Here is a 50,997-nt window from a genome sequence, read left to right as displayed (position 1 = left end):
ACGAGGGCTTCCGCCCGGCACGCCGAGAGCACGCACCATACGCCGCGGGGCCCGCCCTCCGGGCGGACGACGGGACTTTGCGGACACGACCTAGTACTGCGCCTGGAGGTGCTCCCAGAACCCGTCCCGCAGGGCCCGCCGCAGATCAGCCTGCCCGCGCAGTGAGTACTGGAGCAGCCCCTCCGCCTCCACCAGCAGATCCTGGTCGACCGACCCGGGCAGGTACGGGTGGCCGGGCAGCAGTTCGACGAGTGACTCACGCCCCCGGGCGGCGAGCCACTTCGCCGCGATCTGTGCGCCGACGAACCGCACGTCCTCGCGGGTCGGCCGGGCGCCCGCCGCCTCGTACGCGGCCGCGGTGCGCCGGGAGACGTACGGCTTGAAGAAGTCGAGGTCGAAGGTGCGCTGGCTGTCGACCTCCCAGAGCAGCGGTTCGGCCTGGTTGCGGCCCTCGGGCGCCTCGATGCCCCACAGGTGCACCCGCGCGCCGTACCCCTGCGCGGCCTCGACCGCCGACACCAGGTCCTCGTCCCCGCCGAGCAGGGCCGCGTCGCTGATGGCGCGGTGCCGGGCCAGTGACTCCAGGTCGGTCCTGATGAGCGAGTCGACGCCCTTCTGCTGGTTGTTGGCGTTGAGGTTGCCCAGCCTCACCTTCACGTCGGGAAGCTCGGCGATCGACTGCTGTTCCGCCGTGTGGATACGGCGGCGGGCGCCGTCGTACCAGTAGACCCGCAGCAGCCTGCTGTCCGCGAAGATCGTGCGCGCCTTGTCGATGAGCGCCTCGATCAGCCCTTCGGCGTCCAGATCGAAGGCCCGGCGGTCCTCCGTCCCGGCGACCAGCCGGCCGGCGGCGGCGTAGAGATAACCCGCGTCGACGAAGATCGCATGGGTGGAGGGCGTCTTCGCCACCTCGGCGAGCATGCGTTGCAGCAGCTCGTTGGTGCGGTCGATGCGGGCGCCGAGCGCCGCGAGGTCGTCGTTCATCGTCTCCATTGTCCCGGCGGTCACGCTGCGAACACAACCGGTCCCGGTCCGTCTCGTCCTATCCCTCGACGACCGCTTACCCGTCAGTAGTTAGTCGTTCGAAAAATTTCTTTAGCGTAGGGAATGTTTGTAACGCACGGCTGGTTGCATACATGTGTAACGCAGTAGTTCTCCTCAGGAGGATGACCGGACGAAGGGAGAAGCCATGCGCTTCGAGATCATGCGACTCGACGAGGTCGACGGCACGGCCGTGGACAGCACCGTCGTGGACGCCGCCTCCGTCAACCGGATCGTTCAGCAGGCCGCCGCGATCGGCCAGCGGCTCTGGATCCGCCCGACCGAACCCACGACTTCGTGATGTCGTAAGTCTTTTTCCTTGATGCTTCAGGGCCCCGTACGGCAGCGACGCCGTGCGGGGCCCTTGTGCGTGGGCGGCGCGATCACGGGCAAGGCAGCCCTCGGCCTCCGCCGTCACCCTCCCCTGATCACCTGGGTCACCCCGTTGATGATCTGCTGCACGGCGATCGCCGACAGCATCATGCCCGCGAGCCGCGTCACGAGGACCACGCCGCCGTCCTTGATGACCCGGATGATCAGCAGCGAGTACCGCATCACGAGCCACAGCACGACATGGATGGCGAGGATGGCCGACCACACCGACACCTGGGTGGCCGTGCTGTCGGCCTTCTGCACGGCGAGGATCACGGAGACGATCGCTCCCGGCCCGGCCAGCAGGGGCATGCCCAGGGGTACGAGGGCGACGTTGACGTCCTTGGTCTGCTTCGGCTCGTCCGTCTTGCCGGTGAGCAGGTCGAGCGCGATCAACAGGAGCAGCAGCCCACCCGCGATCATCAGCGCGGGAACGGACACGTGCAGGTAGTCGAGGATCTGGTGGCCGAGGAGCCCGAAGATCGCGATGACACCGCCGGCCACGCAGACGGCCTGGAAGGCCATCCGCCGCTGCACCTTGGCCGGGCGGCCCGCAGTGAGCGCGAGGAAGATCGGGGTGATCCCGGGCGGATCCATGATCACGAAGAGGGTCAGGAAGAGGGAGCCGAAGACGGCGAGGTCGAACATGGGTGATGGGCCTTGCGACGTGGGTGGTTCGCGCGGCGGGCAGGCAGGAGTGGTACCGCTGTGCCGCTACCGCTGTGGGCAGACGTTCCGCTGGGCCCCGAGCCCTCAGGGCAGGGGGGAAGGAACGGGCGGGCACGACCGACGGCGTCGGGTGCCTCTGAACGGACGGGAAGGCGACCTAGTCCCCGCCGGTCCCCGGCACGGGAAACGCGCCGGTCGCCCGCCGCGTGATCTCGCCGTACACCTCGGGATCCGTGGTGTACTCCCCGAGCGCGCACGTCTTGCGGCTGCCGTGGTAGTCGCTGGACCCGGTCGTCAGCAGCCCGAGCTCCTTGGCGAGCCCGCGCAGCCGCGCGCGCGTGTCGGGATCGTGGTCCATGTGATCGACCTCGATGCCGTCGAGCCCGGCCGCGGCCATCTCGGCGATCGCGGCCTCCGGAACCGTACGGCCCCGCTTGCTGGCGGCCGGGTGGGCGAAGACGGCGACACCGCCCGCGGCCTTGATCAGCCGGATCGCCTCGAACGGGTCGGTCTCGTGCTTCTCCACGAAGGCCCGGCCGCCGTCGGCCAGCCAGTCCTCGGTGAAGGCGTCGCCCACGGTCGGTACGACTCCGAGTTCGACGAGCGCGGAGGCGACGTGCGGCCGGCCGACCGAGCCGTCACCGGCGATCCGCAGCACCTGCTCCCAGGTGACAGGCACGCCCAGCGCGTTGAGCTTGGCGACCATGCCCTGGGCGCGGGGCACCCGGTCGTCGCGCACCAGCTCACGCTCGGCGAGCAGCGCGGGCTCCGCGGGATCGAAGAGGTAGGCCAGCATGTGCATGCTGATGCCGTCGACACGGCACGACAGCTCGGCGCCGGTGACGAGGGTGAGCCCCTCCGGCAGCGCGGCGATCGCCTCGGCGTGTCCGCGGGTGGTGTCGTGGTCGGTGAGCGCCACGACGTCCAGTCCGACCGCGGCGGCGCGCCGCACCAGCTCGGCCGGGGTGTCCGTGCCGTCGGAAGCGGTGGAGTGGGTGTGCAGGTCGATACGCACGCGAACTCCAGACGACGAAACGGAAGAGGCCGTTCAAGCGGAAGGGCCCGTTCGAACGGAGAGGGCCGCTCCAGGATAACCGGATTTTCAACGACCCCTGTCACACCCGCACGGCCGAGCACCCCTTACATCCAGGCGACCTACGGCTCCATCAGACGCGGCGACAACGCCCCGCACGGCACCAGGTCCAACTCGGGCCCCGCGTCCCGCAGATCGGTCAGCACCATCTCGTCGTACATCAGCAGCCCGGACTGCTCCGGCCACACGACCGCCCACAGCCACATCCCGAGCGCCTCCCCGGCGAAGACGGCACGGTCGCCGGGAGTGCCGGAGACATGCCACAGCGGGGTCGGACGGCCGGCGGCGAGGACCTTGGCCTGGGGCGGCTTCTCGACGTTCAGGTACGGCCCCGGATCCGGGCCGTCCATGCCCGCGTAGCGCGCGCCGAGACCGACACCGAGTTCCTCGGCGACCAGGATCAGTTCGCCCATACCGCCGAGCGGACCGGGTCCGGAGCAGGCGACAGCCGTCGCCCGGCCTCCACTGCGGTCGTCGCCGGCACTGGCGACCCCGGTGAACAGCCAGCCGATCGGCAGCGGCCACGGCATCCACACCGGCACCTGGGTGCGATGCACCACGACACCGAGGGCCTCGACGCTGGGCGGGATCACGGGCTGCACCGGGTGGACGGTGCCGTGCACGTCACACTGCCAGGCGTCGGCGAAAAGTCCGGGAGCCCTGACCCGGCCACCACACTTCGGGCAACTGGGTTCGCCCCTCATAGGGCCCCACGGTCCTACCCCTTCCGCGTCACGTCAAGGACGATCACCCGTCCGGGCGGAACCCTTCACGAACAAATTTAGATGTAAATTGCATTAATTAGCTTGGCTAACATATTATGTGCAACTGCCAACCAGAACCGTGGGAATTGGAGAACGGACATGGACCCCCTCGACGCGGGAGCGGGCGGAATCCTGCGGCAGCCGAAGGCCGTGTGGGCGACCGCCGGCGCGTCCGTCGTCGCCTTCATGGGCATCGGACTCGTCGACCCGACCCTGCCGTCCATCGCGAGCGGTCTGCACGCCACGGCCGGGCAGGTCTCCCTGCTCTTCACCTCGTACTTCCTCATCACCGCCGTGGCGATGCTGCTCACCGGCTTCGTCTCCAGCCGGATCGGGGGCCGCCGGACCCTGCTGCTCGGCCTCGCCCTCGTGGTCGTCTTCGCCGGACTCGCCGGCACCTCCGGATCGATCGGTGAGCTGGTCGGCTTCCGGGCGGGATGGGGACTGGGCAACGCCCTCTTCGTCTCCACGGCCCTCGCGGTCATCGTCGGCGCCGCGGCCGGCGGCAGCGCGGCGGCCACCGTGTTCGCCAACTGACGGTTTTCAGCCACCGGTTGGTGAGGTTGCTCACGCCAGCGGGACGGACGCGCGGGTGGGATCCCGCAGGTCCGTCCCGCTCGTCAGCCAGCGCTCCTGCAGCGCCTGGGCGCCGTGCACCCGCTTCCAGGCCGCCTCGTTCGGGGTCATGGGCAGCAGGGGCAGGAAGTGCACGGGGCCGGCGGGCCCGTCCAGCTCCAGGTCCTCGACGAGGCCGCCCGGCTCGGCCACCAGGACCGAGGTGAAGGGAGCTTCGGGCCACAGCGGCTCGCCTACGTCCAGGGAGGCGCCGGGGGTCACGATCACACCCTCCACCTGCGGGGACGCGGCGAGCACGGCGAGTGGGCGCAGCACCTTGTCGGTGTCGGCGATGCCGGAGCGCACCGAGAGGACCAGTTCGGCGCGGGGGCCCTTGACCGGGTCGGCGACCATCGCCGTGGGGTCGTTCATGGGCTGCGCGGACATGCCGAGCGTGGCGTAGCGGACGATGTCGCCCTGCTGGAAGCGGAGCACCTCGATGCGGTCCGTACCGAGGAAGGTGACCGCCGCGCGCGCGTCCGGTTCGCCCAGCGCGGTGCGCAACCGGGCCTCGACCAGAGGAAGAACATCAGCCATGCCGCGAGCATAGAACTCGTCAGCACCCGGCAAAGCAGCGCCTTGACACTTCAGTCGGCTGATACTCTTGCCCGGTGTTCGGGGCAGCACGCAGAAGCGTCGCGATCGAGTCCCGACGCCTGATTGCGACTCCCCAACGGGGAACCCTGAACAGGGTATGGAACGTCCCTTACGAGGGACCGGCCGGAGGAGGTGGGGCTGTCATGGATCGAAGTCGACCGTGCAGTACCACTCGCTCTTCCCGCCACTGATGTAGCTGATTCGGCTGTTCCGCTCCGGCTGACCGCCGCCCTTTCACGCTTGCGTCCTTCCACGGAAGAGCACTTCGTTTCGCTTTGCCTGATCGGTCTGATCTGAACCAGCAACGAAGCCACCACCGCGACGGTGCGGTGCTCCCCGCTTTGTGGACGTGCCAAACATCCTGAGGTCAGGACGTCCCCATTCCGGGCAGTTCCACCCGTGCCGCGGCCCTCCCCCGCTTCGTTGCCCGTTGCGAAGGAGCCTGCTCATGTCGATGATCCGCGACCTGCGTGCCGTGGTCCGCCCGTCCCGCGTCTCGCTGCGCAAGGACAACGGCGCGTACGACACCACCCGCGACCCCGCGACCCCCTCCGCCGTCGTCGACTGTGCCGTCTACCGGGACGGCCGCCGGCTGCAGACCGACAAGCCGCTGACCCCGCACGAGGCGATGCGCCTGGTGCGGCGGGACGGTGGCTTCGTGTGGATCGGGCTGCACGAGCCGACCGAGGCCGAGTTCTCCGGTATCGCGAGCGAGTTCGGGCTGCACCCGCTGGCCGTGGAGGACGCGGTGCAGGCCCACCAGCGCCCGAAGCTGGAGCGCTACGACGACTCCCTGTTCACCGTCTTCAAGACCATCCACTACGTCGAGCACGACGAACTCACCGCCACCAGCGAGGTCGTCGAGTCCGGCGAGGTCATGTGCTTCACCGGCCGGGACTTCTTCATCACCGTCCGGCACGGCGGGCAGGGCTCGCTGCGGGCCCTGCGGCACCGGCTTCAGGACGACCCGGAGCTGCTCGCCAAGGGTCCGTCGGCCGTGCTGCACGCGATCGCCGACCATGTCGTGGACGGGTACATCGCGGTGGCCGACGCCGTGCAGGACGACATCGACGAGGTGGAGACCGAGGTCTTCTCGCCGGGGCGGAAGGGCACGCCGCGCGGCACGGACGCCGGGCGGATCTACCAACTCAAGCGTGAGGTACTGGAGTTCAAGCGGGCGGTGTCGCCGCTGCTGCGTCCCATGCAGCTGCTGAGCGAGCGGCCGATGCGGCTGATCGACCCGGACATCCAGAAGTACTTCCGGGATGTCGCCGACCACGTCGCGCGGGTGCACGAGCAGGTCATCGGTTTCGACGAGCTCCTCAACTCGATCCTCCAGGCCAACCTCGCGCAGGCGTCCGTCGCGCAGAACGAGGACATGCGGAAGATCACCTCGTGGGCCGCGATCATCGCCGTACCGACGATGGTGTGCGGGGTGTACGGCATGAACTTCGACTACATGCCGGAGACGCACTGGAAGTACGGCTACCCGGTGATCATGAGCGTCACCGTCGCCATCTGTCTGGGCATCCACCGCACGCTGAAGCGGAACGGCTGGCTCTGAGCGGGCCGGACCCCGCTGGTTAGGCTTGGGGCCATGACAAGCGAGCTGCTCGACCAGGCCCTCGTCGAGGAGGCCACGAAGAAGTCCGGGCTGATCTGGGTCAAGGGACCCGGTGTCCCGGCACGGGCGCTGTGGCACGTGTGGCACGAGGGTGCCGCGTGTGTCGTGGGTGACGGCCCCGGTGAGCAGCCGCTTCCCGGGCTGGCCGACGGCGTCGAGGCCGCGGTGACGGTCCGCAGCAAGGACAAGGGCGGCCGGCTGGTGTCGTGGTCGGCGAAGGTCGTGGAGCTCACGGCGGGTTCCGAGCCGTGGGAGGCCGCCGTCGCCGAGCTCAAGGGCAAGCGCCTGAACGCGCCTGACGGTGAGGCGATGCCCCAGCGCTGGGCACGCGAATGCCGGGTGCTGCGGCTGGAGCCGACGGGTGCGCTGGCGCCGCTGCCGGAGGGGTCGCTGTCCGAGGCCCCGCTGCCCACACCGGCGACGACCCGGGAGCCCGTGCCGGCTGCGGTGCCGCGCCTGCTGCTGAAGCGGCGCAGGCGGAAGTAGACGGGCACGGGAGCCGGGCGGCAGGGCAGTCCGGCCCCCGCCCCCTACGACGTCGGCAGCTGTTTGCCGTAGTCGACGGTCTCGTCCTTGGCCGGCTTCTCCAACGGGAAGTCCTCGCCCCAGGCGGAGAAGGTCAGCGTGCCCGCACCGCCCGCCCGGGTCAGCCGGAGGGGGTACGGGGTGCCCTTCAGGGAGACGTCGAGGGTGCCGCCGGAGCCGGCGTCGCCCGTGACACGGATGATGCGGGTGCCCGCCCGGTCGTGGTACCCGTCCTTGGCCAGGGTGCCGTGCAGGGTCAACAGGCCGTCGAGGAGGACTCCCTTGTCCGTGAAGCCACTGAACTTCTTGTACGACGGATCGCCCTGCGGCACCTTCACGTACTTGCCGCCCAGCTTGTCCACGGCGGCCGCATCCGCCCTGCCGTCGTCGCCCGCGTCGCTCCAGAAGCCGTCGTCGGCCTTCAGATACAGCTGCTCACCGATTCTGAGCAGCTGGAACGTCGATCCCTGCGCGGTGACCGACCCCGTCGCGCCGCCGGACTTCAACCGCATGTCGAGTGTGTATGTGCGTCCGCTGGTGACCACGTTCCCGGAGAGCCGCACCGCCTCGGCGGAGTCGGCGGCCGTACGGGTCTTGCGCTGGATCTCGGCGGCCGACAGCTTGCCGACGCCGTTGGTGCCCTCGTCGGGGTCCTCGCTGCATCCCGTCAGTGCCGTTCCCGACACCACCAGAGCGCACACGGCGCTCACCAGCGCGGCCCGGCGGGCACGGCCCTGCGCAATCGCAGTCACAGGCGGGGCTGCCTTTCTGTCGAGTGACGGGAGCGGCGTACCGCAGCGTACCGGCCCCTCGGGCCCACGGCGGAGCCAGTCCGTCCGGACCGCTCACCAGGGCGTATCGGATCCGGACGGGCTAGCCTGAAGCCCACCTGAGCGGGCAATTCGGATAGGCGGCGCAGCCAGCGAACACCCAGAGAAACAACAAGAGAACAGCAACCGCCAACACGGCGCACCCGCACGAAAAGGAGCCGCAGCCATGGCAGCCGGCGCCCCCCGGATCTTCGTCTCGCACCTCGTCGGCGTCGCCGCGTTCGACCCGAACGGCGACCAGGTGGGCCGCGTGCGCGATCTGGTCGTCATGCTGCGCGTCGGACGACGTCCCCCGCGCCTGCTCGGCCTGGTCGTCGAACTCTCCACCCGACGCCGTATCTTCCTGCCCATGACCCGCGTGACCAGCATCGAGTCCGGCCAGGTCATCACCACCGGTGTGCTCAACGTCCGCCGCTTCGAGCAGCGCCCCACCGAGCGCCTCGTCTTCGGCGAGCTGCTGGACCGGCGCGTCACCCTCGTCGAGACCGGCGAGGAGGTCACCGTCCTCGACCTGTCCGTGGGACAGTTGCCGGCCCGGCGGGACTGGGAGATCGACAAGGTGTTCGTGCGCAAGGGCGGCAGGAGCGGCGCCTTCCGGCGTGCCAAGGGCGAGTCGCTGACCGTCGAGTGGTCCGCAGTCACCGGCTTCTCCGCGGAGGAGCAGGGGCAGGGCGCCGAGAACCTGCTCGCCACCTTCGAGCAGCTGCGCCCCGCCGACCTCGCCAACGTCCTGCACCACCTCTCCCCCAAGCGCCGCGCGGAGGTCGCCGCGGCCCTCGACGACGACCGGCTCGCCGATGTCCTCGAAGAGCTCCCTGAGGACGACCAGATCGAGATCCTCGGCAAGCTCAAGGAGGAGCGCGCCGCCGACGTCCTGGAGGCCATGGACCCGGACGACGCGGCCGACCTGCTCGGCGAGCTGCCCGTGGACGAGCAGGAGCGGCTGCTGAACCTGATGCAGCCCGCGGACGCGGCCGACATGCGCCGTCTGATGGCGTACGAGGAGCACACGGCCGGCGGTCTGATGACGACGGAGCCGATCATCCTGCGCCCCGACGCCACCGTCGCCGACGCCCTCGCCCGCATCCGCAACCCCGACCTGTCCCCCGCACTCGCCGCCCAGGTCTATGTCTGCCGCCCGCCCGACGAGACCCCGACCGGCAAGTACCTCGGCACCGTGCACTTCCAGCGCCTGCTGCGGGACCCGCCGTACACCCTGGTCAGCGCGCTCCTCGACGAGGCGCTCGAAGCCCTGGAGCCGGACGCCGCGCTGCCGGTCGTCGCCGGGTTCTTCGCGACGTACGACATGGTCGCGGCGCCCGTCGTCGACGACTCGGGGTCGCTGCTGGGCGCGGTGACCGTGGACGACGTACTGGACCACATGCTGCCCGACGACTGGCGGGAGACCGAGTTCCATCTGGACGAGGACACCGGCGGGGAGGTGACGGCCCATGGCTCCTGACCGTGACGGCACACGCGAGCGCACGGCGTCCGGTGCGACCGCGGCCGGCCGCAGTCCCCGCGCGCGCCTGGACCAGCCCCGCCCGCCGCGCCGCCGGATCCTGCCCGAATGGGACCCGGAGGCCTTCGGGCGGCTGTCGGAGCGGATCGCCCGCTTCATCGGCACCGGGCGGTTCCTCGTCTGGATGACGGTCGTGATCATCGTGTGGGTGCTGTGGAACATCACCGCGCCCGGCGACCTGCGGTTCGACGAGTACCCGTTCATCTTCCTGACCCTGGCGCTGTCCCTGCAGGCCTCGTACGCCGCCCCGCTGATCCTGCTCGCACAGAACCGGCAGGACGACCGCGACCGGGTCAACCTGGAGCAGGACCGCAAGCAGAACGAGCGCTCCATCGCCGACACCGAGTACCTGACCCGCGAGATCGCCGCGCTGCGCATCGGGCTGGGCGAGGTCGCCACCCGCGACTGGATCCGCTCGGAGCTCCAGGACCTGGTGAAGGAGCTGGAGGAGCGGCAGGACGGCCATCGCGGGAACGGTCACCGGGAGCACGGTGTATTCCCGGCGGAACGGTCACGCGGACGTGACGTAGACGACCGCTGACAGGCTTTCCGGGGCATGGCTACCGGGCCGTACCATCGTCCTTATGGCTACGGAAGACGCGGTGCGCGAGGCACTGGCGACGGTGAACGACCCCGAGATCAACCGCCCCATCACCGAGCTGGGGATGGTCAAGTCGGTTCAGATCGGTGCGGACGGTGCGGTCGCGGTCACCGTGTACCTGACCGTCTCCGGCTGCCCGATGCGCGAGACGATCACGCAGCGCGTGACGGACGCCGTCTCCCGCGTCGAGGGCGTCACCCGCGTCGACGTCACACTCGACGTGATGAGCGACGAGCAGCGCAAGGAGCTGGCGAACGCCCTGCGCGGCGGCCAGGCCGAGCGTGAGGTCCCCTTCGCCAAGCCGGGCAGCCTGACCCGGGTGTACGCGGTGGCCTCCGGCAAGGGCGGCGTCGGCAAGTCCTCCGTCACGGTCAACCTGGCGGCTGCGATGGCGGCCGACGGTCTGAAGGTGGGCGTCGTCGACGCCGACATCTACGGCCACAGCGTGCCGCGCATGCTGGGCGCCGACGGCCGTCCGACCCAGGTCGAGAACATGATCATGCCGCCGTCGGCGAACGGCGTGAAGGTCATCTCCATCGGCATGTTCACCCCGGGCAACGCCCCGGTCGTCTGGCGCGGCCCGATGCTCCACCGCGCGCTCCAGCAGTTCCTCGCGGACGTGTACTGGGGCGACCTGGACGTCCTGCTCCTCGACCTCCCGCCCGGCACCGGCGACATCGCCATCTCCGTGGCCCAGCTGGTCCCGAACGCCGAGATCCTGGTCGTCACGACCCCGCAGCAGGCGGCGGCCGAGGTCGCCGAGCGCGCCGGGTCCATCGCCGTCCAGACCCACCAGAAGATCGTCGGCGTGGTCGAGAACATGTCCGGCCTGCCCTGCCCGCACTGCGGCGAGATGGTCGACGTCTTCGGCACGGGCGGCGGCCAGATCGTCGCCGACGGCCTGACCCGCACGACCGGCACGAACGTCCCGGTCCTCGGCAGCATCCCCATCGACGTCCGCCTGCGCGAGGGCGGCGACGAGGGCAAGCCGGTGGTCCTGACCGACCCGGACTCCCCGGCGGGCTCGGCGCTGCGGGCGATCGCGGGCAAGCTGGGCGGCCGGCAGCGGGGCCTGTCCGGCATGTCGCTGGGCATCACTCCGCGCAACAAGTTCTGATTCCCGGACGAAGAGGGGCCCGTTCCGCCGAACGGGCCCCGTCCACGTGACCCCGCCTTCGCGCGGGGACGACAGACCCTAGGCGTACGCCGAGATGTCCTTGATCACGGCGAAGCCGAGCCCGTACGCGCTCATCCCCCTGCCGTACGCGCCCACGTGCACCCCCGCCTGCGTGGACCCGGCGAGCACCCACCCGAACTCGGACTCCCGGTAGTGGAAGGGCGTGGGCACGCCGTCCACCGGCAGGGACAGCGTCGACCAGTCCGGCCCGTCGAGGTCGTCGGCCAGGGCCCACGCCGTCTCCGTCTGCTGGTCCAGCCAGTCGTCCCGCAGCGAGTGGTCCATCTGGCCGGGCCAGGTGAAGGACAGCAGTCCGACTCCCGCCAGCCACGCCGCCGACGACACCGACGTCGCCTCCAGCAGCCCTGTACCGTCCGCGCTTCGCCGGGACGGATTCGCCGCGACGGTGACCACCACCGCGAACTTCTCCCGGTCCTCCGTCCCCTCGTTACGTACGGAGGGCTCGTCACCGTGCCCGATGGAACCGTGTTCCACGGCTCCGTCGGCCGCCATGCCGACCTGCATCAGCCAGCGCGGCCCCGTGAACGCCTCGTCGAGGCCGTACCACGGGAAAGGCGCCAGCAGGTAGCCGTCGACCGTGCGCCGGGCGGAGGGGACCTGCTGTCCGCTCTCCGTGGCCGGTGCCTGCGCGACTGACCGACTCGTCGTCTGACTCGTCGTCTCCATGTGCCCGGACGCCTCCTCGTTCTAGCCGGACCAGCCCGGCCCGCCCCCCTTCGGGCGGCGCTACCTGTTCAGGGACGGTCCGCACAACAACTTGGCAGCATAACCACACCGCTCGGAGCAGCAGGGAAAGCGCCCGGCGCGCGGGGCGCGCAGGGGGCGTGTTCAGGCCGTGTGCGACCCGGGCGGAGTATGAGAAGCGTCACGCAGGGGCGGTGGTTCCGCCCCCGGTTCCGTACCGCTCAGGTGGCGTCCGAGTCGAAGGGCGGGCGGTCGTCGCGCGGGCTCTCGGGCTTCTTCGTCATGTCGAGTCCGCCACCGGAGGCACCCGAGGAGGAGACCGGGGACGAGTCCGACTCACGACCGTGCACGGCGTCGGTGACCTCGGCCATCTCCTTCTTCAGGTCGAAGCCGTTGCGGATCTCCTTGAGCCCCAGTTCGTCGTTGTCCAGCTGCTTGCGGATGAACGTCTTGGGGTTGAGGTCCTCGAACTCGAAGTCCTTGAACTCCGGGCCCAGTTCCTGCCGGATGTCCTGCTTGGCGCTCTCCGAGAACTCGCGGATCTTGCGGATCGTGCGGGTGACGTCCTGGATGACCTTCGGGAGCTTGTCCGGACCGAAGACGAGCACGGCAAGGACGATGAGCGTCACCAGCTCGAGCGCACCTATGTCATTGAACACCTGAAGCTCCTTGCGATGTCCTCGGTCCTCGGCCCTCGGCGGTCCATTGCGGGTCTTCCGTGGTCCGGGCCGGATCCACGGTACCCGGCGATCCGCTACGACCGGTACTGTCCCGAGGCCTCCGAATGCGGGTATGCGTGCGCTTTTCCCGGTTGTTTGCCATGTCAGGGCCCGTACGGGTGTCCCGTGCGGAGTGCACTGTGATGTTCGTGTGCGTCTCGGCCACCGCTCGACTCAGCCCCCGCTCGATTCAGTCACCGCTCGACGAGCCCAGCGTGAGGGAGATCGTCCTCTCCTTGCCGCCCCGCTCCAGGGTCAGCTCCAGGCGGTCGCCGGGGCGGTGGGCGCGCGTCTTGACGATGAGTTCCTCGCCGGAATGGACACGCTGGCCGTCCACCTCGGTGATGACGTCGCCCGGCCTGATGCCGGCCTTGTCGCCGGGGCCGCCCTTCGTGACCGCGGGGCCGCCGTCACGGCCCTTGGTGCCGACGCGGGCGCCGTCGCCGGTGTAGTCCATGTCGAGGGTGACGCCGATGACCGGGTGGGTCGCCCTGCCGGTGTTGATCAGCTCTTCGGCGACACGTTTGGCCTGGTTGACCGGTATGGCGAAGCCGAGGCCGATGGAGCCGGACCGCGCACCGTCCAGGTCGGAGCCGCTGTCGGCGGACCGGATGGCGGAGTTGATGCCGATGACCCTGGCCCGGGCGTCCAGGAGCGGGCCGCCGGAGTTGCCGGGGTTGATGGGCGCGTCGGTCTGCAGTGCGTCCACGTACGACACGTCGCTGCCGTCCCCGCCCTCGCCGCCGGCCGTGATGGGCCGCTCCTTGGCGCTGATGATGCCGGAGGTGACGGTACCCGCCAGGTCGAACGGGGCGCCGATGGCGACGACCGGGTCGCCGACCTGGACGTTGTCGGAGTTGCCGAGGGGCAGCGGCTCCAGGCCGCTGACGCCGGTGACCTTGACGACGGCGAGGTCGTAGCCGCCGTCCCGTCCGACGACGGTGGCCTCGGCGGTGTCTCCGCCGTGGAAGGTCACCGTTATCTCACCGTCTTCCCCGGCGGGTTCGACGACGTGGTTGTTGGTGAGGATGTGGCCGCGGCCGTCGAGTACGAACCCGGTGCCGGTGCCCTGCTCCTCCCGTCCGCTGACATGCAGTGTCACGACGCTGGGCAGGGCCCGCGCGGCGATCCCGGCGACACTGTCCGGAGCCCGCCCGGCGGGCTCCGCGTCGGCCTGGGGCAGTTCCACGTCCCCCACACCGCCGTTGCGCTCCAGGTAGGCCCCCACGACACCGCCGACGCCCCCGGAGACGAGCGCGAGCAGCAACGCGCCGACGACCAGCACCCGCTTCGCCCGCCCGCGCCGCTGTCCCTGCGTGGCGACCGCGGCACCGGTCTGCTGGAGGGGGGCGGTGGGGTTGGCCGGGCCTGCCCAGGGGTCGTAGTTCTGCCAGGGGTTCGCGGGGGGCGGGGCGTCGGGAGCGGGGGTCGCGGGAGTGACCGGGGGTGTCGGCTGGGCCGACGGCTGGGCCGGGATCATGGGGGCGGGTGCCTGCGCGGCAGCGCTGGGCGCCGGGTGCGGGGTGGGCGCCGGAACGAGTACGCCGGCTGCCGGGGCCGGGGCCGTCGACGGCGCGGGCGTGCCGTGCGCGTCGTGGGTGGCGGGGGTGGCGGGGGGCGGGGTCGGGGCGGGCGTCGGCACGCTGCGGTTGAGCGCCGGTGGCTGCGGGACGGGCGCGGCCGTCCCGTGCGCGGGCGTCGTCGCCGGGTGCTGGACCGGCGGGGCGGGGGCCCAGGGGCCGGGCTCACCGTAGGGCGGGGTGCTGTACGGGTCGGGGTCGTGCAGCGGTTTGGGGCGCTCGGTGCCGGGGGCGGGAGGAGCGGGGGTGTCGGTGGGCTCGGCGGCAGCCGTGCCCGTGGCGGGGGCTGCCTCGGCCGTCGCACCGGGCCGTGCCAGCTCGAAGTCGCCTTCGGCGGACGTCGCCCCGCCACCGCTGCCGCCCGTCTGCGGTGGACGCGGCTCGGCGTCACCCGCGCCCGTGGCCGCATCACCGTCGCCGCTCCGCGCGGCGGGCCGGGCCAGCTCGAAGTCGCCCTCCCGCGAAGCCGTGTCGGCCGGCGAGCGCGTGGCGGGACGGGCCAGTTCGAAGTCACCGTCCGGGCCGGTGCCGGGGTTCCGCTCGTCGCGGCCCGAGGGCACCGTGTGTGCGTCGGCGTCCGGCGTCGGCGCCTCGCCCTCCGCCTCAGCCGAGGACCCCTGGGGCCGGGGCCGGTTCCACCACTTCGGCTTGGTGGGCTTCCCCTCGTTCATGTTCTGCTTCCTACTCGCTGCTGACCGTTGTTCGAGCAGGACGCTGCACTCGCCGCCGGGTCCGAACGGACACGGCCCGGAGTGCGGCGGGCAGCCGCGGCCGATCGGCCCTCGCTCCGCGGCGACGGCTCCGGTCTGCCGACTTCCCACCCTGGTTCCCCGGCAGGCCACCACCGGGAACACCCCGGCGCCCGAATGCCTACTCAACCCTGCGCTGTTGCCGCACGTTCCCTCAGGGAACCGGGCGACCTCGTGCTACCTCCCCCATCCGGCACGCGGCGTCGACGGCAGCCGCGTCTCCTCGACTCCGCGCCCGGTATCGATGCTGGCGCGGCCCACCCCGGATTCAATCAGGTTCGTGGGCCGCTGCGCAGAGGCTGGTCAGCGACCGGTCGCGGGGGAGGCGGAAGGGGATGACGTCGCTTCGGGGACGGAGGCGGCGAGCAGGTCGGGAGTCGCCGTGACCTCGCTCGCCGCCGACCATGCGGTCAGGGAGAGCGGCGGGTTGGCGCTGAGCGGACGTATCAACGGGGACATGGCGGCCGCGCCGGCCACCACGGGCGCGGTGAGCGCGTGCATCTCGTGGTCGGCCGACTGGGCCGGCATCCCGGGCAGCAGCGGAGCCGACACCTCGGTGGGTGTCCTCGGGGTGTCGAGCGTCCGCTCGCCCTGCCCCTGCGCGAGCAGCGGACCGGATCCGCGTCGGCGCTGGTTCTCGGGCGCCGGTGCCGCGCCGGTGCCCTGCGTCCGCGCCGGCGTCACCTTGCTGCCGCCCGAGCCGCCACGGGCCTCCGTGTCGGTCGGGACGCTCGTCGTGACGCCGCCCAGCGCGATCGCGGCCAGCGACACCGCGCCCGCGGCGACGAAGGCGAACCGCATCCGGGAGGAGGAACGATCGGCGTCGCGGCCCACGGGGTGGGTGCGAAAGCCACGGTCGGCGGCGGGAAGCACCGGGCCGTGCGGACGCGAAGGGACGTACCCGAACTCGAACCGGTCGCTGCGCTTCACTCCGAACGCCCCGGTCGAGCCGGACCGTCCGGACAGTCCGCCGAACCCTCCCCCGCCCAGCGGCGAGCCGCCGCCGTCCAGGTCACCTCCTGCGGGCAGGCCCTGAAGACGGGCCAGGAAACTCTCGGAGGGAGGCGGCGGGGCCGCCTCGGCGAAGACGTTCTTCAGTCGGCGCTGGGCGTCGACCTCGGCCTTGCATCTGGCGCAGGTCGCCAGGTGGGCCAGGACGCGCTCGCGCGACTCATGACCGAGCTCTCCGTCGACGAGGGCGGAGAGTCGGTCGCCGAGGTGCTGCTCGGCCAGGAGCCGTTCCGTGGGGGTGGGTCGGGAGTCGTTCACGCGGTCGCGCCCCCTCCCCCCAGCGCTGCCACCCGCGGCACGAACGAGCGGCGTTCGGCGCGCGCCTCCGGCGAGCGGTGGGCGAGGGCCTTGCGCAGCTGCGAGCGCCCGCGGTGGATGCGGGAGCGGACCGTGCCGAGCTTGACGCCGAGCGTCGCGGCGATCTCCTCGTAGGACAGGCCCTCGATGTCGCACAGGACGACCGCCGCGCGGAACTCGGGCGCGAGGGTGTCGAGGGCCTGCTGGACGTCCGCGTCGAAGTGCGCGTCGTTGAAGACCTGCTGGGGCGTGGGCTCCTTGCTGGGCAGCCGCTCGGCCGCGTCCTCGCCCAGCGCGTCGAACCGGATGCGCTGCTTGCGGCGGACCATGTCCAGGAAGAGGTTCGTGGTGATGCGGTGCAGCCAGCCCTCGAAGGTGCCCGGCGTGTACGTCGACAGGGAGCGGAAGACGCGGACGAAGACCTCCTGCGTCAGGTCCTCCGCGTCGTGCTGGTTGCCGGTGAGGCGGTACGCCAGTCGGTAGACCCGGCCGCTGTGCGTGCTGACGATCTCCTCCCAGGTGGGCGGAGTCCACGCCTGCCCGTCCGCGTCGGTGGAGAAGGTCGCGGTCTGGGCGTAGTCGCCGGCGTGGCTGTGGTCAGCAGTGTCGTTCACGGATTTCGGCCTGCCCGCCGATCCGAGAAAGCGCCGCAGCACTCCTCCCCGATCCACAGGCGCAGCCGCACCTCCCCTGTCGGCTCTGGTGGTGTCCAGTGGAGCCCCTACCATAGCCACCTCGCCCGTTAGCTCCGGATAAGCGGTTTTACGAGAATTTGATCTGGGCTGACACGGCTGGTGCGCCTGCGTCAGCACTTGCTCGCGGCCCGGCTCGTCATCGTGATCCAACTGTGTCCCCCCGCTCGTCTTCCCACCCCTCTAAACGCGCGGTCCCATCTGCGGGTTCCCGGCCGCAACGGATACAGTCACGCCCAGGCAACCACGGGGACAGGAGAGGGTCATTACCGGCAACCGGCAGACGGACTGGGCGTTCGCCGACGCCTACGTCGCCGAGGACGACGTCCTGCGCTGGGCCCGGGACCGGGCCCGTGAAGCGGGACTGCGCTCGGTGTCGCCCGGCACGGGCGCCGCGCTGCGTTTGCTGGCCGCCTCGGTGGACGCGAAGGCGGTGGCGGAGATCGGTACCGGCACCGGTGTCTCCGGCATCCACCTCCTGCACGGAATGCGTCCCGACGGCGTGCTGACCACGGTCGACCCCGAGCCCGAGCACCAGCAGTTCGCCCGTCAGGCCTTCCGCGCCTGCGGTTTCGCCAGCAACCGCTCCCGCTTCATCCCGGGCCGCGCCCTCGACGTGCTGCCCCGCCTCGCCGACGCCGGTTACGACCTCGTCTTCTGCGACGGTGACCGGCTGGAGTTCCTCGACTATCTCGCTGAATCGTTGCGCCTGCTGCGGCCGGGTGGACTCGTCGTCTTCGAAGGCGTCTTCGCCAACGGACGCACGGTCGACTCGGGCCCTCAGCCCACCGAGGTCATACGCATCCGCGAGCTGCTGCGGGCGGTGCGCGAGAGCCAGGAGCTGGTGCCGTCGCTGCTGCCGGTCGGGGACGGGCTGCTGTGCGCGGTCAAGCGGTGATCATACGGCGGACCGCGCGCCGGGGACGTACCGCGAAAGCAGCGACCCCGGCACCGTGAGCGGTGCCGGGGTCGCCGAAGAGGTAGGGTCGCTGCCGCGTCAGCCGACGACCTTCTTGAGGGCGTCGCCGAGCGCGTCGGCCTCGTCCGGGGTCAGCTCGACGACGAGCCGACCGCCGCCTTCGAGCGGAACGCGCATGACGATGCCCCGCCCCTCCTTGGTCACCTCGAGCGGGCCATCGCCCGTCCGCGGCTTCATGGCCGCCATGCTCGTTCCCCTTCCTGAAACCAGCTCATCGTCAAAGCCGACGGCCCCATGGAGGGCACGCGCGTCAGGCGTGAGACACGCGACACCGGCATCGAACACATTGCTTCCAAGCCATTATCCCGCATCTCAGGACCCGATGACCAACATCAGTAGGCATCGCTTGGGCAACGCACGCGAGCAAAACCACTCAATTCGGCGATGTGACTGCGATACTGCGCCACCCCGCACACTTCGGCCGAACGGAACCGGACATCGATTCTTTGACGCAGGTCACACCTCCGGTCCGGGCCGTCCTCCGTGATCTCCGCCATGCTGTCCTCAGACGAGCGCGTACCGACGAGTACGCCCGAGCCGCGACACCGGAGGGGATACGCCATGGCCGACACCGTGCTCTACGAGGTGAGCGACGGACTCGCGACGATCACGCTGAACCGCCCCGAGGCGATGAACGCGCTGAACATCGCGGCCAAGGTCGCCCTGCGTGACGCGGTCCGGGCCGCCGCGGGCGACGACGCCGTACGCGCCGTGCTGCTCACGGCCGCCGGAGAGCGGGCGTTCTGTGTGGGGCAGGACCTGAAGGAGCACATCGGGCTGCTGGCGGCGGACCGCGAGACCGGCTCGGGCCAGACCATGAGCACGGTGCGGGAGCACTACAACCCGATCGTGCGGGCGCTGGCCGGGATGCGGAAGCCCGTGGTGGCCGGGGTGAACGGGGTCGCGGCGGGGGCGGGCTTCGGGTTCGCGCTGGCGGCGGACTACCGGGTGGTGGCCGACACCGCCGCCTTCAACACCTCGTTCGCGGGGGTGGCGCTGACCGCCGACTCCGGTATCTCGTGGACGCTGCCGCGGGTCGTCGGCCCGGGCCGCGCCGCCGATCTGCTGCTCTTCCCGCGGAACCTCAAGGCGCAGGAGGCGTACGAGCTGGGGATCGCCAACCGGCTCGTGCCGGCCGCCGAGTTGCGGGCCGAGGCGGAGAAGGTGGCGCGGGCTCTCGCCGAGGGGCCGACGGTGGCGTACGGGGCGATCAAGGAGGCGGTGGCGTTCGGGCTGTCGCACTCGCTCGAGGAGACCCTGGAGAAGGAGGACGAGCTGCAGACACGGGCCGGGTCCTCGGAGGACCACGCGATCGCCGTACAGGCCTTCGTGAACAAGGAGAAGCCCAAGTACCTGGGCCGATGAGCCCGGGGCGGTAGCGCCGTCCGACGGCGCGGGTGATGCGTGGGGGCTGATCGCCCCCGGCGGCGGAGCCGCCCACCGACACGGACCCGCGCCCCTGGACGGTCAAGGAGTGAGTCGTCCCGCGGAGCCGGAAGCCCCGGGAAGAAGTCGGCACCCTGCATGTACGCCATCGCCCCGGCCCGGTTCGGGTCGCCCGGACGGCGTTCCATCTCCTGCGGGCTGACGTCCTCCACCCGCGTCTGGAGCCACCACGGATGGCCCGGCGGATCGCGTACCCGTCCGATCCGGTCGCCGTGGACGAGGTGGGGCACCTCGTTCACGGACGTACCGCCGACCGCGACGGCCCTGCGGTGCGCGGTGTCGGCGTCCTCGACGTAGAGGCGCAGGAAGGCGGGTGTCGGCGGCCGGTGGGGCGGCGCGTCGAACGGCATGAGGCGGCCCGAGGCAGGCCCGACCGGCGGGCCGGTCAGACAGAGGGCACGCTCGCCCGGAGGGCGCTCCTTGCCACGCATGTCTGCAGGTGGTCGTCGACCAAGCCGCATGCCTGCATCAGGGCGTACGCCGTCGTCGGGCCCACGAATCGCAGGCCCCGCTTCTTCAGGGCCTTGGACAGGGCCGTGGACTCCGGGGTGATCGCCGGGACGTCCGCCAGGGTCCTCGGTGCCGGTCGGGTGGCGGGGTCGGGGGCGTGGGACCAGATCAGTTCGTCCAGCTCGCCCGCCGCCCAGTCGGCCAGCGCCCGGGCGTTGGCGAGGGTCGCGTCGATCTTGGCCCGGTTGCGGATGATGCCCGCGTCGGCGAGGAGGCGGTCCCTGTCGATGTCCGTGAAGGCCGCCACCTTGGCGATCTCGAAGCCCGCGAAGGCCGCGCGGAAGCCCTCCCGGCGGCGCAGGATCGTGATCCAGGACAGGCCGGACTGGAAGGCCTCCAGGCTGAGCCGTTCGAAGAGGGCGTCGTCGCCGTGCACCGGGCGGCCCCACTCCTCGTCGTGATACGTCACGTAGTCCGGGGTGGACAGGGCCCACGGGCAGCGCAGGGCACCGTCCGGGCCGGCGAGAGCCGAGCCGTCGCTCACTGCTGGTCCTCCTGCGCGGGCTTCTCCATCGACACCCGACCGGTGGACGCCTGCACCCCCGCCAGTGCGGATTCCAGGTCGGCGATACGGGCGTCGCGCTCGGCGAGCTCGGCGCCGAGGCGGCTGAGGGCGTCGTCCACGTCGGCCATGCGGTAGCCGCGGGCGGCGAGCGGGAAGCGGAGGCTCTCGACGTCGGCACGGCCGACCGGGCGGTCCGGCGGCAGCAGGTCCTGCAGCCGCTCGGGCGGGGCCTCGGGCAGCGGGCCGTCGCCCTCGCCGCCGCCCACCACGGCGAGGGTCACCGCGGTGACCACGACGGCGAGCGCGACGACCAGGAACAAGAACATAACCATCGCTGTGGCCCCCACGGTCGGTGTATGCGAGCGGTCGAGTGTGTCAGTGTCCGATCGTGCCATGCGACTGCGACCGTTAGGGTCGCAGGCGGCTGAAAGGCCAGGACACCCATCGGACGGGCAGGGAGAGGTCACAGGGGATGCTCAGGCTGGGCAGGCGTGTGTTCGGCACGCACGAGCCGGTGATCATGGCGATCGTGAACCGGACCCCGGACTCCTTCTACGACCAGGGGGCGACGTTCCGCGACGAGCCGGCCCTCATGCGTGTGGAGCAGGCGGTCGCCGACGGCGCGGCCATCATCGACATCGGCGGGGTCAAGGCCGGGCCCGGGGAAGAGGTGACCGCCGAGGAGGAGGCACGGCGGACGGTCGGGTTCGTGGCCGAAGTACGGCGGCGTTTCCCGGACGTCGTGATCAGCGTGGACACCTGGCGGGCCGAGGTGGGCGCCGCGGTGTGCGAGGCGGGGGCGGACCTGCTGAACGACGCGTGGGGCGGAGTGGATCCGGGGCTGGCGGAGGTCGCCGCGCGGTACGGGGTGGGCCTGGTGTGCACGCACGCGGGGGGCGCGGAGCCCCGGACCCGGCCGCATCGGGTGACGTACGACGACGTCATGGCCGACATCCTGCGGGTGACGGTGGGACTGGCCGAGCGGGCGGCGGCGCTCGGGGTGCCGCGGGAGTCGATCATGATCGACCCCGGGCACGACTTCGGGAAGAACACCCGGCACAGTCTTGAGGCGACCCGGCGGCTCGGGGAGATGGTGGAGACGGGGTGGCCGGTGCTGGTGTCCCTGTCCAACAAGGACTTCGTCGGGGAGACGCTGGACAGGCCGGTGAAGGAGCGGGTGCTCGGGACGCTGGCCACGACCGCGGTGTCGGCGTGGCTGGGGGCGCAGGTGTACCGGGTGCACGAGGTGGCGGAGACGCGTCAGGTGCTGGACATGGTGGCGTCCATCGCGGGGCACCGGCCCCCCGCGGTGGCGCGTCGCGGGCTTGCCTGAGGGCCCGTCGCGCACGCGGTGCCGGTGGGGCGGCGCCCGGCACGCACGCTCACCGAACCGTCCCAGAACCCGGCCGGGACGCTGTCGAACGCCGGACGGGCCGAGCGGGTCGGCTCGTCCGGCGCGACCTGTTCAGCGCCCCGCCTCCTTCGACACCAGCGCCACCGCCTCCTCCACGTCGTCCGTGACGTGGAACAGCAGGAGGTCCTTCTCCGCCGCCTTGCCCTGGGCCACCAGCGTGTTCGTCAGCCAGTCGACGAGGCCGCCCCAGTACTCCGTGCCGAACAGCACGATCGGGAAGCGGGTGACCTTCTGGGTCTGGACCAGCGTCAGGGCCTCGAAGAGTTCGTCGAGGGTGCCGAGGCCGCCGGGGAGGACCACGAAGCCCTGGGCGTACTTGACGAACATCATCTTGCGGACGAAGAAGTACCGGAAGTTCAGGCCGATGTCGACGTAGGGGTTGAGCCCCTGCTCGAAGGGCAGCTCGATGCCGAGGCCGACGGAGATGCCACCGGCCTCGCACGCACCCTTGTTCGCCGCCTCCATGGCACCGGGCCCACCTCCGGTGATCACCGCGAAGCCCGCCTTGACGAGTCCTCTGCCGAGACGGACTCCCGCGTCGTACTCGGGCGAGTCGGCCGGGGTCCGGGCCGAGCCGAACACGCTGATGGCGGGCGGGAGTTCGGCGAGGGTGCCGAAGCCCTCGATGAACTCCGACTGGATGCGCAGGACTCGCCAGGGGTCCGTGTGGACCCAGTCCGTGGGGGCGCGCTCGTCCAGCAGCCGCTGGTCCGTGGTGCCGGCCTGCACCTGGCTTCGCCTGCGCAGCACCGGGCCCAGCCGCTGCTCGTCGGGTGGCTGCTGTTTCCCCTGGGGGTTACCGGTAGCCATGTGCGCTCCCTCCGTGTGCCAGGTCGTTCCACCTCAGCGTAGATCCACGCGGGTTACGGACGGGGGACGTGAGCATGTCCGCCGTGAGCGCCGCGCCCGCGAGGCGCCCGCTACGCCGTGAGCCAGGCCCGCAACCGCTCCTCCCCCGCGAGGATCTTCGCCGTCTCGACCCGTTCGTCACGCTTGTGCGCCAGGTGCGGGTTGCCGGGGCCGTAGTTGACCGCCGGGATGCCGAGGGAGGAGAAGCGGGAGACGTCGGTCCAGCCGTACTTGGGGCGGGGGGTGCCGCCGACCGCCTTCATGAACGCCGCGGCCGCCGGGTGGGACAGGCCCGGCAGCGCGCCGCCGCTGTGGTCGTCCACCACGAACTCCTCGACCCCGCAGTCGGCGAAGACCTCGCGGACGTGCGCGACGGCCTCCTCCTCCGTACGGTCGGGCGCGTAGCGGAAGTTGACGGTCACCACGCACTCGTCGGGGATGACGTTGCCCGCCACCCCGCCCGAGATCCCGACCGCGTTCAGGCCCTCGCGGTACTCCAGGCCGTCGATCACCGGGTAGCGCGGTTCGTACGAGGCCAGGCGGGCCAGGATCGGCGACGCCGCGTGGATCGCGTTCGAGCCCATCCAGCCGCGCGCGGAGTGGGCGCGCTCTCCCCTGGTCCTGAGGAGCACCCTGAGCGTGCCCTGGCAGCCGCCCTCGACCTCGCCGTCCGACGGTTCGAGGAGCACCGCGAAGTCGCCCTCCAGCCACTCCGGGCGGTTCTCGGCGACGTGCTTGAGGCCGTTGAGCTCCGCGGTCACCTCCTCGTTGTCGTAGAAGACGAAGGTCAGGTCGCGGTTCGGGGCCGGGACGGTCGCCGCGATCCGGAGCTGGACGGCGACGCCCGACTTCATGTCGCAGGTGCCGCAGCCCCACAGGACGCCGTCGTCGTCCAGCCTGGACGGGACGTTGTCCGCGATCGGCACGGTGTCGATGTGGCCGGCGAGGATCACGCGCTCCGGCCGACCGAGGTTCGTGCGCGCCACGACGTTGTTGCCGAACCGCTCGACCGTCAGGTGCGGCAGGGCGAGCAGGGCGGTCTCGACGGCGTCCGCGAGGGGCTTCTCCGTGCCGCTGACGGAGGGGAAGTCGACGAGCTGGGCGGTGAGCCTCGCGGCGTCGAGCGTGAGGTCAAGGGAGGTGTCGGCCATGGTGCCGACCCTAACGCGAGCGGCCGTCCCCTTACTTTTCGCACCGGCCCCATACCCCTCAGTAACCTCAGCTACCTTGTAGGGCGTGCGAGAGCCGTCCCCTTCTTCCAAGCGCCGTGGCCGCCTCCTGCGTCGAGGGGCGTCCTTCCTGGTCCTGCTCGCCGTCGCGGGGTATCTCGCGGTGCAGTACGTCACCGGAGGCACGGGAACACCGGGCTGCGAGGTCGTCTCGGGCAAGGGCGACGGAGCCCGGTACGAGTTCACGCCGGAGCAGGCGGTCAACGCCGCGACCATCGCCGCCGTCGGCACCGGACGCGGGCTGCCCGAGCGGGCCGTGACGATCGCGCTCGCCACCGCGCTGCAGGAGTCGGCGCTGCGCAACATCAGCCACGGCGACCGCGACTCGCTGGGTCTGTTCCAGCAGCGCCCCTCGCAGGGCTGGGGCACCGAGCGGCAGATCATGGACCCGATCTACTCGGCCGGCATCTTCTACGAGCACCTGGTCAAGGTCCGCGACTACACGCGGCTGCCGCTCACCGTCGCCGCCCAGCGCGTCCAGCGCAGCGGCTTCCCGGAGGCGTACGCCAAGCACGAGCCGGACGCGACACTGCTCGCCGCCGCGCTCACGGGGCGTTCGGCCGCGACGCTGACCTGCGAGGGACGTCCCGGTGCCACGCGGACCGCGAGCCCGGACGCCGTGCGGGCCGCGCTGGTACGGGACTTCGGCCGCGACGCCCTGCAGCCGGTCGGCGCCGAGGTGAGCGCCCGGAAGACCACGCCGGTGCCGACGCCAGCGGTGTCCGAGCGCGACGGGCGGACCGTCGTGCTGCCGGTGCCGCGGGACCCGGGCTCCCGTGCGGGGCGCGCTGTCGACGAGCGCGGGTGGCAGCTGGCCCACTGGGCCGTGGCCAACGCCTCCGATCTGCACATCAAGCGGGTGTCGTACGCGGGTCGGGAGTGGACCGCCGGGAACACCGACAGCCAGTGGCGTGCGACCGCGACGTCGGGCGCCTCGGGCCCGGACAGCGGCCCGAAATCTGTCCATATCGTGACAAGTCGCTAGCACGCCCAGCCGTTCGGGGACTCACCCTCCGGAAGTACCGGGGGTGTTGGCCGACAGGGCTGCGGGCAGGTTTTCGCGAAGTCACCCTCCGATCCGCCAAATCCCTTGAGAACAAAGGGCTGCAAGGATCCGGCAGGCTTTCCGGCGGGAAGCGTTTTGACCGTTTTTATCCGCAGGCGATTATGCGACGCATTGCCAACTCTTTACGTTGCGCCGCCGCAACCTTCGAGGGCTTCGAGCGGTAGTCACTGCGTCCGAGCCCGGAGATCAACACCCAGTCGGTCAACTGCCGGGCGTGGTCGGACACTTCATCGTTCTCATCCGACATACCCGTCGAAGGAGCATCATGTCCCTCCCCCTGTCCCGCCGGATCGCCCGTGCCGCGCTGATCGTCGCTGCGGGAGCGGCTGCCGGGGTCGGTGCGGCCGGCTCCGCCAGCGCGGCCCCCGAACTGCCCGACGCCTCGAAGGCCGGACTGACCGCCCTGGACGGCGCGAGCGTCGTCGACGGCGCGACGCAGAACGCCACCGGGATCGCGGGCGGCGCCGTCGACACGGCCGTCGACAAGGCGCTGCCGACCGCGCAGAAGGCCAGTGGCAAGGTGACCAAGACCGGCGGCAAGGCCGCGAAGAAGGCCGTGCCGACGGCGGCCAAGGCCGGCAGCAAGGTCACGAAGAAGGCGACTCCCGCGGCGCAGCAGACCGCGGGCGGTGTGGCCGGGTCGGTCGGGGCCGTTCTCGGTGACGCGGCCGGGGCGGCCACGAAGGGCGGCGTGCCGACCACCGGGACCCTGCCGGTGCAGGCGCTTCCCCTCGCCTGACGGCCGGCCTCGGCCCGCTCGAACCGCCGACGGGGTTCAGGGAGTTCCCTGGGCCCCGTCGGCTTTCGGTGTGCCCTCTCGCGGGCGAGTCGACCGGTCTACCTCAGGCGCTGTACCGCTGCCCTGACCCGCTCGTCGGTCGCGGTGAAGGCCACCCGCACATGCCGGGCGCCCGCCTCGCCGTAGAAGTCGCCCGGGGCCACCAGGATGCCCAGCTCCGCCAGGTGGGCGACCGTCGTCCAGCAGGACTCGTCCCTCGTGGCCCAGAGGTAGAGGCTGGCCTCGCTGTGCTCGATGCGGAAGCCGTGGGACTCCAGGGCCTCGCGCAGGGCCGCGCGGCGGGCCGCGTAGCGGTCACGCTGGACGCGGACGTGCTCGTCGTCGCCGAGGGCAGCGATCACCGCCGCCTGGGTCGGCGCCGACGTCATCATGCCGCCGTGCTTGCGGATCTCCAGCAGCGGTGCCAGGACGGCCGGGTCGCCGGCCAGGAAGGCGGCACGGTAGCCCGCCAGGTTCGAGCGCTTCGACAGGGAGTGGACCGCGACGATGCCCTCGTACGAGCCGCCGTTCACGTCCGGGTGCAGGACCGAGACGGGGTCGGCCTCCCAGCCCAGCTCCAGGTAGCACTCGTCGGAGAAGAGCAGGACGCCGTGCGAGCGGGCCCACGCCACGATCCGCGTCAGCTCCGCCTTCGACAGCACCTTGCCGGTGGGGTTGGACGGCGAGTTCAGCCAGAGCAGCTTCAGACCCACGGGGTCCAGCTCGGTCGGGTCGTCGTAGACCTCGTGGTCGGCGCGGGCCAGGCGGGCACCCACCTCGTACGTCGGGTAGGCGAGCCGCGGGTGGGCCACCTTGTCGCCGGGGCCGAGACCCAGCTGGGTGGGGAGCCAGGCGACCAGTTCCTTCGAGCCGACGATGGGCAGGACGTGCCGGTGGGTGACCTCGCGGGCCCCCAGGCGGCGCTCCACCCAGCCCGTGATCGCGTCCCGCAGTGCGGGGGTGCCCCAGACGGTCGGATAACCCGGCGAGTCCGCCGCGTCGATCAGGGCCTTCTGGATCAGCTCGGGTACGGGGTCGACCGGCGTGCCGACCGACAGGTCGACGATGCCCTCCGCGTGTGCGGCGGCCGTCTTCTTGTACGGCTCCAGCTTGTCCCAGGGGAAGGTCGGGAGGCGGTCGGAGACTGCGGACACGGGATCGGGCTCACTTTCTGGTACTGCCGGACACGGCAACGCCTCGGTCCCGTACGGCGACAGGGCGATCAGGCCGTACGGGACCGAGGCGGCACGCTGTGCGGGTCGCCGACGGGGGTTACTCGGCCTGCGGCGGCAGCGCTGCGACGAACGGGTGGTCCCGCTCGATCAGACCCAGCTTGCTGGCGCCACCGGGCGAGCCGAGCTCGTCGAAGAACTCGACGTTCGCCTTGTAGTAGTCCTTCCACTCCTCCGGCACGTCGTCCTCGTAGAAGATCGCCTCGACCGGGCAGACCGGCTCACAGGCTCCGCAGTCGACGCATTCGTCCGGGTGGATGTACAAGGACCTGGAGCCCTCGTAGATGCAGTCGACCGGGCACTCCTCGATGCACGCCTTGTCCTTGACGTCGACACAAGGCTGCGCGATGACGTAGGTCACGCTGTCGTTCCTCCTCGATAGGGCGCTGGCGGGCCTCCACAGGCTCCGCCGCCTGGCGCGCGGGAGCGCGGCGTCGTCGATGCCCGCCCCTAGTATCTCCGTTCTTGGGCATGATCCGAACAGGAGGGGTGAACTGACCTGTGGAAATCTCAGCGACGGGGCGCTTCGAGGTCCGTATCACCGCTGCTGACGTGGGCAAACGGGTCTCTGTACGCCGCCTGGACAATCCTTCGGCCGAGGGTGAGAAGTTCACCGACACGGTGGGTGTTCTCGCATCATGGAACGACGGTGTGCTGCTGATCACACGGAAGAGTGGGGAGACCGTCCGTATCCCGGAATCCTCTGTGGTGGCGGGCAAGGTCGTGCCCGCCGCGCCGGCCCGTCGGCGCGGCCCTGCCGCCTCGTACCAGGAACTCGCGCATGTCGCCGCGCGCGCGTGGCAGCCGGTGGAGAGCGAACGGCTCGGCGAGTGGGAGCTGCGGGCCGCGTCCGGGTTCACCCGGCGGGCCAACTCGGTGCTGCCGCTCGGCGACCCCGGCATGCCGCTGCCGGCCGCGCTCGACGCCGTACGGCGCTGGTACGGCGAGCGTGGGCTTCCCGCATACGTCCAGACCGCGACCGGGGCCGAGGGCACGCAGGAGCTGCTGTGCGCGGAGCTGGAGCGGCTGGGGTGGGTGCGGGAGGTGACCGCCGAGATGTGGATCGGGGCGCTGGCGCCGATCGCCGACCTGGGCGAGCCGGCCGAGGTGTCCCGGGTGGTGCTGTCCCGGGAGGCGGACGAGGCCTGGCTTGCGCGTTACCGGCGCAAGGGGGTGAGCGAGGTGGCTCTGCAGGTGCTGGGAGGGGGGCCCGCCCGCCCGGGTGAAGCCCGCCGGGCAGGGCCGTCGGTGTGGTTCGCGACGGTCGCCGGTGAGGGCGGTGGTGCCCCCGCGGCGATCGGGCGGTGTGTGGTGGACGGCCGGTGGGCCGGGTTCGCCGCCGTGGAGGTCGACCCCGCGCTGCGGCGGCGGGGGCTGGCCACCCTGGTCATGGCGGCGCTGGCCGGGCGGGCCCTGGACGAGGGGGCGTCGGCGGCGTGGCTGCAGGTCGAGACGGACAACGTGGGCGCGCGGGGCCTTTACGCCGGGATGGGGTTCACCGCACACCACGCCTATCACCACTATCGATCACCGTGAGCAATCGCCGTCTCCAGCGGTACCGATCGCCGTGAAAGGGCACGAGCCAGCTATGCGTCCCCCCTACCCCCCACCGCCCGAGCGTTCCGCCGAGCTGCGCAGGCGGTTCGCCGAGGAGGCGCGGTCCGAGCGGCCCGACCTGTCCCTGCTGTGTCTGCTGGTGGGAGCCGAGGCGGACGGGGAGCTGGACGAGGTGGGGATGGACGCGGTGCAGGTGGAGCTGGACGGACTGGCGGGACAGCTGCCGTTCCGGCCCGGTGGGCCGCGGGCGTGGGCGGTCGCACTGCGGGACCTGCTCGGGGAGCGGTACGGGTATCGCGGCTCGGCCGCGGACTATCAGCGGCTCGAATCGTCGCTGCTGCACCACGTGGTGGTACGGCGGCGGGGGCTGCCCATTTTGCTGTCGGTGCTGTGGATGGAGGTGGCGCGGCGGGCGGGGGCCCCGGTGTACGGGGTCGCGCTGCCCGGTCACTTCGTCGTGGGGTTCGGCCCGGCCGAGGACCAGGTCTTGGCCGATCCGTTCGACGGGGGCCGGGTGCTGACGGGGAGCGATGCGCAGGTGCTGGTGGCGGGGGCCACGGGGGCGGCGCTGGAGCCGTCGATGCTGGCGCCGGCCGATCCCCTGGACGTGGTGCTGCGGATCCTGAACAACGTCCGGGCGTGGGCGGCCACGCGGCCGGAGCGGACGGATGTGGCGCTGTGGGCGGTGGAGTTGTCGCTGCTGCTGCCCTCGCATCCGGCGCGGCTGCGGTTCGAGCGGGCGCAGCTGCTCGTACAGCGGGGTGAGTTCGTCGAGGGGGCCGCGGAGTTGGAGGAGTACGCGGAGCTGGTCGGCGCGGTGGACGAGGGGGCCGCGGAACGGGTGCGGGAGCAGGCCCGGGCGGCTCGCGCGCTGCTGAACTGAGCTCGCCCTGCCTTGCCCGGCACTCGCGGTGCGTCAGCGGGTCGACTCCCGCGCGGGCGGGTCGTCCCGCACGCGGTCGTACGTCGAGAGGGGGCACCCGGCGTGAACCGGGTGCCCCCTCTCGTCGCCCTGCGGAGATCCGCTAGCCGGGGTTCGTCTCGATGACCGCCGTACGGTCGCTCTTGCTCCTCAGGGCCTCACGCAGGGCGACGTAGACGTCCTCCGGCGTGACCGCGGTCTTCTTGCCGTTGCCCCGGGTGATGAGCACGCCGTCGAAGGCACCGCCGTAGAGCTGCTTCAGGGCGGCCAGGTCGGGGGAGTCGACGAGCTTGCCGTTGACGGCCTTGACCCGGAGGAACTTCCACAGGGACTTCTCCGGGCTCATGAGGACGGGGCTCGCCCCCTGCGCCTGAACCGTCACGGGAGCGGACATCGCGGGCTCCGCGAACTCCTTCATCATCCGGTCGACCTCGGCCTTCGAGACCGTCGGCTGCTGTGTGGTCGTCGGGACGGTCACCGGGTCGGACGCACCGGTCTCGACCTGGGTGCGGAATGCCTGCTCGACCGCCGCGGTGGACTGGGCGACGTCGATGCCCTTGCCCGCCTTGCCGTAGACGGCCACGGCCTTGCCGGCCTGGAACTTGATCGTGCCCTCGGTCACCGAGCCGGAGCCGCCGGAGGCGTCCTCCAGGGCGGCGTGCAGCTTCTCCTCGTCGGTGGGCATGACCGGGTCGACGACCCGGTGGTTGCCGAAGAGGGAGCCGATGACCGAGATGGGGTTGTAGTCGCTGGTCGCGGCCGCGCCGACCGTCTGCTGCATGTCGAACTGCAGGCCGGCCTTGTCCGGCTCCAGGCTGACGGTCCTGCCGCCCACCGACAGCTTCAGCGGCTTGCCCACCTGCTCGTCGAAGGCGTCGTTGAGCTTCTTGACCGCGTCGTCACGGGTGCCGCCGCCGATGTCCACGCCGAGCACGGTGGTGCCCTTGGGCACGTCGGAGTGGTTCATCAGCAGGCCGGCGCCGTACAGGCCACCGGCGAGGACGATCACGCCGCCGCCGACCAGGGCGAGCTTGTTGCGGCCCTTCTTCTTCGGCGCCCGGGAGGCCGAGGCGTCCGACGAAGCCGGTTCGGGCAGCTTCGGGGGCGTGTGCGGCGCCGGTCCGTCGGGGCCGCCCGGGCCGAAGGGACCGCTCTGGGCGCCCGGCGGGACGACGGGGATGCCGCTGGTGACGGTGTGGCCGGAGACGTTGTCGGCCACGCCCCCGTAGTGCGGGGTGCCGGGCTCGGGGGCCGGCTTCTGCGGGGTGAGGATCGCGGTGTCGTCGCTCAGTCCGCCGGCGGGGCCGCGGCCCGCGGAGTGCGGGGAGGCGCCGGGGACGCCCGGGCCGGCGGGGCCGCTCGGGCCCTTGGGGCCGGCCGGGCCGGTGCCGGGAGCGCCGGGCCGGCTCGGGCCGGTGGAGATACCGGAGCCAGGACCGGCGGAAATGCCGGGGCCACCAGGACCACCCGGGCCGCCGGGGCCACCCGGGCCGCCGGGGCCACCCGGGCCGCCGGGGCCACCCGGGCCGCCGGGCCCGCGCAGCCCGCCCTGCGTGCCACCGGTGACCGGCGGAATCGCCGGGCCGTCGCCGGTGACCGGGCCGGTGGTCGGACCGGTGGGGCCCTGACCACTGCGGCCGTTCGGGCCGCCGAAGTCGCCGGGGCCGTTGAAGTCGGCGGAACCGTCGAAGCCGTTCGGGGCGTTGAAGTCGGCGGACGGGTCGTAGCCGCCCGGTGCGCCCTGGGCGCCGTAGCCGCCCGGGCCGTTCTGACCGCCCTGGCCGCCGCCGTTCTCCGAGAAGTACGGCAGGTCGTCGCGGCGTGCCTCACCGCCGGGACGGGAGCCCTCACCGTCGCCGTTGCCCAGCGGGCCCGCCGCCAGCGCCTCGGTCACGTCGAAGGAACCGGTCCCGCCGCCGTGCCCCGGAGCCACGGGACCGCCGGTCGCGCCGGGGAGCCCCGCGCCCTTCGCGCCGCCGGGGCGGGAGCCGCCCGGCATGCTCATCGAGCCGACGACACCACCGGGCCGCGCGGTACCCGCGCCCGGGCGCGCACCGCCGGGCGCGCCGGCACCGGGGGCCCCGGCAGCCGCGCCGCCGGCACCACCCGCACCGGGTCCCGAACCGCCGGACTGACCTGCGCCGTTGGACGGGGCGCCGCTCTGACCGGCCTTGCCCGGCGAGGACTTGCGCGGCGCGAACCAGTCGCTGGTCTTCTCCTCCGTCTGCGGCGCCGCCGGTTCGCCCGGGGTCTCGACGGTGCCCGTGGACGTGGAGGTCGCGGCGGTCGGGGCCGGCGCCTCGGTGTCCGTGCTCGCCGCGGAGCTGTCGGCTTCGGCGACGGGCTTGCGCACCACGACCGGCGGAATCGGCCGCGATCCGGGGATGTTGATCCGGATCCGGGTCGTCAGCGTGGTCTCGGTCTTGCGTTCCTCCGGCTGCGTGGCCGAACGGCCCGCGTCCGCACCGCTGTCGGAAGCCATGGGGGTCCCGTACGGCGGCGTGCCCGAGGGGTATGCGGCTCCGCCGCGCCCGTTGGGCCCGGAGGACGGAGTGTCAGTTTCACGACTCAAGGCAGGTTCTCCCGGTTGGCTCCGCCGCCCGTACCTCACTGCTTCGGGCGGCTCGGCGGCGCGCACCACCATACTGGCCACCTCTGTCCCGTATCCCACGACCGCTGGGGAAACCCACACCGGACTCGCACGAGCGCTTGGTGGAGAAGTGGTACGTCACTTGGCAAGTCGGACGTCGCCGCCGTCCGGTTGCCGCACCGGAGCGAGGGTGGCGCAGATCACAGCGACGGCCATACCTCCGAGCAGGAAGAGATAGGAGGAGGCGCTCGTGCCGAAGACGAAGTCGCCTTCGGGGCGGCTCGCGGTGAGCAGGATGACGGCGAGCATCCAGCCCCCGGCGGGCGCGACGGCCCCGGCCCGGCTGCCCACCAGCCGGCCACCGCCCAGGCAGAGCCCGGCCTCGCCCGCCAGCGCGAGCAGCAGGCCGCCCGGGAACAGCGCCGGCTGCACGAGCGCACCGGCCACTCCGACCACGGCGCCGAGCACGAAGAGTCCGAGGCAGGCGAGGACCCGCAGACCGGAGGGCCGCTTCAGCGGCTGGGCGAGCATCGAGCTCATGACGCCTCCTCGACGACGACACCGGCGAACAGGTCGGACTCGGGTCGCGCCGCCGGCTCCCCGCGTACCAATTGGTAGTACTCGGTGGTGAAGAGGGGTTGCGCGAGTTCGTTGGAGAGCGCGAAGTACAGGTCGGCCACGTCGATCTGGGTGGCGTGCGCGCGCATCGCGGCCGCCTTGGCGGCGGCGTGGGCGGTGCCGTCGACGACGGTGGTGACACGCTCGTCGTCGACGACGCCGGGGACGTCGTCGACGGTGGCGGCCTTGCCGAACGGCAGTCCGGGCAGATCCGCCTGAAGCCGGGCGAAGGCATCCTCGGCGACGGTCCGCGGGACGCGGTTCCAGTAGATCTTGGGGATGCGCCAGCCCGCGTCGTCGGCGAGTTCGGCCGCGCGCATGGCGATGCGGTGGGCCTGGATGTGGTCGGGGTGGCCGTAGCCGCCGTCCGGGTCGTAGGTGACCAGGACCTGGGGACGCACCTCCAGGATCACCTCGACCAGCGCCCGGGCCGCCTCGTCGACGTCGGCCTGCCACAGGCAGGCGGGGTCGTCGTTGTCGGCGATGCCCATCATCCCCGAGTCCTCGTAACGGCCCCGGCCGCCGAGGAGACGGAAGTCCTCGACACCGAGCTCGCGCATCGCGGCGGTGAGCTCACCCAGGCGGTGTTCGCCCAGCTCGGCGCCGGTCAGATGGCGCAGCTCGGGAGGGATGACCTCGCCGTGCTCGCCGAGGGTGCAGGTCACCAGGGTCACCTGGGCGCCCTCGGCCGCGTACTTGGCCATGGTCGCGCCGTTGTTGATCGACTCGTCGTCCGGGTGCGCGTGCACCAGGAGCAGACGCCGGGCGGGGTGTTCCGTCATGGGCCCAGCCTACGAGGCCGCTGTCTCCCGCCCCGTCCGGCCGCCGCCTCTCGAACGTATCCGTCACATGGTGTCCTCCGGAGGGTGCCCCGGCCAGAGTGTCCGGCCGGCGCGCGGGGAACAGGGCGGAACGGGCTCAGGCGGCAGCGGCAAGGGGAGTGTGGCAGTCACGGCAGTGTCCGGGGGTGGGTGAGCGGAAGGCGCGGTCGCAGCCGTCGCAGTTCTGGAGTGGGTGCCGGACGCGCGGTGGCGGGGCCGGGGTCGGGGCGCGGAACGGTGGTGGGGCAGGCAGCTGCGCGGTGAGGCGGTGGGCCAGAAGGGCGGCGGGTCGTCGTGGTCCTTCGGGCGGCAGGTCCGCGGTGAGGGCGTGGCGTACGGCGGCGGGGCTGACGTCGCGTTCGAGCCAGGCGGCGACGCCGGGAGCGAGGTGGGCGGTGTCGCAGGCGGAGAGGAGCAGGTGCGGGTCGTGGCGGCGGAGGTCGGAGAGCAGGTCGGTGGCCTGCTGGAGAAGGGCGGGGGCGGGGTGGGCGGGCTGGGGGACGGCGGGGAGGGGCTTCTTGCGGGGGGCCCGCTTCTTCGTCGGCGTCGGGTGTGGGTGCCGGGCGGGCGGCCCGTCGTGGGTGTGACGCCGGTTTCCTGGCTGATTGCAGGAGACGGTGCGGGTGACGATACGGCCGCCGGGGATGCGGGTGCGTTCGCGGCGCAGGTAGCCGTGGGTCTCCAGTTCGCGCAGGGCGGCGGCGATGCGGGTGGCGCCCTCGGGGAAGCGGGCGGTGAGGGTTTTGATGTCGACGCGGGCGCCCTTGGGCAGCGACTGGATGTGGCAGGCCAGACCGATCGCGAGGAGGGACAGCTCCGGGTGCTGGGTGAGGTGGTTGCCGATCACCGTGAAGCGGGTGGTGTGGCGGGTGTTGTCGTGGGTGAGGCCACCGCCGCTGCTGTGAGGCCGCCGGTTCGGGTGTTTGTTGGCGGCAGGGCCGGACTCGGCGCACGAGGGCGCGCTAGGGTTCTGCGTATCCATCGGGAAGCTCCTACTTCCTCGGTGGTCAGGCCCTCGCACTGGGATTGCCGTCCCGGCGGGGGCCGTCGCATGTCTGCGGTTGTGTTGCGCTGAGCGTATGTCCGGCAAGGGGCTGCGAATCCAGTTGAGTTGGCGATGTTCACCCAGGTGGGTGAGTTTGCGCCGCGGGCGGGAGGGGTGGGGCTTGGTCGGGTTCTTTCACCGTCGTGGTCCTTGGGAAAGACCGCCCCTCGCACCGGAGCACGAGCGGTCGGGTCTCGGTGGCGTGCCTACTTCGCACTCGGCCCACACCGTCTTGCGGGGATACGGTCCGGGGGCGGTGCCCCAGCGGTCGGCGAGCGCGTCGACGAGGACGAGACCTCGGCCGGATTCGGAGCAGGGGGCGGGGCGTTGCAGCCGTGGGAGACGGTCGCCCCGAGTGTCGGTGACCTCGATGCGCAGGGTGCCGCCGACGACGTAGAGGGTGAGCCGGAAGTCCCGACCGGGGACACGGCTGTGCGTGGCGGCGTTCGCCGCGAGTTCGGCCACGATGTGCGCCGCCGGGTCCAAGGGGAGCCCCCAGAAGCGGAGTTGTTCGGTGGCGAGCAGGCGGGCGAGGCGGGCTCCACGTGGGGTGGGCGACAACTGCACGCTGAAGTTGGGGCTGCACGCTTCGAGTGGGGTCTCGGGGGCGGCGGTTTCTTGATTCACATCACTCAGCGTGGTGGCGTGCGCCTACCGTGAACAGTGACGATGCCGTTGCGTACGGTGACTGTCCGGTGCTTGTCCGGTGGTGTCCGGGCTTGTCGGGGCGGGGTGTGCGGGTACGGAGCGGGTCGGTACGGCCGTACGACGGAGGGGCACGGAGATGTCGGTGGACGGTGAGGTCAGGCGGCTCAAGAGCGAGTCCGATGAGCCGGGTTGGGAGGTGGACCCGGACGACGACTGGGGTGTCGCCGTGGTCGCGACCGTGGGGCGGCAGCTGAAGCTGCGGCGGGAAGCGGTGGGGATGCGGGCCGCCGCGTTCGGGGAGGCGGTGGGGTACGGCGAGGACATGGTGTACAAGATCGAGGCCGGGAAGCGGATTCCTCGGCCTGAGTATCTGGACATGGCGGACGAGGTGCTGGGGGCTGGTGGGCTGCTCTCGGCGATGAAGGAGGACGTGAAGAGGGTTCGGTATCCGAAGAAGGTGCGGGACCTGGCGGAGATGGAGGCGAAGGCTGTCGAGTTGCTGTCCTACGGCAACCACAACCTCCATGGACTGCTTCAGACAGAGGAGCACGCAAGGTCCCTGCTGATGACCAGGCGTCCCGTGGCCCCAGAAGACCAGTTGGAGCAGGCCGTGGCGGCACGCATGGCCCGGAAGGCGATCTACGATCGCGCGCCAGCCCCTGAACTCAGCTTCGTCCTGGAAGAGACGACGCTGCGACGGCCGGTCGGGGGCAAGATGGTGTGGCGCAGGCAACTCGAACACCTGCTGGATGTAGCGCAGTTGCGGAACGTCGACATTCAGGTGATGCCGATGGACCGCTGGGATCATCCTGGGACAGGCGGCCGGATCCAAGTGCTGAAGTTCGGGGATGGCACAGCAGTTGGCCGTATGGACGACGAGTTCAACGGCCGTCCCGTCCACGACCCGAGGCAGCTGCGGGTCCTCGAACTGCGCTATGGCATCATCCGGGCCGAGGCTCTGACCGCACGGGAGTCACTGGCCTTCATCGAGCAACTGGTGGGAGACACATGATTCGCGAGGCCTCTACCGAGCTGGTGTGGTTCAAGAGCAGCTACAGCGACAGCAGCAACCCGAACGACTGTGTCGAGGTCGCCAACACCCCCGCCACCATCCACGTCCGCGATTCCAAGCACACCGCAGGCCCCCAGCTCGCCCTGACGCCGGAGGCCTGGTCAGCCTTCGTGCCCTTCGCGGCCGAAGACTGACAGCGGCTACTCGCCCTCCGCCTCCGGAACCTCGACCTCGCCGCCCAACGAGCGGCCGCCCGAAGTGTCGCGCAGGAGTGGAACAGGTCGGCCGGGGCGGGCTCCGGCCGGCTACGGTCCGGAACCCACGGGTCGGCGTGGCTCAGAACTTGATGCTGCCGATCATGCCCGCGATGTTCGTCGTCAGCTCACTGATGGTGGGCGCGACGGTCGAGGACGCCAGGTAGAAGCCGAGCAGCATGCAGACCACCGCATGCCCGGCTTTCAGCCCTGATTTCTTGATCAGCAGGAAGACGATGATCGCCAGCAGCACCACCGCCGAAATCGAGAGTGCCACGGCGGCTCACCTCCAAGAATCCCAGGCGCGGGGGGTCGGACTATGGGGGCAGATAAATCCATGCAGCAGCCAGCAGGTTCATACCCACTATGCGCTTGTGATCATAACTATCCGTCGGTGCGCATCGATCGGCGCACAGCCGCACAAGGGGGCGCACTGGCCAATATGGTCGGGGCATGACGACCGAGCCTGTCTCCTTCCCCCGACGGCACGCCCGCACCCAGAGGTTCACGCTCGGCGCGCCGCGCGCGTTCGCGGTGGCGCCCGACGGTTCCCGAGTCGCGTTCCTGCGCTCCTCCTCCGGCACGGACCCGGCGAACGCCCTGTGGGTGCTCGACACGGTGGACGGCGGGGAGCGCGTGGCGGCCGACCCTCGCGCCCTCCTGGGCGGTGCCTCGGAGGACCTCCCGCCCGAGGAGCGGGCACGGCGCGAGCGCAGCCGTGAGTCCGGCGCCGGCATCGTCGCCCACGCCACCGACAGCGCCGTGGAGTTGGCGTCTTTTGCCTTGTCAGGGCGGCTTTTCACAGCCGAGCTGCGGGCCGGCACGGCACGTGAACTCGTCGTCCCAGGGCCGGTGATCGACCCGCGCCCCTCCCCCGACGGACGGCACATCGCGTACGTCGCCCAGGGCGCCCTGCGGGTGGTGGGAGCCGAAGGTGAGGGCGACCGCGCGCTCGCCGAGCCGGAGTCGGACGGCGTCACCTACGGCCAGGCGGAGTTCATCGCCGCCGAGGAGATGGGGCGCCACCGTGGCTTCTGGTGGGGTCCGGAGTCGGACCTGCTGCTGGTGGCGCGCGTGGACGACACGCCGGTGAACCGGTGGTGGATCGCCGATCCGACGCGTCCGGAGCGGGAGCCGCAGCGGGTGGCGTACCCGGCGGCGGGGACCGCCAACGCGGACGTACGGCTGTTCGTGATCGGCCTGGACGGGGTGCGCACGGAGGTTTCCTGGGACCGGGCGCGCTATCCGTATCTGGCGCGAGTGCACTGGTCAGCGGCGGGTGCGCCACTGCTGCTCGTACAAGCGCGCGACCAGCGCAGCCAGCTCTTCCTGGCCGTGGACACGGCGACCGGGGCGACCCGGATGGTGCACGCGGACGAAGATCCACAATGGCTGGAACTTTTCCCTGGCGTGCCCTGCTGGAGCCCTTCCGGGTACCTCGTGCGCATCGCGGACGAGGGTGGCGCTCGCGTGCTCACGGTGGGCGAGCGGCCGTTGACCGGGCCACAGCTGCACGTCCGGGCGGTACTGGACGTCTCCGACGACGATGTGCTGGTCTCGGCGTCCGCGGGCCAGGCCGCGGCCGATCCCGGGACCGGTGAAGTGCACGTCTACCGGGTGAACGAGCTGGGCGTGGAGCGTGTGTCGCAGGAGCCCGGCGTGCACACGGCGGTACGCGCCGGGGGCGTGACGGTACTGGTGTCCCACACGCTCGATCGCCCCGGGGCTCGGGTGCGGGTGTACCGGGACGGGAAGCAGACGGCGACGGTCCGGTCCCATGCCGAAGATCCCGGTTTGCCCCCGCGCGTGACGCTCACCGAGGGGGGCGCACGCCGCATCCCGTGCGCCGTGCTGTTGCCTCGGAACCACCAAGGGGATGCCCCACTTCCGGTTTTGCTGGATCCGTACGGAGGTCCGCACGCCTCCCGGGTGGTCGCCGCGCACAACGCGTACCTCACCTCGCAGTGGTTCGCCGACCAGGGGTTCGCGGTGGTCGTCGCGGACGGGCGCGGTACACCCGGGCGTTCACCCGCCTGGGAGAAGGCGGTCCACGGCGACCTCACCGTCTCCCTCGACGACCAGATCGACGCCCTGCAGGACCTCGCCGGGTCCCACCCGCTCGACCTGTCCCGGGTGGCGATCCGCGGCTGGTCGTACGGCGGCTGGCTGGCAGGACTGGCGGTGCTGCGCCGGCCGGACGTCTTCCACGCGGCCATCGCGGGGGCCCCGGTGACGGACTGGCGTCTCTACGACACGCACTACACGGAGCGGTACCTGGGCGACCCGGCCGCACAGCAGGAGGCGTACGCGAAGAGCTCGCTGGTGACCGACGAGGGCCTCTCCTCCCCCGCCGAACCGCACCGTCCGCTGATGATCGTGCACGGCCTCGCCGACGACAACGTGGTGGTCGCCCACGCCCTGCGCCTGTCCTCGGCGCTGCTGGCCGCCGGCCGCCCGCACGAGGTGCTGCCGCTGTCCGGGGTGACGCACATGACCCCGCAGGAGCAGGTCGCGGAGAACCTGCTGCTGCTCCAGGTGGACTTTCTCAAGCGGTCGCTGGGAACGGCCTGAACAGCAGCGGACCGGGGTGCATGACGCGCCCCGGTCCGCTTACGGCACCCGCACGGCCGTACGCTGTTCAGCCTGACGCGTCCGTATATCGGGATCGGGTCGGCGAAGTTGCCTGCGTGTTAACGCAGTTCGTGGGTGTTTGTACGGCTATCGGGTCTCGGAAGTCGGCTGCCGGCCGTCCGCCGTCGGCCGTCCGGTGCCGGCCGTCCGGCGTCGGTCATGACTCCACCTCCGCCGGAACCACCGACTTCTCCTCCGCGAAGTGACAGGCGGAGGGGTGTGCCTCGGGCCCTCCCGTCCCCCACAGGTGAGGCGGCGGCGCGAGCTCCGGTACCTCCTGGGCGCAGCGGTCCCGGGCCTTCCAGCAGCGAGTGCGGAAGCGGCAGCCGGAGGGGACGTTCGTCGGGGACGGGACGTCGCCCGCGAGGATGATGCGCTCGCGCAGCTCGCGGGCCTCCGGGTCGGGTACGGGCACCGCGGAGAGCAGGGCCTGGGTGTAGGGATGCGTCGGGTGGTCGTAGATCTCGGTGTCCCTGCCGGTCTCCACGATCCGGCCGAGGTACATCACAGCGACCCGGTCGGAGATGTGCCGGACGATCGACAGGTCGTGGGCGATGAAGACGTACGACAGGTCGAACTCGCTCTGCAGGCGGTCCATCAGGTTGATGACCTGGGCCTGGACGGAGACGTCGAGCGCGGAGACCGGTTCGTCGGCGACGATCACCTCGGGGCGCAGGGCGAGGCCGCGGGCGATGCCGATGCGCTGGCGCTGGCCGCCGGAGAACTGGTGCGGGTAGCGGTTGATGAACTCGGGGTTCAGACCGACCACGTCCAGCAGGTCCCGCACCCTGCGGCGCCGGTCGCCCTTCGGGGCGACCTCGGGGTGGATGTCGTACGGCTCCCCGATGATGTCGCCCACCGTCATCCGGGGGTTGAGGGAGGTGTACGGGTCCTGGAAGACCATCTGGATGTTGCGGCGTACGGCCTTCAGGGCGCGGCCGGACAGCCTGGTGATGTCCTCGCCCTTGTACGTGATCGAACCGGCCGTCGGGCGTTCCAGGTTGACCAGCATCTTGGCGACCGTCGACTTGCCGCAGCCGGACTCGCCGACGATGCCCAGGGTCTCGCCGCGGTGCAGGGTGAAGTCGACGCCGTCGACCGCCTTCACCGAGCCGACCTGCTTCTTGAAGAGGATGCCCTGGGTGAGCGGGTAGTGCTTGACGAGCCCGCTGACCTCCAGAATCGGCTCAGCCATTCAGGCACTCCCTCCAGAAGTGGCAGGCACTCGTCCGGTCCGCGCCCGACTCGGTGACGTCGTACGAGGGTGGAACGTCGGTACGGCACACGTCCTGGGCCATGGGGCAGCGGGGGTGAAAGGCGCAACCCCCCGGGATGTCCATGAGGTTGGGGGGCAGGCCCTTGATGGCGTAGAGCTCCCGGCCCTTGAGGTCCAGGCGCGGGATGGAGTCCAGCAGGCCACGGGTGTACGGGTGGGCGGGCGCCTTGTAGATGTCGTGGACCGGCGCCGACTCCACGATCCGGCCCGCGTACATGACGGCGATCCGGTCGGCCACGTCGGCGACCACGCCGAGGTCGTGGGTGATGAGGACGAGCCCCATGCGGTACTCGCGCTGCAACTCGGCGAGCAGGTCCATCACCTGGGCCTGGACGGTGACGTCGAGGGCGGTGGTGGGCTCGTCGGCGATGACGAGCTTGGGTTCGAGGGCGAGCGCCATCGCGATCATGATGCGCTGGCGCATGCCGCCGGAGAACTGGTGGGGGTACTGCTTGACGCGCTCCCCGGCGGCCGGGATACGCACCCGGTCCATCAGCTCGACGGCCTTGGCCCGGGCGTCCTTCCTCGACATCCCCCGGTGCACGACGAACATCTCGCCGAGCTGGTCCCCGACGGTCAGTACGGGGTTCAGCGACGACAGGGCGTCCTGGAAGATCATCGCCATCTCGGCGCCGCGGACCTTGCGCCGCTCCTCCTCTTTCAGCTTCAGCAGGTCCCGCCCCTCGAAGAGGATCTCGCCGCCCGTGATGCGCCCCGGAGGCATGTCGAGGATCCCCATCACCGCCTGCGCGGTCACCGACTTCCCGGACCCGGACTCGCCCAGCACGGCGAGGGTCTCGCCCGCGTCCACGCCGTAGTCGACCCCGTTCACGGCTCGGGCGACGCCGTCCCGGGTCCGGAACTCCACCTGAAGGTCGCGAACTTCCAGCAGCATGACGCGGGTTCACCTCAGCTTCGGGTCCAGGGCGTCGCGGACCGCGTCGCCGAGCATGATGAAGGCCAGGACCGTGACGGCGAGGGCGCCGGAGGGCCAGAGGAGGGCGTGGGGGGCGTTGCGGATGTACGGGGAGGCCGCGGAGATGTCGATGCCCCAGGAGACGCTCGGGGGTTTCAGGCCGACGCCCAGATACGACAGGGTCGCCTCCAGGGCGATGTAGGTGCCGAGCGCGATGGTCGCGACCACGATCACCGGAGCGACGGCGTTGGGCGCGATGTGGCGGAGCAGGATGCGGGAGTTGGACGCGCCCAGGGCGCGGGCGGCCTGCACGTAGTCGTTCTCCTTGGCGGTGATGACCGCGCCGCGGGCGATACGGGAGATCTGGGGCCAGCCGAGCAGCACGATGAAGCCGATGACCGGCCAGACGCTGTTGCTGGTCACCACCGAGAGCAGCACCAGGCCGCCGAGGATCACCGGGATGGCGAAGAAGACGTCGGTGACACGGGAGAGCAGCGAGTCCGCCACCCCGCCGAAGAACCCGGCGAGCGCGCCCAGCACCGAGCCGAGGACCGCCACCCCCAGCGTGGCACAGACGCCGACCACGACGGACGTACGGGCGCCGTAGACGGTGCGCGTGTAGACGTCGCAGCCCTGGCCGTCGTAGCCGAAGGGGTGACCGGGCGAGGAGCCCTGCTGGGCCTTGGCGAGGTCGCACTTGAGGGGGCTGCCGGAGGCGATCGCCGAGGGCCACAGCGAGATGACCACCAGGAAGAGGATGATCAGGCCCGAGACGATGAAGACGGGGTTGCGTCGCAGATCGCGCCAGGCGTCCGACCAGAGGCTGCGGGGCCGGCCCGCGTCGGCCGGCGCGGCGGCCGGGTCCTGCCCCGCCGGGCCGGCGGGGTGCGTCCGCTCGGGCGTCCGCGCCTCGCCGGAGGTCAGGTCCACGGCACCTGCGATACCGCTTGAGGCGATCGCGCCCTCGGGTGACAACGGCTGCTCAGGCATAGCGGATCCTCGGGTCCAGTACGGCGTAGAGGAGGTCGACGACCAGGTTGCAGAGGAGGAAGACGAGGACGAGGACCGTCACGAAGCCGACGACCGTCTGTGTGTTCTGGCGCAGGATGCCCTGGTAGAGCTGGTAGCCGACGCCATGGATGTTGAAGATCCGCTCCGTGACGATCGCGCCGCCCATGAGGAAGCCGATGTCGGCTCCGATGAAGGTGACGACCGGGATGAGGGAGTTGCGCAGGAGGTGCCGGGTGACGACCCGGCGTCGGGGCAGCCCCTTCGCGACGGCCGTACGGACGTAGTCGGAGCGCCGGTTCTCCGCGACGGAGGTGCGGGTCAGCCGGGTGACGTAGGCGAGGGAGACCGAGGCGAGGACCAGGCCCGGCAGGATCAGCTCGCCGAAGGGGGCGGCCGGGGAGACGGACGGCCTGATCCATCCCCACTCGACGCCGAGCAGCAGCTGGAGCAGCAGCCCGGTGACGAAGGTGGGGACGGAGATGACGACGAGGGTCAGCAGCAGGACCCCGGTGTCGACCGGGCGGCCGCGGCGCAGGCCGGTGAGGACGCCCAGCGTGATGCCGATGACGACCTCGAAGAGGACGGCGACGATCGTGAGGCGGAAGGTGACCGGGAAGGCCGTCGACATCAGCTCGGTGACTTCCTGGCCGTTGAACGCCGTACCGAAGTCTCCGGTGAAGACGTTCCCCATGTAGGTCAGGTACTGCTGCCACACGGGCTTGTCGAGGCCGAACTCCCGCTTGAGCTGGGCGGCCGTCGCCGGGTCGCACTGCCGGTCGCCGCACAGGCCCGCGATGGGGTCGCCCATCACGTTCACCATGAGGAAGATCAGCAGCGTGGACCCGATGAACACCGGGACCATCTGCAGCAGGCGCCGCACGACGTACCGCCCCATGGCGGGCTCAGCCGACCTTGATCTCGTTGTAGACGGGCACGCTGAACGGGTTGAGGGCCACGTTCGACAGGCGCTCGGACCAGCCCGCGCTGCCGTTCTGGTACCAGAGCGGGATGGACGCCATGTTGTCCCGGACGACCTCCTCGGCCTTCTGGAACATCTCCACGGCCTTCGCCGGGTCCGTTTCGGCGTTCGCCTCGTCGACGAGCCGGTCGAACTCCTCGCTCGACCACTTGCCGTCGTTGGAGGAGGCGTTGGTGTAGTAGAGCGGCTGGAGGAAGTTCTGGGGCAGGGGGTAGTCCATCTGCCAGCCGGCCCGGAAGGGACCGGAGAGCTTCTGGGTCGTGCTCTTGCTCCTGAAGTCGGCGAAGGTGCCGATGGGGTTGCCGACGCAGGCCCGGTCGTCGTCCAGGGCGTTGTTGATGGAGTTGCAGACGGCGTCCACCCACAGCTTGTGGGAGCCGGTGTCGGCGTTGTACGTGATCTTCACCTGGCCGCCGGGCAGCCCGCCGCCCTCCTCGATCAGCTTCTTCGCGGCGGCCGCGTCGTACTGGCACCACTCACCGCACAGCCCCTCCTTGTAGCCGCCCTCCTTGCCGAGGACGGGTGAGGTCCAGTCGGTGGCGGGGGTGCGGGTCCTGTGGAAGATGGTGTCGGTGATCTGCTCGCGGTCGATCGCGCGGGACAGCCCCTTGCGGACCTTGACCGAGCCGGCCTTGTTCCATTCCTTGTCGTAGTGGGGGAAGGACAGGGTCTGGATGATGCCGGCCGGGGTGTTGAGGTAGCGGTCGCCGAGGTCGGCCCTGACGTTCTTCAGCTGCTGGGCCGGTACGTCGTCGACGAGGTCGAGGTTGCCGGCCATCAGGTCGGTGTAGGCCGTGTTGTTGTCGGTGTAGACCTTGAGGGTGACGCCGCCGTTGCGGGCCGCGTCGTCGCCCGGGTAGGCGTCCCACTTCGTCAGGCGCATCTCGGAGCCCTTGGTGTACGACTCCACGGTGTAGGGACCGTTGCCGACGGGCTTGGCCAGCCAGGCGTCGTGGTCCTCGTAGAAGGCGCGTGGCAGCGGGACGAAGGCGTTGTAGCCGAGGGTGTCGGGGAAGCTGGAGAACTTCTGGCTGAGCCTGACGGTGAAGGTCCGCTCGTCGACCACCTTCAGCCCGGACATCGTGGAGGCCGTCTGCTCGCCCTTCTCCGGGTGGACCCGGTCGTAGCCCTCGATGTAGCTGAAGAAGTACGCGTTCTTCTGGTTGTTCCTCAGGCTCGCCCCGTAGTTCCAGGCGTCCACGAACGACCTGGCGGTGACCTTCTCGCCGTTGCTGAAGGTCCAGCCGTCCTTGACGGTGACGGTGAAGTTCTGCGAGTCGGTGGTCTCGATCCGCTCGGCGAGCATGTCCTCGGCCTCGCCCGTCTTCGGGTCGTACTGCTTCAGCCCCCGGAAGATCATGGAGAGCACCTTGCCGCCCTGCACCTCGTTGGTGTTGGCCGGCTCCAGCGGGTTCTGCGGATCCGTCCACGAGGAGGTGAGCACCGCGCCGCTGTCACCGCCGCTGCCGGCCCCGCTCCCGCAGGCCGCTGTCGCGAGTGCGACGACCACCGCGCAGGCGGCCCACCGGGCATGTGTGACTGACCGCATCGAGTGCCTCCTCCGGTACTGATCCCTTACGGGCCAATATCGAGTCAAAAGGCACATAGCGCACATCAGCTCCGGCCAATGGAGCAACGTGCCGTCAGGGCACACGAAGCCGTTGGAGCGACGAAACGGACTTCTCCCCACACGCCTCCCGGCCGGGTCGGTGGATCTTCCGCAGGCGACGCAATGGATCTTCAGGATCCGATGCGGAACCGTTTTGTTTCGACCCCGCGATGTACACATTTCGACACAGGAGCGTCCGCATATCGAACCTGTTGCCGGATTAGTCCAGTTGGTCCGAGTCAAGGCACGACTCGATCACGTTGCGCTACCCGCGTAGCTACGGAATGGTCAAGACAGGGTAAAGAACGTAAAGAGACAACCAAGTCGGCCGAGAATTTATTGACCTTGAATGAATTGCGTTGAAAAAGTCCGGCGTAGCCCGTAGGGGAGCGTGCCCTGCGGAGTCATCAGACCCTCCCTTGGGCCAGGAGCACCATGACCCCCCCAACTCCATCCGCGGCTGCCCCGCTTGAGGCGACTGACGAAAGCATCGACAAGTCGCCTTCGCCCTCCACCCCTAAGGGCAACGAGAGCCGCTCGCCTGGACGGCTGGCGTGGAACCGCTTCAAGCGGGACCGCACGGGCGTCATATCGGCGTACATCGTGATCTTCTTCTTCGTGATCGCGCTCGCCGCTCCGCTCATCGCGAAGCTGTACGGCAAGGACCCGTACACCACATACGCGAGCGAGCGGCCTGAGCTGCTCAACGCCTTCTCGTACCCGGCGGGTCCGAACGGCGGCATCAGCTCGGAGTTCTGGTTCGGTATCGAGCCTCAGCTCGGGCGTGACGTCTTCACCTTCCTGCTCTACGCCATCCGCACCTCGCTGGGCATCGCCCTGGCCGCCACCCTGCTCACCGTGTTCCTCGGTGTGGTCATCGGTGTCACCGCGGGCTATCTCGGCGGCAAGACGGACTACCTCGTGGGCCGGATCATCGACATCCTCCTGTCGTTCCCGTCCACGCTCTTCTTCATCGCCTTCATGCCGGTCGTGTACGGACTCTTCGTCGCCGCCGACGACGAGATCCCGACCTGGCTGCGAGCCACCGGCCTCATCATCGTGCTCTCCGCCTTCGGCTGGGCGTCCATCGCCCGACTGCTGCGCGGCCAGGTACTCGGCCTGCGCGAGCGGGAGTTCGTCGAGGCGGCCAAGGTCACGGGTGCGTCACCGCGGCGTATCGTCTTCAAGGAGCTGCTGCCCAACCTGTGGACGCCGATCATCATCCAGTCCACGCTGATGCTCCCGGCGTTCGTCACCGCTGAGGCGGGTCTCGCCTTCCTCGGGGTCGGCATGATCGACCCGACTCCCGACTGGGGCGTCATGATCCAGCGGGGCGCGATGTTCTACACCGAGGACATCACCTTCATGCTCTTCCCGGGCATGTCCATGGTGATCTTCGTCCTCGCGTTCAACCTGCTCGGCGACTCGGTACGTGACGCTCTCGACCCGAAGTCCAAGCGCTAGCTCCGGCCCACTTCAGGACCACGGCGAAGGCGCCGGGGTGCCGGATCTGTCTCATCACTCCCACTTCAAGGCAGGAAGCCATGTCCTTCTCCCGTAGAAACTTCCTCATCGCCACCGGCGTCGCCGCGGCGTCGACCTCGGTGCTCAGCGCCTGCAGCAGCGGCAACGAGGGCGGCTCCGGGCAGAACGACGCCCCCAAGGTCAGCGGCTCCAAGACCATCGCGATCCCGGTCGGCACCAAGGCCGACTCGGTCGGTCCGGCCGCCGAGGTCAAGGGCGCCGCCACGGGCGGAACGATCTACTCGCTCCAGCAGTTCGACATGGACCACATGGACCCGGCGCAGATCTACGTCTCCACCGAGGGCGCCATCACCGTGCCGATCATGCGCGGTCTGACCGGCTACAAGCTGGACGACAAGGGCGGCGCCACCCTGGTCGGCGACGCCGCGACCGACGCCGGCACCATGAAGGACGGCGGCAAGACCTGGTCCTTCACCCTGAAGGACGGCCTGAAGTGGGAGGACGGCTCCGACGTCTCCATGGACGACGTCCGCCACACCTTCGAGCGCCTCTTCGCCACCTTCATCACCGAGGGTCCGCGCTACGTCCAGAACTGGCTGGAGGGCGGCGAGAAGTACAAGGGCCCGTTCGACGGCAAGAGCCTCGACTCCATCGAGATCGACGGCAAGACCGTCACCTTCCGCCTCAACGAGCCCCGCACCGACTTCAACTACACGCTCGCGATGCGTGGTTACTCCCTGGTCTCGAAGAAGAAGGACACCAAGGAGAAGTACGACAAGCGTCCGTTCTCCTGCGGCCCGTACAAGATCGGGGACCGCCAGATCGGCAAGTCGATGACCTTCGTGCGCAACGAGCACTGGGACCCGAAGACGGACCCGATCCGCAACGCCTACCCGGACAAGTACGTCTTCCAGTTCGGCTACGAGCTGGTGGCGTCGACCGACCGCTGGATCGCGGACAAGGGCAACGACCAGTACGCGGTGCCGATCTTCAACGAGGTCGCCCCGGAGCGCGTCGCCCAGGTGCTCACCAACCCGGAGCTGAAGAAGCGCGTCCTCACCGCGGTCGACACGGCCACCTACTACTGGCCGATCAACATGACCCGTGTCAAGGACCTCAAGGTCCGACAGGCCATCAACTACGCCTGGCCGCACCAGCAGATCCAGACCATCTCCGGCGGCAAGGCCACCACCGAGGTCGCCACCACGATCCTCGCCCCCGTGACGCCCGGCTACTCCAAGTTCGACCTGTACGGCGTGGACAAGAAGCCGGGCGGCAACCCCGCGAAGGCGAAGGCCCTGCTGAAGGAGGCCGGCAAGCTCGGGTACAAGCTCGTCATCGCCTTCCAGCAGTCGGACACCCAGGTGAAGACCGCCGTCGCCGTCAAGAACGCGCTGGAGGCGGCCGGCTTCGAGGTCGTCACCAAGCAGGTCGACAAGTCGACGTTCTACACGCAGATCGGCAAGATCGACAACGACTTCGACCTGTTCGGTGCCGGCTGGAGCCCGGACTGGCCGAACGGCTACTCCGTCTTCTACCCCTGCTGGAGCGGCAAGAACATCGGCGACGGCCGCAGCAACTACGCGCAGCTGAACGACCCGAGCATCAACAAGGCCATCGACGCCGCCTCCCGGATCGCGGACGTGGAGGAGGCCAACAAGGCCTGGGGCAACATCGACAAGATGATCAACGAGCAGGCCGCGGTCGTTCCGGACTACCACAAGATCCGTAACTACATCTACGGCTCCAAGGTCGGCAACGTCATCTGGGACAGCGCCAACACCTGCGTCGCGCTCAACAAGCTCTACGCCAAGAAGTAACCGAGCGACATCCCTTGGGGCGGCCATCCCGTATGGCCGCCCCTGCGGCCCACCCCCCTCTACTTCCCTCCCGGCGACGGCGCCCCGTCCGGAAAGTCACGCCTCATGTTCCGCTTCCTTGTCCGCCGAGTCACCGGCGCGCTGGTCATCCTGTTGATCATCAGCGCCATCACCTTCTGGCTCTTCTACGCCGTGCCGCGTGACCCCGCCATGATGTCCTGCGGCAAGAACTGCACGCCTGAGAACCTTGAGCAGATCCGGAAGAACCTGGGCATCGACAAGCCGATCCCGGCGCAGTACTGGGCGTGGCTCGTGGGCATCTTCGCCGGACGGGACTACGCCGGTTACGGCTACTGCAACGCGCCTTGCCTCGGCTACTCCTTCGCCAACAACGAGCCCGTCTACGGCACGATCATGGACCGTCTGCCGACGACCCTCTCGCTCGCGTTCGGCGCTGCCGTCGTCTTCCTGATCCTCGGAATCGGCGCGGGCATGCTCGCGGCCCTCAAGCAGGGCCGGTTCCTGGACAAGTTCGCCAGCTCGGCCTCGCTGCTCGGCTCCTCGCTGCAGATCTACTTCGTCGGTTACATCGCCATGTTCTTCTTCGTGGCGCAGCTGGGGTGGCTCGACCAGCCGCAGTGGACTCCGCTCACCGAGAATCCGGTCGCCTGGTTCTCGGGGCTCCTGCTGCCCTGGTTGGTCCTCGCGATCATCTTCACCGCCAACTACACCCGCATGACCCGCTCGCAGCTCGTCGAGCAGTTGAGCGAGGACTACGTCCGCACGGCACGGGCCAAGGGCCTGTCCCGCTCGAACGTGTTCTTCCGGTTCGCCTGGCGGGGCGCGATGGGTCCCATCGTCACGGTGTTCGGCATCGACCTCGGCACCCTGGTCGGCGGTGCCATCATCACCGAGTCGACCTTCAGCCTTCCCGGCATCGGCCGGCTCGCGGTGAAGTCCGTGGACCAGAGCGACCTTCCGATGCTGCTGGGTGTGACCCTGCTGGCGGCCGGCGCGATCGTGTTCTTCAACATCATCGTGGACGCCGTCTACGCCCTCATCGACCCGCGGATCCGGCTCGCCTGACCTCCGCCCCCACTCCCGACCCCTCGCATCACCCCCCAGGAGCGTCCCCGTGACGAGCACCGATCAGCAGCCCTTCCTCTCCGTCAGGGACCTGAAAGTCCACTTCTCCACCGAGGACGGCATCGTCAAGGCCGTCGACGGGCTCACCTTCGACCTCGCCAAGGGGCAGACGCTCGGCATCGTGGGTGAGTCGGGCTCCGGCAAGTCCGTCACCAACCTGACGATCCTCGGCCTCCACGACCGCGACCGCACCGCGATCGACGGAGAGATCCTGCTGGACGGCAAGGAGCTGCTCACCGCCACCGAGAAGGAGCTGGAGCGGCTGCGCGGCAACAAGATGGCCATGATCTTCCAGGACGCGCTGGCCTCGCTGTCGCCGTACCACACGATCGGCACGCAGATCAGCGAGACGTACCGCAAGCACACCGGTGCCTCCAAGAAGGAGGCCCGGGCGCGGGCGATCGAGATGCTGAAGCGGGTCGGGATCCCCCAGCCGGACGTGCGGGTCGACGACTACCCGCACCAGTTCTCCGGCGGTATGCGTCAGCGCGCGATGATCGCGATGGCGCTGGTCTGCGACCCCGAGCTGCTGATCGCCGACGAGCCGACCACCGCCCTGGACGTGACAGTGCAGGCCCAGATCCTGGACCTGCTCAAGGAGCTCCAGCAGGAGTTCGGCACGGCGATCATCTTCATCACGCACGACCTCGGCGTCATCGCCGACATCGCGGACGACGTGCTGGTGATGTACGGCGGCCGGTGCGTGGAGCGGGGCACCAAGAAGGAAGTGCTGAGCGACCCCCAGCACCCTTACACAGTGGGGCTGTTGAGCTCCATGCCGAGCCTCGAGGGATCGGTCGACGTGCCGCTGACCCCGATCCCGGGCTCGCCGCCCTCGCTGCTCAACCCGCCCTCCGGGTGCCGCTTCCACCCGCGGTGCGCCTTCGTGGACAAGGTCCCGGGCGGACTGTGCTCCACGGAACGGCCGCTGCTGGACGTGGTGGACGGCCGGGGCTCCGCCTGCCACCTCCCCGCGGAGCAGCGGGGGGATCTCTTCGCCGACTTCGCCGCCTCGCGGCACTGACGTACACGAGACGGGACATCACCATCATGAGCAACGCGCAACCGCTCCTGGACGTCAGCGGTCTGACCAAGCACTTCCCGATCAAGGGCGGCTTCCCGATCAAGCGCACCGTCGGCGCCGTCAAGGCCGTGGACGGCCTCGACTTCCAGGTCGCCGAGGGCGAGTCCCTCGGTCTGGTGGGCGAGTCGGGCTGCGGCAAGTCGACGACGGGCCGGCTGATCACCCGGCTCCTGGAGCCGACCGGCGGCAAGATCTCCTACCGCGGCCAGGACATCACGCACGCGGGCCGCAAGCAGCTGGCGCCGATCCGGTCCGAGATCCAGATGATCTTCCAGGACCCGTACGCCTCGCTGAACCCGCGGCAGACGGTGGGCAAGATCATCTCCGGGCCGATGGAGATCAACGACATCAACCCGGCCGGCGGCCGCGAGAAGCGGGTCCG

General features: G+C 70.5%; 50 protein-coding genes and 2 pseudogenes. 22 read left to right on the top strand and 30 right to left on the bottom strand.

Annotated features, from left to right (window positions below; genetic code table 11):
• Positions 1–90 precede the first annotated feature (90 nt).
• A complete protein-coding gene (locus ACWCPI_RS38140) occupies positions 91–984 on the bottom strand; it encodes an NYN domain-containing protein (protein ID WP_451042550.1) in 894 nt (297 codons plus the stop codon).
• Positions 985–1,189: 205 nt separating this feature from the next.
• Here ACWCPI_RS38140 and ACWCPI_RS38135 point away from each other — a divergent pair, with 205 nt between their 5' ends.
• Positions 1,190–1,342, top strand: a complete 153-nt coding sequence (locus tag ACWCPI_RS38135; RefSeq protein WP_451042549.1) for a hypothetical protein — start codon at positions 1,190–1,192, stop codon at positions 1,340–1,342.
• A gap of 113 nt (positions 1,343–1,455) precedes the next feature.
• Here the strand turns inward: ACWCPI_RS38135 and ACWCPI_RS38130 are convergent, their stop codons facing one another.
• The 3 genes from ACWCPI_RS38130 to ACWCPI_RS38120 all read right to left on the bottom strand — a co-directional run bounded on the left by ACWCPI_RS38130 (position 1,456) and on the right by ACWCPI_RS38120 (position 3,879).
• Positions 1,456–2,061 carry a MarC family protein gene (locus ACWCPI_RS38130; RefSeq protein WP_451042548.1) on the bottom strand — a complete coding sequence of 202 codons (606 nt, stop codon included), beginning with the start codon at positions 2,059–2,061 and terminating at the stop codon, positions 1,456–1,458.
• A 178-nt stretch (positions 2,062–2,239) separates the two neighbouring features.
• Positions 2,240–3,097: a PHP domain-containing protein gene (locus ACWCPI_RS38125; protein WP_451042547.1), complete on the bottom strand. Its 858-nt coding sequence runs from the start codon at positions 3,095–3,097 to the stop codon at positions 2,240–2,242.
• Positions 3,098–3,237: 140 nt separating this feature from the next.
• The gene (locus ACWCPI_RS38120; RefSeq protein WP_451042546.1) at positions 3,238–3,879 is read right to left on the bottom strand and encodes a DUF6758 family protein; all 642 of its coding nucleotides are present in this window, start codon (positions 3,877–3,879) and stop codon (positions 3,238–3,240) included.
• A gap of 159 nt (positions 3,880–4,038) precedes the next feature.
• On the opposite strand from ACWCPI_RS38120, the pseudogene ACWCPI_RS38115 reads away from it, so the two are divergent.
• Positions 4,039–4,458, top strand: a pseudogene (locus tag ACWCPI_RS38115) (MFS transporter); the annotation flags it as partial.
• A 48-nt stretch (positions 4,459–4,506) separates the two neighbouring features.
• On the opposite strand, the gene ACWCPI_RS38110 reads toward ACWCPI_RS38115, so the two are convergent.
• Entirely contained in the window at positions 4,507–5,091 is a 585-nt protein-coding gene (locus ACWCPI_RS38110) for a suppressor of fused domain protein (RefSeq protein ID WP_451042545.1), read from the bottom strand.
• A 508-nt stretch (positions 5,092–5,599) separates the two neighbouring features.
• On the opposite strand from ACWCPI_RS38110, the gene ACWCPI_RS38105 reads away from it, so the two are divergent.
• Positions 5,600–6,715: a magnesium and cobalt transport protein CorA gene (locus ACWCPI_RS38105; protein WP_388802091.1), complete on the top strand. Its 1,116-nt coding sequence runs from the start codon at positions 5,600–5,602 to the stop codon at positions 6,713–6,715.
• 33 nt (positions 6,716–6,748) lie between these two features.
• Positions 6,749–7,261 (top strand): hypothetical protein, encoded by a 513-nt coding sequence (locus ACWCPI_RS38100; protein WP_451042544.1) that lies wholly within the window; start codon positions 6,749–6,751, stop codon positions 7,259–7,261.
• A gap of 44 nt (positions 7,262–7,305) precedes the next feature.
• Here the strand turns inward: ACWCPI_RS38100 and ACWCPI_RS38095 are convergent, their stop codons facing one another.
• Complete coding sequence (locus ACWCPI_RS38095) at positions 7,306–8,052, bottom strand: hypothetical protein (RefSeq protein WP_451042543.1); 747 nt, start codon at positions 8,050–8,052, stop codon at positions 7,306–7,308.
• A 244-nt stretch (positions 8,053–8,296) separates the two neighbouring features.
• Here ACWCPI_RS38095 and ACWCPI_RS38090 point away from each other — a divergent pair, with 244 nt between their 5' ends.
• The 3 genes from ACWCPI_RS38090 to ACWCPI_RS38080 are packed head-to-tail and all read left to right on the top strand — an operon-like array spanning position 8,297 to position 11,370.
• Complete coding sequence (locus ACWCPI_RS38090; protein WP_451042542.1) at positions 8,297–9,592, top strand: magnesium transporter MgtE N-terminal domain-containing protein; 1,296 nt, start codon at positions 8,297–8,299, stop codon at positions 9,590–9,592.
• Positions 9,582–10,193: a DUF1003 domain-containing protein gene (locus ACWCPI_RS38085; protein ID WP_451042541.1), complete on the top strand. Its 612-nt coding sequence runs from the start codon at positions 9,582–9,584 to the stop codon at positions 10,191–10,193. Before ACWCPI_RS38090 ends, ACWCPI_RS38085 begins: the two co-directional genes overlap by 11 nt.
• 43 nt (positions 10,194–10,236) lie before the next feature.
• On the top strand, positions 10,237–11,370 hold the full coding sequence (locus ACWCPI_RS38080) for an Mrp/NBP35 family ATP-binding protein (RefSeq protein ID WP_451042540.1): 1,134 nt from the start codon (positions 10,237–10,239) through the stop codon (positions 11,368–11,370).
• Between the two features lie 78 nt (positions 11,371–11,448).
• Here the strand turns inward: ACWCPI_RS38080 and ACWCPI_RS38075 are convergent, their stop codons facing one another.
• From ACWCPI_RS38075 to sigE, 5 genes are all read right to left on the bottom strand, one after another.
• On the bottom strand, positions 11,449–12,117 hold the full coding sequence (locus tag ACWCPI_RS38075; protein ID WP_388802106.1) for a hypothetical protein: 669 nt from the start codon (positions 12,115–12,117) through the stop codon (positions 11,449–11,451).
• Positions 12,118–12,356: 239 nt separating this feature from the next.
• The gene (locus tag ACWCPI_RS38070) at positions 12,357–12,794 is read right to left on the bottom strand and encodes a sec-independent translocase (RefSeq protein ID WP_451042539.1); all 438 of its coding nucleotides are present in this window, start codon (positions 12,792–12,794) and stop codon (positions 12,357–12,359) included.
• A 250-nt stretch (positions 12,795–13,044) separates the two neighbouring features.
• Positions 13,045–15,105, bottom strand: coding sequence for a trypsin-like peptidase domain-containing protein (locus ACWCPI_RS38065; RefSeq protein ID WP_451042538.1), 2,061 nt, complete (start codon positions 15,103–15,105; stop codon positions 13,045–13,047).
• 381 nt (positions 15,106–15,486) lie between these two features.
• Positions 15,487–16,452 (bottom strand): anti-sigma factor family protein, encoded by a 966-nt coding sequence (locus ACWCPI_RS38060; RefSeq protein WP_451042537.1) that lies wholly within the window; start codon positions 16,450–16,452, stop codon positions 15,487–15,489.
• A complete protein-coding gene (gene sigE, locus ACWCPI_RS38055; RefSeq protein WP_037642843.1) occupies positions 16,449–17,147 on the bottom strand; it encodes an RNA polymerase sigma factor SigE in 699 nt (232 codons plus the stop codon). Before sigE ends, ACWCPI_RS38060 begins: the two co-directional genes overlap by 4 nt.
• A 301-nt stretch (positions 17,148–17,448) precedes the next feature.
• Between sigE and ACWCPI_RS38050 the strand changes: the two genes are divergently transcribed.
• Positions 17,449–18,081, top strand: a complete 633-nt coding sequence (locus ACWCPI_RS38050) for an O-methyltransferase (RefSeq protein WP_451042551.1) — start codon at positions 17,449–17,451, stop codon at positions 18,079–18,081.
• Positions 18,082–18,180: 99 nt separating this feature from the next.
• Here ACWCPI_RS38050 and ACWCPI_RS38045 read toward each other — a convergent pair whose 3' ends face one another.
• Positions 18,181–18,348, bottom strand: coding sequence for a DUF3117 domain-containing protein (locus tag ACWCPI_RS38045; protein ID WP_003966491.1), 168 nt, complete (start codon positions 18,346–18,348; stop codon positions 18,181–18,183).
• Positions 18,349–18,723: 375 nt separating this feature from the next.
• Between ACWCPI_RS38045 and chcB the strand changes: the two genes are divergently transcribed.
• Positions 18,724–19,527, top strand: coding sequence for a 2-cyclohexenylcarbonyl CoA isomerase (gene chcB / locus ACWCPI_RS38040; RefSeq protein WP_451042536.1), 804 nt, complete (start codon positions 18,724–18,726; stop codon positions 19,525–19,527).
• A gap of 302 nt (positions 19,528–19,829) precedes the next feature.
• Here the strand turns inward: chcB and ACWCPI_RS38035 are convergent.
• The 3 genes and pseudogenes from ACWCPI_RS38035 to ACWCPI_RS38025 form a co-directional block, all read right to left on the bottom strand.
• A pseudogene (locus ACWCPI_RS38035) lies at positions 19,830–20,039 on the bottom strand (hypothetical protein); the annotation flags it as partial.
• Positions 19,994–20,602: a DNA-3-methyladenine glycosylase I gene (locus ACWCPI_RS38030; protein WP_451042535.1), complete on the bottom strand. Its 609-nt coding sequence runs from the start codon at positions 20,600–20,602 to the stop codon at positions 19,994–19,996. The gene ACWCPI_RS38030 and the pseudogene ACWCPI_RS38035, both read right to left, overlap by 46 nt.
• Entirely contained in the window at positions 20,599–20,955 is a 357-nt protein-coding gene (locus ACWCPI_RS38025; RefSeq protein ID WP_451042534.1) for a DivIVA domain-containing protein, read from the bottom strand. The genes ACWCPI_RS38030 and ACWCPI_RS38025 overlap by 4 nt, the downstream gene beginning before the upstream one ends.
• Before the next feature lie 140 nt (positions 20,956–21,095).
• Here ACWCPI_RS38025 and folP point away from each other — a divergent pair, with 140 nt between their 5' ends.
• Positions 21,096–21,956 carry a dihydropteroate synthase gene (gene folP, locus ACWCPI_RS38020; protein ID WP_451042533.1) on the top strand — a complete coding sequence of 287 codons (861 nt, stop codon included), beginning with the start codon at positions 21,096–21,098 and terminating at the stop codon, positions 21,954–21,956.
• A 132-nt stretch (positions 21,957–22,088) separates the two neighbouring features.
• On the opposite strand, the gene ACWCPI_RS38015 is transcribed toward folP, so the two are convergent.
• Both ACWCPI_RS38015 and dapE read right to left on the bottom strand, forming a co-directional pair.
• Positions 22,089–22,847, bottom strand: a complete 759-nt coding sequence (locus tag ACWCPI_RS38015; protein ID WP_451042532.1) for an LOG family protein — start codon at positions 22,845–22,847, stop codon at positions 22,089–22,091.
• Between the two features lie 110 nt (positions 22,848–22,957).
• Positions 22,958–24,037: a succinyl-diaminopimelate desuccinylase gene (dapE, locus tag ACWCPI_RS38010; protein ID WP_451042531.1), complete on the bottom strand. Its 1,080-nt coding sequence runs from the start codon at positions 24,035–24,037 to the stop codon at positions 22,958–22,960.
• A gap of 85 nt (positions 24,038–24,122) precedes the next feature.
• Between dapE and ACWCPI_RS38005 the strand changes: the two genes are divergently transcribed.
• Both ACWCPI_RS38005 and ACWCPI_RS38000 read left to right on the top strand, forming a co-directional pair.
• The gene (locus ACWCPI_RS38005; protein ID WP_451042530.1) at positions 24,123–25,100 is read left to right on the top strand and encodes a heavy metal transporter; all 978 of its coding nucleotides are present in this window, start codon (positions 24,123–24,125) and stop codon (positions 25,098–25,100) included.
• A 346-nt stretch (positions 25,101–25,446) separates the two neighbouring features.
• On the top strand, positions 25,447–25,920 hold the full coding sequence (locus tag ACWCPI_RS38000; protein WP_451042529.1) for an ATP-binding protein: 474 nt from the start codon (positions 25,447–25,449) through the stop codon (positions 25,918–25,920).
• Positions 25,921–26,018: 98 nt separating this feature from the next.
• Here ACWCPI_RS38000 and ACWCPI_RS37995 read toward each other — a convergent pair whose 3' ends face one another.
• Positions 26,019–27,113, bottom strand: a complete 1,095-nt coding sequence (locus tag ACWCPI_RS37995; RefSeq protein WP_451042528.1) for a bifunctional succinyldiaminopimelate transaminase/glutamate-prephenate aminotransferase — start codon at positions 27,111–27,113, stop codon at positions 26,019–26,021.
• A gap of 118 nt (positions 27,114–27,231) precedes the next feature.
• Entirely contained in the window at positions 27,232–27,552 is a 321-nt protein-coding gene (gene fdxA, locus ACWCPI_RS37990; RefSeq protein WP_003998156.1) for a ferredoxin, read from the bottom strand.
• 140 nt (positions 27,553–27,692) lie between these two features.
• Here fdxA and ACWCPI_RS37985 point away from each other — a divergent pair, with 140 nt between their 5' ends.
• Both ACWCPI_RS37985 and ACWCPI_RS37980 read left to right on the top strand, forming a co-directional pair.
• The gene (locus ACWCPI_RS37985) at positions 27,693–28,727 is read left to right on the top strand and encodes a GNAT family N-acetyltransferase (protein WP_451042527.1); all 1,035 of its coding nucleotides are present in this window, start codon (positions 27,693–27,695) and stop codon (positions 28,725–28,727) included.
• Positions 28,728–28,779: 52 nt separating this feature from the next.
• A complete protein-coding gene (locus ACWCPI_RS37980; RefSeq protein ID WP_451042526.1) occupies positions 28,780–29,631 on the top strand; it encodes a transglutaminase family protein in 852 nt (283 codons plus the stop codon).
• A gap of 142 nt (positions 29,632–29,773) precedes the next feature.
• Here the strand turns inward: ACWCPI_RS37980 and ACWCPI_RS37975 are convergent, their stop codons facing one another.
• From ACWCPI_RS37975 to ACWCPI_RS37955, 5 genes are all read right to left on the bottom strand, one after another.
• Positions 29,774–32,242: a hypothetical protein gene (locus ACWCPI_RS37975; protein ID WP_451042525.1), complete on the bottom strand. Its 2,469-nt coding sequence runs from the start codon at positions 32,240–32,242 to the stop codon at positions 29,774–29,776.
• 156 nt (positions 32,243–32,398) lie between these two features.
• Positions 32,399–32,800, bottom strand: a complete 402-nt coding sequence (locus tag ACWCPI_RS37970; RefSeq protein ID WP_451042524.1) for a DUF6113 family protein — start codon at positions 32,798–32,800, stop codon at positions 32,399–32,401.
• Positions 32,797–33,660: an N-acetyl-1-D-myo-inositol-2-amino-2-deoxy-alpha-D-glucopyranoside deacetylase gene (gene mshB, locus ACWCPI_RS37965; RefSeq protein ID WP_451042523.1), complete on the bottom strand. Its 864-nt coding sequence runs from the start codon at positions 33,658–33,660 to the stop codon at positions 32,797–32,799. Before mshB ends, ACWCPI_RS37970 begins: the two co-directional genes overlap by 4 nt.
• A gap of 136 nt (positions 33,661–33,796) precedes the next feature.
• Positions 33,797–34,681 (bottom strand): helix-turn-helix domain-containing protein, encoded by an 885-nt coding sequence (locus ACWCPI_RS37960; RefSeq protein WP_451042522.1) that lies wholly within the window; start codon positions 34,679–34,681, stop codon positions 33,797–33,799.
• Between the two features lie 198 nt (positions 34,682–34,879).
• A complete protein-coding gene (locus tag ACWCPI_RS37955; RefSeq protein ID WP_451042521.1) occupies positions 34,880–35,371 on the bottom strand; it encodes an ATP-binding protein in 492 nt (163 codons plus the stop codon).
• Positions 35,372–35,528: 157 nt separating this feature from the next.
• Here ACWCPI_RS37955 and ACWCPI_RS37950 point away from each other — a divergent pair, with 157 nt between their 5' ends.
• A complete protein-coding gene (locus ACWCPI_RS37950; RefSeq protein WP_451042520.1) occupies positions 35,529–36,404 on the top strand; it encodes a helix-turn-helix domain-containing protein in 876 nt (291 codons plus the stop codon).
• Positions 36,401–36,598, top strand: coding sequence for a DUF397 domain-containing protein (locus tag ACWCPI_RS37945; protein WP_451042519.1), 198 nt, complete (start codon positions 36,401–36,403; stop codon positions 36,596–36,598). Before ACWCPI_RS37950 ends, ACWCPI_RS37945 begins: the two co-directional genes overlap by 4 nt.
• 142 nt (positions 36,599–36,740) lie before the next feature.
• Here the strand turns inward: ACWCPI_RS37945 and ACWCPI_RS37940 are convergent, their stop codons facing one another.
• On the bottom strand, positions 36,741–36,935 hold the full coding sequence (locus ACWCPI_RS37940) for a hypothetical protein (protein ID WP_019755516.1): 195 nt from the start codon (positions 36,933–36,935) through the stop codon (positions 36,741–36,743).
• 176 nt (positions 36,936–37,111) lie between these two features.
• On the opposite strand from ACWCPI_RS37940, the gene ACWCPI_RS37935 reads away from it, so the two are divergent.
• Positions 37,112–39,229 carry a prolyl oligopeptidase family serine peptidase gene (locus ACWCPI_RS37935; RefSeq protein ID WP_451042518.1) on the top strand — a complete coding sequence of 706 codons (2,118 nt, stop codon included), beginning with the start codon at positions 37,112–37,114 and terminating at the stop codon, positions 39,227–39,229.
• Between the two features lie 217 nt (positions 39,230–39,446).
• Here the strand turns inward: ACWCPI_RS37935 and ACWCPI_RS37930 are convergent, their stop codons facing one another.
• From ACWCPI_RS37930 to ACWCPI_RS37910, 5 genes are read right to left on the bottom strand one after another with little or no spacing between them, the layout of a single operon-like run.
• On the bottom strand, positions 39,447–40,484 hold the full coding sequence (locus tag ACWCPI_RS37930) for an ABC transporter ATP-binding protein (RefSeq protein ID WP_451042517.1): 1,038 nt from the start codon (positions 40,482–40,484) through the stop codon (positions 39,447–39,449).
• Positions 40,477–41,460: an ABC transporter ATP-binding protein gene (locus ACWCPI_RS37925; RefSeq protein ID WP_451042516.1), complete on the bottom strand. Its 984-nt coding sequence runs from the start codon at positions 41,458–41,460 to the stop codon at positions 40,477–40,479. Before ACWCPI_RS37925 ends, ACWCPI_RS37930 begins: the two co-directional genes overlap by 8 nt.
• Before the next feature lie 9 nt (positions 41,461–41,469).
• Complete coding sequence (locus ACWCPI_RS37920; RefSeq protein ID WP_451042515.1) at positions 41,470–42,471, bottom strand: ABC transporter permease; 1,002 nt, start codon at positions 42,469–42,471, stop codon at positions 41,470–41,472.
• Positions 42,464–43,387 carry an ABC transporter permease gene (locus ACWCPI_RS37915; protein WP_451042514.1) on the bottom strand — a complete coding sequence of 308 codons (924 nt, stop codon included), beginning with the start codon at positions 43,385–43,387 and terminating at the stop codon, positions 42,464–42,466. Before ACWCPI_RS37915 ends, ACWCPI_RS37920 begins: the two co-directional genes overlap by 8 nt.
• A gap of 7 nt (positions 43,388–43,394) precedes the next feature.
• Positions 43,395–45,020, bottom strand: a complete 1,626-nt coding sequence (locus ACWCPI_RS37910; RefSeq protein ID WP_451042513.1) for a peptide ABC transporter substrate-binding protein — start codon at positions 45,018–45,020, stop codon at positions 43,395–43,397.
• A 495-nt stretch (positions 45,021–45,515) separates the two neighbouring features.
• Between ACWCPI_RS37910 and ACWCPI_RS37905 the strand changes: the two genes are divergently transcribed.
• The 5 genes from ACWCPI_RS37905 to ACWCPI_RS37885 form a co-directional block, all read left to right on the top strand.
• The gene (locus ACWCPI_RS37905; RefSeq protein WP_451042512.1) at positions 45,516–46,544 is read left to right on the top strand and encodes an ABC transporter permease; all 1,029 of its coding nucleotides are present in this window, start codon (positions 45,516–45,518) and stop codon (positions 46,542–46,544) included.
• A gap of 80 nt (positions 46,545–46,624) precedes the next feature.
• Positions 46,625–48,385, top strand: coding sequence for an ABC transporter substrate-binding protein (locus tag ACWCPI_RS37900; RefSeq protein ID WP_451042511.1), 1,761 nt, complete (start codon positions 46,625–46,627; stop codon positions 48,383–48,385).
• 105 nt (positions 48,386–48,490) lie between these two features.
• The gene (locus ACWCPI_RS37895; protein ID WP_451042510.1) at positions 48,491–49,471 is read left to right on the top strand and encodes an ABC transporter permease; all 981 of its coding nucleotides are present in this window, start codon (positions 48,491–48,493) and stop codon (positions 49,469–49,471) included.
• 49 nt (positions 49,472–49,520) lie between these two features.
• The gene (locus ACWCPI_RS37890; RefSeq protein ID WP_388802197.1) at positions 49,521–50,555 is read left to right on the top strand and encodes an ABC transporter ATP-binding protein; all 1,035 of its coding nucleotides are present in this window, start codon (positions 49,521–49,523) and stop codon (positions 50,553–50,555) included.
• A gap of 26 nt (positions 50,556–50,581) precedes the next feature.
• On the top strand, positions 50,582–50,997 hold a 416-nt coding region (locus tag ACWCPI_RS37885), incomplete at its 3' end, for an ATP-binding cassette domain-containing protein (RefSeq protein WP_451042509.1).

It is taken from the genome of Streptomyces sp. NPDC001920 (genome assembly GCF_053594495.1).
The sequence above is the reverse complement of the archived record's forward strand: the minus strand, read 5'-3'. Positions and strand labels throughout refer to the sequence as shown.

Excerpts from the sequence above, each read along its gene's own strand:
- ACWCPI_RS38140 (WP_451042550.1), bottom strand. The coding sequence starts at position 984 with ATGAACGACGACCTCGCGGCGCTCGGCGCCCGCATCGACCGCACCAAC.
- ACWCPI_RS38135 (WP_451042549.1), top strand. The coding sequence starts at position 1,190 with ATGCGCTTCGAGATCATGCGACTCGACGAGGTCGACGGCACGGCCGTG.
- ACWCPI_RS38130 (WP_451042548.1), bottom strand. The coding sequence starts at position 2,061 with ATGTTCGACCTCGCCGTCTTCGGCTCCCTCTTCCTGACCCTCTTCGTG.
- ACWCPI_RS38120 (WP_451042546.1), bottom strand. The coding sequence starts at position 3,879 with ATGAGGGGCGAACCCAGTTGCCCGAAGTGTGGTGGCCGGGTCAGGGCT.
- ACWCPI_RS38110 (WP_451042545.1), bottom strand. The coding sequence starts at position 5,091 with ATGGCTGATGTTCTTCCTCTGGTCGAGGCCCGGTTGCGCACCGCGCTG.
- ACWCPI_RS38105 (WP_388802091.1), top strand. The coding sequence starts at position 5,600 with ATGTCGATGATCCGCGACCTGCGTGCCGTGGTCCGCCCGTCCCGCGTC.
- ACWCPI_RS38100 (WP_451042544.1), top strand. The coding sequence starts at position 6,749 with ATGACAAGCGAGCTGCTCGACCAGGCCCTCGTCGAGGAGGCCACGAAG.
- ACWCPI_RS38090 (WP_451042542.1), top strand. The coding sequence starts at position 8,297 with ATGGCAGCCGGCGCCCCCCGGATCTTCGTCTCGCACCTCGTCGGCGTC.
- ACWCPI_RS38085 (WP_451042541.1), top strand. The coding sequence starts at position 9,582 with ATGGCTCCTGACCGTGACGGCACACGCGAGCGCACGGCGTCCGGTGCG.
- ACWCPI_RS38080 (WP_451042540.1), top strand. The coding sequence starts at position 10,237 with ATGGCTACGGAAGACGCGGTGCGCGAGGCACTGGCGACGGTGAACGAC.
- ACWCPI_RS38075 (WP_388802106.1), bottom strand. The coding sequence starts at position 12,117 with ATGGAGACGACGAGTCAGACGACGAGTCGGTCAGTCGCGCAGGCACCG.
- ACWCPI_RS38065 (WP_451042538.1), bottom strand. The coding sequence starts at position 15,105 with ATGAACGAGGGGAAGCCCACCAAGCCGAAGTGGTGGAACCGGCCCCGG.
- ACWCPI_RS38045 (WP_003966491.1), bottom strand. The coding sequence starts at position 18,348 with ATGGCGGCCATGAAGCCGCGGACGGGCGATGGCCCGCTCGAGGTGACC.
- chcB (WP_451042536.1), top strand. The coding sequence starts at position 18,724 with ATGGCCGACACCGTGCTCTACGAGGTGAGCGACGGACTCGCGACGATC.
- ACWCPI_RS38025 (WP_451042534.1), bottom strand. The coding sequence starts at position 20,955 with ATGGTTATGTTCTTGTTCCTGGTCGTCGCGCTCGCCGTCGTGGTCACC.
- folP (WP_451042533.1), top strand. The coding sequence starts at position 21,096 with ATGCTCAGGCTGGGCAGGCGTGTGTTCGGCACGCACGAGCCGGTGATC.
- ACWCPI_RS38015 (WP_451042532.1), bottom strand. The coding sequence starts at position 22,847 with ATGGCTACCGGTAACCCCCAGGGGAAACAGCAGCCACCCGACGAGCAG.
- dapE (WP_451042531.1), bottom strand. The coding sequence starts at position 24,037 with ATGGCCGACACCTCCCTTGACCTCACGCTCGACGCCGCGAGGCTCACC.
- ACWCPI_RS38000 (WP_451042529.1), top strand. The coding sequence starts at position 25,447 with ATGTCCCTCCCCCTGTCCCGCCGGATCGCCCGTGCCGCGCTGATCGTC.
- ACWCPI_RS37980 (WP_451042526.1), top strand. The coding sequence starts at position 28,780 with ATGCGTCCCCCCTACCCCCCACCGCCCGAGCGTTCCGCCGAGCTGCGC.
- ACWCPI_RS37970 (WP_451042524.1), bottom strand. The coding sequence starts at position 32,800 with ATGAGCTCGATGCTCGCCCAGCCGCTGAAGCGGCCCTCCGGTCTGCGG.
- mshB (WP_451042523.1), bottom strand. The coding sequence starts at position 33,660 with ATGACGGAACACCCCGCCCGGCGTCTGCTCCTGGTGCACGCGCACCCG.
- ACWCPI_RS37960 (WP_451042522.1), bottom strand. The coding sequence starts at position 34,681 with ATGGATACGCAGAACCCTAGCGCGCCCTCGTGCGCCGAGTCCGGCCCT.
- ACWCPI_RS37950 (WP_451042520.1), top strand. The coding sequence starts at position 35,529 with ATGTCGGTGGACGGTGAGGTCAGGCGGCTCAAGAGCGAGTCCGATGAG.
- ACWCPI_RS37945 (WP_451042519.1), top strand. The coding sequence starts at position 36,401 with ATGATTCGCGAGGCCTCTACCGAGCTGGTGTGGTTCAAGAGCAGCTAC.
- ACWCPI_RS37935 (WP_451042518.1), top strand. The coding sequence starts at position 37,112 with ATGACGACCGAGCCTGTCTCCTTCCCCCGACGGCACGCCCGCACCCAG.
- ACWCPI_RS37930 (WP_451042517.1), bottom strand. The coding sequence starts at position 40,484 with ATGGCTGAGCCGATTCTGGAGGTCAGCGGGCTCGTCAAGCACTACCCG.
- ACWCPI_RS37925 (WP_451042516.1), bottom strand. The coding sequence starts at position 41,460 with ATGCTGCTGGAAGTTCGCGACCTTCAGGTGGAGTTCCGGACCCGGGAC.
- ACWCPI_RS37920 (WP_451042515.1), bottom strand. The coding sequence starts at position 42,471 with ATGCCTGAGCAGCCGTTGTCACCCGAGGGCGCGATCGCCTCAAGCGGT.
- ACWCPI_RS37915 (WP_451042514.1), bottom strand. The coding sequence starts at position 43,387 with ATGGGGCGGTACGTCGTGCGGCGCCTGCTGCAGATGGTCCCGGTGTTC.
- ACWCPI_RS37910 (WP_451042513.1), bottom strand. The coding sequence starts at position 45,020 with ATGCGGTCAGTCACACATGCCCGGTGGGCCGCCTGCGCGGTGGTCGTC.
- ACWCPI_RS37905 (WP_451042512.1), top strand. The coding sequence starts at position 45,516 with ATGACCCCCCCAACTCCATCCGCGGCTGCCCCGCTTGAGGCGACTGAC.
- ACWCPI_RS37900 (WP_451042511.1), top strand. The coding sequence starts at position 46,625 with ATGTCCTTCTCCCGTAGAAACTTCCTCATCGCCACCGGCGTCGCCGCG.
- ACWCPI_RS37895 (WP_451042510.1), top strand. The coding sequence starts at position 48,491 with ATGTTCCGCTTCCTTGTCCGCCGAGTCACCGGCGCGCTGGTCATCCTG.